36 protein-coding genes and 2 pseudogenes are annotated in these 41,117 nt (G+C 50.7%); 27 read left to right on the plus strand and 11 right to left on the minus strand.

What is annotated here, in order from left to right:
• The 3 genes and pseudogenes from QZF50_RS07860 to ubiA form a co-directional block, all read left to right on the plus strand.
• A pseudogene (locus QZF50_RS07860) lies at nucleotides 1–254 on the plus strand (hypothetical protein); the annotation flags it as partial.
• 222 nt (nucleotides 255–476) lie between these two features.
• The gene (gene ubiC, locus QZF50_RS07865; protein ID WP_001297295.1) at nucleotides 477–974 is read left to right on the plus strand and encodes a chorismate lyase; all 498 of its coding nucleotides are present in this window, start codon (nucleotides 477–479) and stop codon (nucleotides 972–974) included.
• 12 nt (nucleotides 975–986) lie between these two features.
• Nucleotides 987–1,859: a 4-hydroxybenzoate octaprenyltransferase gene (gene ubiA, locus QZF50_RS07870; RefSeq protein WP_000455228.1), complete on the plus strand. Its 873-nt coding sequence runs from the start codon at nucleotides 987–989 to the stop codon at nucleotides 1,857–1,859.
• A 154-nt stretch (nucleotides 1,860–2,013) separates the two neighbouring features.
• Here ubiA and plsB read toward each other — a convergent pair whose 3' ends face one another.
• A complete protein-coding gene (gene plsB / locus QZF50_RS07875) occupies nucleotides 2,014–4,437 on the minus strand; it encodes a glycerol-3-phosphate 1-O-acyltransferase PlsB (protein ID WP_000017354.1) in 2,424 nt (807 codons plus the stop codon).
• A gap of 170 nt (nucleotides 4,438–4,607) precedes the next feature.
• On the opposite strand from plsB, the gene dgkA reads away from it, so the two are divergent.
• From dgkA to QZF50_RS07895, 4 genes are all read left to right on the plus strand, one after another.
• Nucleotides 4,608–4,976: a diacylglycerol kinase gene (dgkA, locus tag QZF50_RS07880; RefSeq protein WP_000002907.1), complete on the plus strand. Its 369-nt coding sequence runs from the start codon at nucleotides 4,608–4,610 to the stop codon at nucleotides 4,974–4,976.
• A gap of 109 nt (nucleotides 4,977–5,085) precedes the next feature.
• Complete coding sequence (lexA, locus tag QZF50_RS07885) at nucleotides 5,086–5,694, plus strand: transcriptional repressor LexA (RefSeq protein WP_000646078.1); 609 nt, start codon at nucleotides 5,086–5,088, stop codon at nucleotides 5,692–5,694.
• Between the two features lie 72 nt (nucleotides 5,695–5,766).
• On the plus strand, nucleotides 5,767–7,092 hold the full coding sequence (dinF, locus tag QZF50_RS07890; RefSeq protein ID WP_001301116.1) for an MATE family efflux transporter DinF: 1,326 nt from the start codon (nucleotides 5,767–5,769) through the stop codon (nucleotides 7,090–7,092).
• A 115-nt stretch (nucleotides 7,093–7,207) separates the two neighbouring features.
• Entirely contained in the window at nucleotides 7,208–7,417 is a 210-nt protein-coding gene (locus QZF50_RS07895) for a CsbD family protein (RefSeq protein WP_001030593.1), read from the plus strand.
• A gap of 41 nt (nucleotides 7,418–7,458) precedes the next feature.
• Here QZF50_RS07895 and zur read toward each other — a convergent pair whose 3' ends face one another.
• A complete protein-coding gene (zur, locus tag QZF50_RS07900; RefSeq protein ID WP_001295691.1) occupies nucleotides 7,459–7,974 on the minus strand; it encodes a zinc uptake transcriptional repressor Zur in 516 nt (171 codons plus the stop codon).
• 317 nt (nucleotides 7,975–8,291) lie between these two features.
• On the opposite strand from zur, the pseudogene QZF50_RS07905 reads away from it, so the two are divergent.
• The 4 genes and pseudogenes from QZF50_RS07905 to pspG all read left to right on the plus strand — a co-directional run.
• Nucleotides 8,292–8,573: pseudogene (locus QZF50_RS07905) on the plus strand (DUF2713 domain-containing protein); the annotation flags it as partial.
• Nucleotides 8,574–8,600: 27 nt separating this feature from the next.
• On the plus strand, nucleotides 8,601–9,308 hold the full coding sequence (locus QZF50_RS07910; RefSeq protein ID WP_015364382.1) for a DUF2713 family protein: 708 nt from the start codon (nucleotides 8,601–8,603) through the stop codon (nucleotides 9,306–9,308).
• Between the two features lie 362 nt (nucleotides 9,309–9,670).
• Nucleotides 9,671–10,708: a tRNA dihydrouridine(20/20a) synthase DusA gene (dusA, locus tag QZF50_RS07915; RefSeq protein ID WP_001298868.1), complete on the plus strand. Its 1,038-nt coding sequence runs from the start codon at nucleotides 9,671–9,673 to the stop codon at nucleotides 10,706–10,708.
• Between the two features lie 133 nt (nucleotides 10,709–10,841).
• Nucleotides 10,842–11,084 (plus strand): envelope stress response protein PspG, encoded by a 243-nt coding sequence (gene pspG / locus QZF50_RS07920; RefSeq protein ID WP_000891389.1) that lies wholly within the window; start codon nucleotides 10,842–10,844, stop codon nucleotides 11,082–11,084.
• Between the two features lie 165 nt (nucleotides 11,085–11,249).
• Here pspG and QZF50_RS07925 read toward each other — a convergent pair whose 3' ends face one another.
• Entirely contained in the window at nucleotides 11,250–12,233 is a 984-nt protein-coding gene (locus QZF50_RS07925; protein WP_000235522.1) for a quinone oxidoreductase, read from the minus strand.
• Between the two features lie 82 nt (nucleotides 12,234–12,315).
• Here QZF50_RS07925 and dnaB point away from each other — a divergent pair, with 82 nt between their 5' ends.
• The 3 genes from dnaB (at nucleotide 12,316) to tyrB (ending at nucleotide 16,309) form a co-directional block, all read left to right on the plus strand.
• Complete coding sequence (gene dnaB, locus QZF50_RS07930; RefSeq protein WP_000918363.1) at nucleotides 12,316–13,731, plus strand: replicative DNA helicase; 1,416 nt, start codon at nucleotides 12,316–12,318, stop codon at nucleotides 13,729–13,731.
• 52 nt (nucleotides 13,732–13,783) lie between these two features.
• Nucleotides 13,784–14,863 (plus strand): alanine racemase, encoded by a 1,080-nt coding sequence (alr, locus tag QZF50_RS07935; RefSeq protein ID WP_001147328.1) that lies wholly within the window; start codon nucleotides 13,784–13,786, stop codon nucleotides 14,861–14,863.
• Between the two features lie 252 nt (nucleotides 14,864–15,115).
• Nucleotides 15,116–16,309, plus strand: a complete 1,194-nt coding sequence (tyrB, locus tag QZF50_RS07940) for an aromatic amino acid transaminase (RefSeq protein ID WP_000486966.1) — start codon at nucleotides 15,116–15,118, stop codon at nucleotides 16,307–16,309.
• 324 nt (nucleotides 16,310–16,633) lie between these two features.
• Here tyrB and QZF50_RS07945 read toward each other — a convergent pair whose 3' ends face one another.
• Entirely contained in the window at nucleotides 16,634–17,014 is a 381-nt protein-coding gene (locus tag QZF50_RS07945) for a hypothetical protein (protein WP_001472715.1), read from the minus strand.
• 402 nt (nucleotides 17,015–17,416) lie between these two features.
• Between QZF50_RS07945 and aphA the strand changes: the two genes are divergently transcribed.
• From aphA to QZF50_RS07960, 3 genes are all read left to right on the plus strand, one after another.
• Nucleotides 17,417–18,130 carry an acid phosphatase AphA gene (aphA, locus tag QZF50_RS07950; RefSeq protein WP_001317548.1) on the plus strand — a complete coding sequence of 238 codons (714 nt, stop codon included), beginning with the start codon at nucleotides 17,417–17,419 and terminating at the stop codon, nucleotides 18,128–18,130.
• A 110-nt stretch (nucleotides 18,131–18,240) separates the two neighbouring features.
• Nucleotides 18,241–18,657, plus strand: coding sequence for a secondary thiamine-phosphate synthase enzyme YjbQ (locus QZF50_RS07955; RefSeq protein ID WP_000270383.1), 417 nt, complete (start codon nucleotides 18,241–18,243; stop codon nucleotides 18,655–18,657).
• Between the two features lie 3 nt (nucleotides 18,658–18,660).
• A complete protein-coding gene (locus QZF50_RS07960; protein WP_000155657.1) occupies nucleotides 18,661–19,017 on the plus strand; it encodes an MmcQ/YjbR family DNA-binding protein in 357 nt (118 codons plus the stop codon).
• 34 nt (nucleotides 19,018–19,051) lie between these two features.
• Here the strand turns inward: QZF50_RS07960 and uvrA are convergent, their stop codons facing one another.
• A complete protein-coding gene (gene uvrA, locus QZF50_RS07965) occupies nucleotides 19,052–21,874 on the minus strand; it encodes an excinuclease ABC subunit UvrA (RefSeq protein WP_290388848.1) in 2,823 nt (940 codons plus the stop codon).
• Nucleotides 21,875–22,127: 253 nt separating this feature from the next.
• Here uvrA and ssb1 point away from each other — a divergent pair, with 253 nt between their 5' ends.
• Complete coding sequence (ssb1, locus tag QZF50_RS07970) at nucleotides 22,128–22,664, plus strand: single-stranded DNA-binding protein SSB1 (protein WP_000168305.1); 537 nt, start codon at nucleotides 22,128–22,130, stop codon at nucleotides 22,662–22,664.
• A 98-nt stretch (nucleotides 22,665–22,762) separates the two neighbouring features.
• On the opposite strand, the gene QZF50_RS07975 is transcribed toward ssb1, so the two are convergent.
• A complete protein-coding gene (locus tag QZF50_RS07975; RefSeq protein ID WP_001295689.1) occupies nucleotides 22,763–23,044 on the minus strand; it encodes a YjcB family protein in 282 nt (93 codons plus the stop codon).
• Between the two features lie 429 nt (nucleotides 23,045–23,473).
• Here QZF50_RS07975 and pdeC point away from each other — a divergent pair, with 429 nt between their 5' ends.
• On the plus strand, nucleotides 23,474–25,060 hold the full coding sequence (gene pdeC / locus QZF50_RS07980) for a c-di-GMP phosphodiesterase PdeC (protein ID WP_000019535.1): 1,587 nt from the start codon (nucleotides 23,474–23,476) through the stop codon (nucleotides 25,058–25,060).
• Nucleotides 25,061–25,062: 2 nt separating this feature from the next.
• Here pdeC and soxS read toward each other — a convergent pair whose 3' ends face one another.
• Nucleotides 25,063–25,386, minus strand: coding sequence for a superoxide response transcriptional regulator SoxS (gene soxS / locus QZF50_RS07985; protein WP_000019358.1), 324 nt, complete (start codon nucleotides 25,384–25,386; stop codon nucleotides 25,063–25,065).
• Between the two features lie 85 nt (nucleotides 25,387–25,471).
• On the opposite strand from soxS, the gene soxR reads away from it, so the two are divergent.
• From soxR to QZF50_RS08000, 3 genes are all read left to right on the plus strand, one after another.
• Nucleotides 25,472–25,936, plus strand: a complete 465-nt coding sequence (soxR, locus tag QZF50_RS07990) for a redox-sensitive transcriptional activator SoxR (RefSeq protein ID WP_000412428.1) — start codon at nucleotides 25,472–25,474, stop codon at nucleotides 25,934–25,936.
• Between the two features lie 545 nt (nucleotides 25,937–26,481).
• The gene (gene ghxP, locus QZF50_RS07995) at nucleotides 26,482–27,831 is read left to right on the plus strand and encodes a guanine/hypoxanthine transporter GhxP (RefSeq protein WP_000106882.1); all 1,350 of its coding nucleotides are present in this window, start codon (nucleotides 26,482–26,484) and stop codon (nucleotides 27,829–27,831) included.
• Nucleotides 27,832–27,981: 150 nt separating this feature from the next.
• Nucleotides 27,982–29,631 carry a Na+/H+ antiporter gene (locus tag QZF50_RS08000; protein WP_000402207.1) on the plus strand — a complete coding sequence of 550 codons (1,650 nt, stop codon included), beginning with the start codon at nucleotides 27,982–27,984 and terminating at the stop codon, nucleotides 29,629–29,631.
• Between the two features lie 153 nt (nucleotides 29,632–29,784).
• Here the strand turns inward: QZF50_RS08000 and QZF50_RS08005 are convergent, their stop codons facing one another.
• The 4 genes from QZF50_RS08005 to acs all read right to left on the minus strand — a co-directional run bounded on the left by QZF50_RS08005 (nucleotide 29,785) and on the right by acs (nucleotide 35,373).
• On the minus strand, nucleotides 29,785–31,077 hold the full coding sequence (locus tag QZF50_RS08005) for a pentapeptide repeat-containing protein (RefSeq protein ID WP_001270143.1): 1,293 nt from the start codon (nucleotides 31,075–31,077) through the stop codon (nucleotides 29,785–29,787).
• Between the two features lie 177 nt (nucleotides 31,078–31,254).
• Complete coding sequence (gene actP / locus QZF50_RS08010; protein ID WP_000832573.1) at nucleotides 31,255–32,904, minus strand: cation/acetate symporter ActP; 1,650 nt, start codon at nucleotides 32,902–32,904, stop codon at nucleotides 31,255–31,257.
• Nucleotides 32,901–33,215 (minus strand): DUF485 domain-containing protein, encoded by a 315-nt coding sequence (locus QZF50_RS08015; protein WP_061892623.1) that lies wholly within the window; start codon nucleotides 33,213–33,215, stop codon nucleotides 32,901–32,903. Before QZF50_RS08015 ends, actP begins: the two co-directional genes overlap by 4 nt.
• 199 nt (nucleotides 33,216–33,414) lie before the next feature.
• Entirely contained in the window at nucleotides 33,415–35,373 is a 1,959-nt protein-coding gene (gene acs, locus QZF50_RS08020; protein WP_000078239.1) for an acetate--CoA ligase, read from the minus strand.
• 391 nt (nucleotides 35,374–35,764) lie between these two features.
• Here acs and nrfA point away from each other — a divergent pair, with 391 nt between their 5' ends.
• The 5 genes from nrfA to QZF50_RS08045 form a co-directional block, all read left to right on the plus strand.
• Entirely contained in the window at nucleotides 35,765–37,201 is a 1,437-nt protein-coding gene (gene nrfA / locus QZF50_RS08025) for an ammonia-forming nitrite reductase cytochrome c552 subunit (RefSeq protein ID WP_000196875.1), read from the plus strand.
• Between the two features lie 44 nt (nucleotides 37,202–37,245).
• Nucleotides 37,246–37,812 carry a cytochrome c nitrite reductase pentaheme subunit gene (nrfB, locus tag QZF50_RS08030; RefSeq protein WP_001295391.1) on the plus strand — a complete coding sequence of 189 codons (567 nt, stop codon included), beginning with the start codon at nucleotides 37,246–37,248 and terminating at the stop codon, nucleotides 37,810–37,812.
• Nucleotides 37,809–38,480 (plus strand): cytochrome c nitrite reductase Fe-S protein, encoded by a 672-nt coding sequence (gene nrfC / locus QZF50_RS08035; RefSeq protein ID WP_000220281.1) that lies wholly within the window; start codon nucleotides 37,809–37,811, stop codon nucleotides 38,478–38,480. The genes nrfB and nrfC overlap by 4 nt, the downstream gene beginning before the upstream one ends.
• Nucleotides 38,477–39,433: a cytochrome c nitrite reductase subunit NrfD gene (gene nrfD / locus QZF50_RS08040; RefSeq protein WP_000195171.1), complete on the plus strand. Its 957-nt coding sequence runs from the start codon at nucleotides 38,477–38,479 to the stop codon at nucleotides 39,431–39,433. The genes nrfC and nrfD overlap by 4 nt, the downstream gene beginning before the upstream one ends.
• A 19-nt stretch (nucleotides 39,434–39,452) precedes the next feature.
• Nucleotides 39,453–41,117 (plus strand): heme lyase CcmF/NrfE family subunit (locus QZF50_RS08045; RefSeq protein ID WP_290388849.1); only part of this gene is annotated, 1,665 nt, incomplete at its 3' end.

Raw genomic sequence — 41,117 nt, forward strand, 5'->3', positions numbered from 1 at the left:
TATTTATCCTGTTCTCCTCTGTCGATGATGGGCCTGTTATGGTGGTAAGCTCCCAGCGCTTACATGATATGTTGAATCCTACAAAAGATACCAATTGGAATTCCACGTATATCTACAAATCCAGACATGAGATGTTGCCTGTTAATCTTACTCAGGAAACACTTTTCAGCTCCAAATCTCATGGTAAATATGCGCTTTTCCCCATTTTTACTGCGAGTTGGCGAGCTCATCGTATAATGAATAAGGGTGTTTAAGTAAAGGAAAACATCACCGTTCCTGGCATCCTGGGCGGTGATGCCCCTATGGTTGCCCTCTCCAGCGCGGGCATCGGCAAAGCGTAAGGTTCAACAGCGTTTTACCACTTCATGCGATTGTTGCGTTTTTGTTGCGTATTAGATCACTTAATTTGCTTTACATCTCCCGTAAACACTTTTCTGCGATACAATGCCTTTACGTTATGTAACGGAGAGTTCGGCATGTCACACCCCGCGTTAACGCAACTGCGTGCGCTGCGCTATTTTAAAGAGATCCCTGCCCTGGAACCGCAACTGCTCGACTGGCTGTTGCTGGAGGATTCCATGACAAAACGTTTTGAACAGCAGGGAAAAACGGTAAGCGTGACGATGATCCGCGAAGGGTTTGTCGAGCAGAATGAAATCCCCGAAGAACTGCCGCTGCTGCCGAAAGAGTCTCGTTACTGGTTACGTGAAATTTTGTTATGTGCCGATGGTGAACCGTGGCTTGCCGGTCGTACCGTCGTTCCTGTGTCAACGTTAAGCGGGCCGGAGCTGGCGTTACAAAAATTGGGTAAAACGCCGTTAGGACGCTATCTGTTCACATCATCGACATTAACCCGGGACTTTATTGAGATAGGCCGTGATGCCGGACTGTGGGGGCGACGTTCCCGCCTGCGATTAAGCGGTAAACCGCTGTTGCTAACAGAACTGTTTTTACCGGCGTCACCGTTGTACTAAGAGGAAAAAAATATGGAGTGGAGTCTGACGCAGAATAAGCTGCTGGCGTTTCATCGCTTAATGCGTACGGATAAGCCAATTGGCGCGTTACTGCTGCTCTGGCCAACATTATGGGCGTTGTGGGTGGCGACACCGGGCGTTCCTCAGCTCTGGATCCTGGCGGTATTTGTCGCGGGTGTCTGGCTGATGCGCGCTGCTGGATGTGTGGTGAATGATTATGCTGACCGAAAGTTTGATGGTCATGTTAAGCGCACGGCGAACCGACCACTTCCCAGCGGCGCGGTAACAGAGAAAGAGGCGCGCGCGCTGTTTGTAGTGCTGGTACTGATTTCGTTTTTACTGGTACTGACGCTGAATACGATGACCATTCTGTTGTCGATTGCCGCTCTGGCGTTGGCGTGGGTGTACCCGTTTATGAAGCGGTATACCCATCTCCCGCAAGTGGTGCTGGGCGCGGCGTTTGGCTGGTCGATTCCAATGGCTTTTGCCGCTGTGAGTGAGTCGGTGCCATTGAGTTGCTGGTTAATGTTCCTCGCCAATATTCTCTGGGCGGTGGCTTACGACACGCAGTATGCGATGGTTGACCGCGATGATGATGTGAAGATTGGCATTAAATCCACGGCAATCCTGTTCGGCCAATACGATAAATTGATTATTGGTATTTTGCAGATTGGCGTACTGGCACTGATGGCGATCATCGGTGAGTTAAATGGCTTAGGCTGGGGATATTACTGGTCAATTGTGGTGGCTGGCGCGCTGTTTGTTTATCAACAAAAACTGATTGCCAACCGCGAGCGTGAAGCCTGCTTTAAAGCATTTATGAATAATAACTATGTTGGTCTGGTACTGTTTTTAGGACTGGCAATGAGTTACTGGCATTTCTGATGATGTAAAAAAGCCGGATGATCATCCGGCTTTCTTCTGGGTTGCCTTATGCGCGGCGCTTCTCAGGCCTACACAACACATCGCAATTTATTGAATTTGCAGATTATGGAAGGCCGGATAAGGCGTTTTCGCCGCATCCGGCAATTCTCTCTGATTACCCTTCGCCCTGCGTCGCACTCTCAATCGTCAAACGCACGTCTGATGTAATCAACTCCGCCAGCAACTGATAAACCTTCATCGTTTCTGCCGGTTCGGCGTCGCCGCTATCGCTGATATACCCTTCATCACGCAGCGTCAGCACCAGAGAACTGAACACCGCCTTGTCGAAGAACTCCGGCGCGTTGATGCCGTGCAGCACGGAGAGACGTTGCGCGACGGTGCGGCTCTCTTTCTCCAGCGTACCGCGGTTGATCGACGGGTTGGCACTCAACAACCAGAAGGTGATGGCATAACGTTGCAGCGTTTCGCGCGCGCCTGCGGCCAGCAGCTGTAGGGTGCGAGAATGCGCCGGGTTGATATGCAACTCATCATCTTGCAGGGTAATCAGCCCCTGACGTTGCATCTCATTTGCCAGCGCATCAATAACGTCCGGCAACTCGTCGCGATCCCAGCGCAGGAACAGCTCCGCTTTCAGCATTGGGTAAAGCACATTGACGTGCTCCATCAATACGTCGCGGGAGATGTGGCGATGCTGGGTGACAATTGCCGCCATCAGCGAAGGCAGCACCAACATATGCGCAATGTTGTTGCGATAGTAGGTCATCAGCACCGCTTGCTCGCGTGGCAGAATGATGATGTCGCCGATAGTGTCTTTCTCGACTTCAAACTTGTTCATTTGCAGCGCGTGATCGATAAGCTCGCTGGCGCTGGCTGAAGGAACGGTAGAGTCCGTGGAGTAAGGTACGTTGCGCATCAGATCCAGGTAGCAGTTGAGTTGCTCGGTTAACTGCTCGCGGGTGAGTGAGCGCTGACGTGATGCCAGAAGCGCAGTACAACACAGGTTCATGGCGTTTGCCGCGCCTGCGTTGTTAATGCGTACCATCAGATCGGCAGCAATATTATTGACCGTCGGCGTTAACCAGGCCGGACGCACCGCTTCGATGGGATCGATAGATTCACGCCAGTCTGGTACGTGCTGGTTAAGGTAGGTCATCAACGGCATTGGTTCACCGAAGTTGACGTAACCCTGACCGAGATTACGCAGCTTGCTTAAACCGCGCAGCATCTGCGGCAGGCTCTCTTTCTCTTTCGTCGCGCCGCGCAGTTCTTTGGCGTAAGTACCCACTTCCATGACGTGCTCATAACCGATATAGATCGGAATCAGCGTAATCGGACGCGTGCCGCCACGCAGCATCGCCTGAATGGTCATCGACAGCGTACCGGTTTTCGGATCCAGCAAACGCCCCGTGCGGGAACGACCGCCTTCCACGAAGTACTCGACGGAATAACCACGGCTGAACAGTTCGCCGAGATACTCACGGAAAACGGTGGAATAAAGTTTATTGCCTTTAAAAGTACGGCGAATAAAGAACGCCCCCAGACGGCGGAAAATCGGCCCGGCCGGCCAGAAGTTCAGGTTGATCCCGGCGGCGATATGCGGCGGCACCAGCCCCTGGTGGTACAGCACGTAAGAAAGTAGCAGGTAGTCCATGTGACTGCGGTGGCAAGGCACATACACCAGCTCATGACCGTCGTGGGCCAGCTGGCGAACGCGCTCGGCGTTATGGACGTTGATGCCCTGATAAAGTCGGTTCCAGGTGAAGCCCAGAATGCGGTCAGTCAGGCGGATCATCTCGTAAGAGAAATTCGCCGCAATCTCTTCCATCAGCGCAATCGCGTTCTGCTGCGCTTTTTCATGGGAGATTTTTTTGCTGCGCGCTTCATCTTCTACCGCTTTGGCAATGGCGCGGGAGGCGAGCAGCTTATTAAACAGATCCTGACGAGCAGGCAGACGTGGGCCCACAGCAGCCAGACGTTGACGGGCAAAGTGCATACGCGCCACGCGCGCCAGTTTCTGTGCGATAGTTTTATCCGTGCCGTGTTCATCCGCCATACGGCGCAGCGAAACTGACGGCGAGAAACGCACAAAACTGTCGCGACCGAGCCACAGTACGGCGAAAAATTTCTGTACGCCGTTAAGCATACGCAGCGGCGGGTTTACTTCGCCTTTTTCACGCCCCGGCGCGCGACCAAACATCACCGATACTGGCACCATCTGCACATCCAGATTTGGGTTGCTACGGTGCAAATCGAGATAGTCGTGGAACAGCTTAATAGACTCTTCTTTCGGCGTGTAATAGGTGAATACACGCGGCCCGCCGTGAATGAACACATAGCGCGGCAGTAGCGTGCCGTCGATTTCCAGCGGCTCTAACGGGTCAGGCAAGTCATGAGCCAGACACTGGGCGCGTAACGTCAGCAAATCTGCTTTCGAGTTGTACGGTAAAACGTACATAATTGGACGAGAAGTATCCAGCCCCAGTTCCGGGGCAGGATCTGCCGGAATAGACTTGCTTTTTACCAGGATGCTTAATGGTAAATTCAGTAATTTGTAGTAAATTCGTGGCCAGCCGGACATAAACGATGTAAAGCCTCTGGTTAATAATGCAAATGCGCGGCAAGGATAGCAGAAAGTCATGGGAAATTCTGTGGTATCCGCTCATGTTTCGCGCGGCGTTACGCAAACCCGAATCATCGGATTTAACGGTACACTGATATTGACGCTCATAATGTAAAAAGGTTCTTTCAATGGCCAATAATACCACTGGATTCACCCGAATTATTAAAGCTGCTGGCTATTCCTGGAAAGGTTTACGCGCTGCATGGATCAACGAAGCGGCATTCCGTCAGGAAGGCGTAGCGGTATTGTTGGCGGTGGTCATCGCCTGCTGGCTGGATGTGGACGCAATTACCCGCGTGCTGCTTATCAGCTCCGTGATGCTGGTGATGATTGTGGAAATCCTCAATAGCGCCATCGAAGCAGTGGTTGACCGAATTGGCTCTGAATACCATGAGCTTTCCGGACGCGCAAAAGATATGGGATCCGCCGCGGTGCTGATTGCCATTATCGTCGCCGTGATTACCTGGTGCATTCTGTTATGGTCGCATTTTGGATAACCCTTCCAGATTTCGATAAATCTCTGGTTTATTGTGCAGTTTATGGTTCCAAAATCGCCTTTTGCTGTATATACTCACAGCATAACTGTATATACACCCAGGGGGCGGAATGAAAGCGTTAACGGCCAGGCAACAAGAGGTGTTTGATCTCATCCGTGATCACATCAGCCAGACAGGTATGCCGCCGACGCGTGCGGAAATCGCGCAGCGTTTGGGGTTCCGTTCCCCAAACGCGGCTGAAGAACATCTGAAGGCGCTGGCACGCAAAGGCGTTATTGAAATTGTTTCCGGCGCATCACGCGGGATTCGTCTGTTGCAGGAAGAGGAAGAAGGGTTGCCGCTGGTAGGTCGTGTGGCTGCCGGTGAACCGCTTCTGGCGCAACAGCATATTGAAGGTCATTATCAGGTCGATCCTTCCTTGTTCAAGCCGAATGCTGATTTCCTGCTGCGCGTCAGCGGGATGTCGATGAAAGATATCGGCATTATGGATGGCGACTTGCTGGCAGTGCATAAAACTCAGGATGTACGTAACGGTCAGGTCGTTGTCGCACGTATTGATGACGAAGTTACCGTTAAGCGCCTGAAAAAACAGGGCAATAAAGTCGAACTGTTGCCAGAAAATAGCGAGTTTAAACCAATTGTCGTTGACCTTCGTCAGCAGAGCTTCACCATTGAAGGGCTGGCGGTTGGGGTTATTCGCAACGGCGACTGGCTGTAACATATCTCTGAGACCGCGATGCCGCCAGGCGTCGCGGTTTGTTTTTCATCTCTCTTCATCAGGCTTGTCTGCATGGCATTCCTCACTTCATCTGATAAAGCACTCTGGCATCTCGCCTTACCCATGATTTTCTCCAATATCACCGTTCCGTTGCTGGGACTGGTCGATACGGCGGTAATTGGTCATCTTGATAGCCCGGTTTATTTGGGCGGCGTGGCGGTTGGTGCAACGGCGACCAGCTTTCTCTTTATGCTGTTGCTGTTTTTACGCATGAGCACCACCGGGCTGACTGCGCAGGCTTATGGTGCCAAAAATCCTCAGGCATTAGCCCGTGCGCTGGTGCAACCGTTGCTGTTGGCGTTGGGGGCTGGGGCGTTAATTGCGCTGCTGCGTACACCGATTATCGATCTGGCGCTGCATATTGTTGGCGGTAGTGAAGCGGTCCTGGAACAGGCGCGGCGCTTTCTTGAAATCCGCTGGTTAAGCGCTCCGGCGTCGCTGGCGAATCTGGTATTACTCGGTTGGTTACTCGGCGTGCAATATGCCCGTGCGCCAGTAATTTTGTTAGTGGTCGGCAATATCCTCAACATTGTGCTGGATGTCTGGCTGGTGATGGGGCTGCATATGAACGTGCAGGGCGCGGCGCTGGCGACGGTTATTGCGGAATATGCAACATTGCTGATTGGTCTGCTAATGGTGCGTAAAATCCTCAAACTACGCGGAATTTCCGGCGAAATGCTGAAAACTGCCTGGCGAGGAAACTTCCGTCGCTTGCTGGCGCTTAACCGCGATATCATGCTGCGTTCGCTGTTGTTGCAACTCTGTTTCGGCGCGATCACCGTACTTGGTGCGCGACTGGGGAGTGACATTATCGCTGTTAACGCGGTTCTGATGACGCTACTCACCTTTACCGCCTATGCGCTTGATGGTTTTGCCTACGCGGTTGAAGCGCACTCCGGTCAGGCATACGGTGCGCGCGACGGTAGCCAGTTGCTGGATGTATGGCGGGCAGCGTGCCGCCAGTCGGGGATTGTAGCGTTACTGTTTTCGGTGGTTTATTTGCTGGCAGGGGAACACATCATTGCGTTGCTGACGTCGTTAACCCAGATTCAGCAGCTGGCTGACCGCTATCTTATCTGGCAGGTGATTTTGCCGTTGGTTGGCGTCTGGTGTTATCTGCTGGACGGCATGTTTATAGGCGCAACGCGTGCCGCCGAAATGCGTAACAGTATGGCGGTGGCCGCCGCAGGTTTTGCGCTGACGCTCCTTACGCTGCCGTGGCTGGGTAATCATGGTTTGTGGCTGGCATTAACCGTCTTTCTGGCGTTGCGCGGGCTTTCTCTGGCGGCTATCTGGCGGCGTCACTGGCGCAACGGTACCTGGTTTGCCGCAACGTGACGGTTAAAAATTCTGAATAAATTATCCTAAGCCAAATTGCTGACTACACTTAATCTCACGTTCAGAAGAAAAGTGAACGTACTCTCATTCACAACCTAACGATGAGGTCTTGATTATGAATAAAGATGAAGCCGGCGGTAACTGGAAACAGTTTAAAGGTAAAGTGAAAGAGCAATGGGGCAAACTGACCGATGATGATATGACGATCATTGAAGGTAAACGTGATCAACTGGTCGGTAAAATCCAGGAACGTTATGGTTATCAGAAAGATCAGGCAGAAAAAGAGGTCGTGGATTGGGAAACCCGCAATGAATATCGCTGGTAATTAATCCCTCCTGCCCGACGTGTACAAGGATGTACGCCCTCTTAACGCGGTTTCTTTTTCACCTGCACAGAGTGATCATGCTGGCACTGTTCAGGATGACGACACGCTTCCACTTCCACGCATGCCGCACAGAGCCCATGTGCTTCAATCACATTATGCCGCAGGGCAAACCCCATTTTTGCCGCCAGCGTATGCATAATGTCTTCCACGCCTTCTGCACACTCTTCTTTCACCGCGCCGCAGCGATCGCAAATAAACATGGCTGACGTATGCGTGGGCTGGTCGAACAGATGACAGAGCACATAACTGTTGGTGGATTCCACCTTATGCACAAAACCTTGCTCAAGCAGAAAATCCAGCGCGCGATAAACCGTTGGCGGCTTGGCTTGCGGTTCAGCTTCGCGCAGCAAATCAAGCAGATCATAAGCGCTGATAGCGCCATCCTGCAGACTCATCAGGCGCAACACTTCCAGGCGCTGTGGGGTCAGGCGCACATTACGCTGCGCGCAGATTTTTTCAGCCTGCGCTAATAACTCCTGCGTTGTGGTCTTTTCCATCGGGCACCTCAAAGTGGGGGTTAAGAATGTCCTTACTTTACCATGTTCCAGGAAAAACACCGAGAACCCTTATTGTTGCCGTAATGTTGATTTTCTGTTTTGTAGGTAAGGTGTTGTGTTGCTTGGTCGTACCATTATCAACACGATAATAATTAATAATTCATTTTTAAATAAATTGCTTCAAGTTAACTCGCTATTTATTTAACTGGGTTTGATCGCATACCTGTAGTTCAGAAATTATGAGCGATTTTTGATAGTGACCAGATGGCAAAACACTTATAAGGAGGACACGGTACGACAAAAAAGGTAGATGAATCATGTTGAAGATAATACCCGGTGCAACTGGATACTTTAATAAAACACTCAATTCAAATCAATTCGATAATAAAGATGCAAACAAAGATAAATTAGATAATATAGATGCAACCAAAGATAAATTAGATAATAGAGGTACAATCAAAGGTAAATTAAATAATATATATGGTAAGTCTATTGATTATTCAGCGCTGCGTCATCGGGATATAATTATTGCAAAAATAGATTTGTTTATTCAAAGAATCACTCATAATTTATGGCATGCACGTAAAAAAAATGTGTTTTTAATTGAGCAAATAACTAATCTCAAAGTGTGGGTCAATAAGTATATTGACGATTGCACTGATGAGGATTTAAACGATCGTGACTTTATTGCATCAGTTGTTGACCGGGCTATTTTTCATTTCGCGATTAATAGTATATGTAATCCTGGGGATAATAAAGATGCGACTCCCATTGAACGATGTACTTTTGATGTAGAAACTAAGAATGGCCTTCCCTCCACTGTTCAGCTATTTTATGAGGAATCTAAGGATAATGAACCTTTAGCGAATATACATTTTCAAGCAATAGGTTCTGGTTTTTTAACGTTTGTTAATGCCTGCCAGGAACATGATGACAACAGCTTAAAATTATTTGCTTCGCTGTTAATTTCACTTTCATATTCTAGTGCCTACACAGATTTATCAGAAACAGTGTATATTAATGAAAATAATGAGAGCTACCTGAAAGCTCAGTTTGAAAAATTATCTCAACGTGATATGAAGAAGTACCTGGGAGAGATGAAGCGTCTGGCTGATGGGGGAGAAATGAATTTTGATGGCTATCTGGATAAGATGTCACATCTGGTGAATGAAGGAACGCTCGATCCTGATATTTTAAGCAAAATGCGAGATGCTGCACCACAATTAATTAGCTTCGCGAAGTCGTTTGACCCAACCTCAAAGGAAGAGATTAAAATACTTACAGACACTTCTAAATTAATTTATGATTTGTTCGGGGTTAAATCGGAGAAATAATATGTGAAGTTCTTCGATAGTATGGAAGGCATTATATAAAAGGACCCAATATTTATTGGGTTCTTTTTTCTCTATCAATGCTATTAGCAGGGAGATATATCACCAGAGTTTAATGTGTGATTTTTTATTTATCGTCGAACCTGGATTGTTTATCATTGGCCTTAACAAAGTTAACGGCTAATAAGATTATTTCCATCACTTCGTGAGAGCTTCATGCCTTGAGAGGATCTCAATTTTCTTTTGCAATGAGACAGGCGCTTCCTGTTGTTATGGTATAGTACCCCGCTATTGAGCCTCCTGAATAGTGATGCTGAATAACATAACCCCATGATATATCGATAAAATAATCTCTACATTTGAAAATGCACGGTAATTCTGAAATGCAAAAAATCAACCAAACCAGCGCAATGCCTGAAAAAACTGACGTTCACTGGAGTGGTCGGTTTAGCGTTGCACCAATGCTCGACTGGACGGACAGACATTGCCGCTATTTCTTGCGTCTGCTTTCCCGCAATACGTTGCTGTATACCGAAATGGTGACCACAGGGGCGATTATTCACGGTAAAGGTGATTACCTGGCGTACAGTGAAGAAGAACATCCGGTAGCGTTGCAACTCGGCGGTAGCGATCCGGCGGCGCTGGCACAGTGTGCGAAGCTGGCAGAAGCGCGTGGATATGATGAGATCAACCTGAATGTCGGCTGCCCGTCTGACCGGGTGCAGAACGGCATGTTTGGTGCGTGTCTGATGGGTAATGCGCAGCTGGTTGCCGACTGCGTGAAAGCGATGCGCGATGTGGTGTCGATTCCAGTGACGGTGAAAACGCGTATTGGCATCGATGACCAGGACAGCTATGAATTTCTCTGCGATTTCATCAACACCGTTTCCGGCAAAGGCGAGTGTGAGATGTTTATCATCCACGCACGTAAAGCCTGGCTTTCGGGGTTAAGCCCGAAAGAAAACCGTGAAATCCCGCCGCTCGATTATCCGCGTGTGTATCAACTGAAGCGTGACTTTCCGCATCTGACAATGTCGATTAACGGTGGTATCAAGTCGCTGGAAGAGGCCAAAGCACACCTGCAACATATGGATGGCGTGATGGTCGGGCGCGAGGCGTATCAGAATCCGGGTATTCTGGCGGCGGTAGACCGGGAGATCTTTGGTTCCTCGGATACCGATGCCGATCCAGTGGCGGTAGTGCGCGCCATGTATCCGTACATTGAGCGTGAACTCAGCCAGGGGACGTATCTCGGCCATATTACCCGGCATATGTTGGGCTTGTTCCAGGGTATTCCTGGCGCGCGGCAGTGGCGGCGTTATTTAAGTGAAAATGCCCATAAAGCGGGTGCAGACATTAATGTGCTGGAACACGCGCTCAAACTGGTGGCGGATAAGCGTTAACTTTTCACCAAAAAGTAGTCAAATTCACCACGCCCTGCGCACCGTCGCGGGGCATTTTGCTGTTAAATCAATAGATTATTTTTGGCATGATTCTTGTAATGCCAGCAAGAGATTTCATATTTGGGAGAGCATCATGCTGGAACTACTTTTTGTGTTTGGCTTTTTTGTCATGCTGATGGTCACCGGCGTTTCGTTGCTGGGCATTATCGCCGCGCTGGTTGTGGCGACGGCCATTATGTTCCTCGGCGGTATGCTGGCATTGATGATTAAGTTGCTGCCGTGGTTACTACTGGCGATTGCGGTGGTGTGGGTTATTAAGGCGATTAAAGCACCAAAAGTGCCGAAATATCAGCGTTATGACCGCTGGCGTTACTAAGGGATTGTGCGGATGATCACAACCTAAGGTTTTATCCTTAGAACAAAATAGGAATTGATAATCAAATCTGTCACTATTGCGCCTCTAACAGATTCATCGTGCTGTACCCTACATACAGCCGAACTATAAAAAGAAAGGGCTTCCCAGGTGGAAGCCCTATTTCTTTTATGGAATCAGCAGGCTGGAACCTTGCGTCGCCCGGCTTTCCAGAATCTCATGCGCACGCTGCGCATCCTTCAGCGGATATTTCTGCTGCTCGGCGACATCGACCTTAATCACACCGCTGGCAATCAAAGAGAACAGTTCATTACTGGCCTCGGTTAATTCCTCCCGCGTGGTGATATAGCCTTGCAGGGAAGGGCGTGTCACATACAACGAGCCTTTTTGATTGAGAATGCCTAAGTTCACACCGGTAACCGCACCTGATGAGTTGCCAAAACTGACCATTAAGCCGCGGCGTTGCAGGCAATCCAGCGACCGTTCCCAGGTGTCTCTGCCCACGGAATCGTACACTACGCGCACTTTCTTACCGCCGGTGATCTCTTTCAATCGCTCGACCAGATTCTCTTCACGATAGTTAATAACCTGCCACGCGCCGGCTTTTAGCGCGCTCTGCGCTTTTTGCGCGGTTCCTACGGTGCCGATAAGTTTCGCGCCCAGGGCTTTTGCCCACTGGCAGGCAATTAAGCCAACGCCGCCAGCCGCTGCGTGGAACAGGAACTGTTCATCGGGTTTAATTTCATAGGTTTTGCGCAGCAGATAATAAACCGTTAAGCCTTTCAGGAAAGATGCTGCAGCTTGCTCAAAAGAAATTGCCGCAGGCAGAATCGCCGCTTTATCCGCATTAATGTTATGCACAGAGCTGTAAGCGCCTAACGCCGACTGCGCATAGACAACACGATCGCCTGCCTTAATATGCTTTACACCACTGCCGACTTTACTCACGATGCCTGCCGCTTCGGTACCTAATCCGCTGGGTAGTGATGGCGGCGGGTAAAGGCCGCTGCGGATATACGTGTCGATAAAATTGATGCCGATGGCTTTATTTTCGACCTGGATTTCATTCTCTGCCGGATCGGCAGGAGTGAACTCTACGGCTTGAAGTACTTCCGGGCCACCGTGCTTGTGAAATTCAATTCGTGTTGCCATGTGTCCTCCAGAACGTATCGTCAGGGTCTGCTTCATATGGTAAAGTTTCGACCCATTCTTTATCTCGGTAACTCCATTCACTATGGCAGGAAATAAACCCTTCAACAAACAGCAGGCTGAACCCCGCGAACGCGATCCACAAGTTGCCGGGCTGAAAGTGCCTCCGCACTCGATCGAAGCGGAGCAGTCGGTGTTGGGCGGTTTAATGCTGGATAACGAACGCTGGGACGATGTAGCCGAGCGTGTGGTGGCAGACGATTTTTACACCCGCCCACACCGCCATATCTTTACTGAAATGGCGCGTTTGCAGGAAAGCGGTAGTCCTATCGATCTGATTACCCTTGCGGAATCGCTGGAACGCCAGGGGCAACTCGATAGCGTCGGTGGTTTTGCTTATCTGGCAGAGCTGTCAAAAAATACGCCAAGTGCGGCGAACATCAGTGCCTATGCGGACATCGTGCGTGAACGTGCCGTTGTCCGTGAGATGATTTCGGTTGCGAATGAGATTGCTGAAGCCGGTTTTGATCCGCAGGGGCGCACCAGCGAAGATCTGCTGGACCTTGCTGAATCCCGCGTCTTTAAAATTGCTGAAAGTCGTGCAAACAAAGACGAAGGGCCGAAGAACATCGCCGATGTGCTCGACGCAACCGTGGCGCGTATTGAGCAGTTGTTTCAGCAGCCACACGATGGCGTTACCGGAGTAAACACCGGTTATGACGATCTCAACAAAAAAACCGCTGGCTTGCAGCCGTCGGATTTGATCATCGTCGCCGCGCGTCCGTCGATGGGTAAAACAACATTTGCGATGAACCTCGTCGAAAACGCGGCGATGTTGCAGGATAAACCAGTACTTATCTTCTCGCTGGAGATGCCTTCAGAACAGATTATGATGCGTTCTCTGGCGTCGCTGTCGCGCGTTGACCAGACTAAAATCCGTACCGGGCAGCTCGATGATGAAGACTGGGCGCGCATTTCCGGCACCATGGGTATTTTGCTCGAAAAACGCAATATCTATATCGATGACTCCTCCGGCCTGACGCCAACGGAAGTGCGTTCCCGCGCACGCCGTATTGCCCGTGAACACGGCGGCATCGGGCTTATCATGATCGACTACCTGCAACTGATGCGCGTACCGGCGCTTTCCGATAACCGTACGCTGGAAATTGCAGAAATCTCTCGCTCGCTGAAAGCACTGGCGAAAGAACTGAACGTGCCGGTGGTGGCGCTGTCCCAGTTGAACCGTTCTCTGGAACAACGTGCCGACAAACGCCCGGTCAACTCCGACCTGCGTGAATCTGGCTCTATCGAGCAGGATGCGGACTTGATCATGTTTATCTATCGTGATGAGGTGTATCACGAAAACAGTGATTTAAAAGGCATCGCGGAAATTATTATCGGTAAACAACGTAACGGCCCAATCGGGACGGTACGCCTGACCTTTAACGGTCAATGGTCGCGCTTCGACAACTATGCGGGGCCGCAGTACGACGACGAATAATAATTATTTTATGAATTAGGTAATTAAAGCAAACACTTATCAAGGAACACAAATGCAAGCGGCAACTGTTGTGATTAACCGCCGCGCTCTGCGACACAACCTGCAACGTCTTCGTGAACTGGCCCCTGCCAGTAAAATGGTTGCGGTGGTGAAAGCGAACGCTTATGGTCACGGTCTTCTTGAGACCGCGCGAACGCTCCCCGATGCTGACGCCTTTGGCGTAGCCCGTCTCGAAGAAGCTCTGCGACTGCGTGCGGGGGGAATCACCAAACCTGTACTGTTACTCGAAGGCTTTTTTGATGCCAGAGATCTGCCGACGATTTCTGCGCAACATTTTCATACCGCCGTGCATAACGAAGAACAGCTGGCTGCGCTGGAAGAGGCTAGCCTGGACGAGCCGGTTACCGTCTGGATGAAACTCGATACCGGTATGCACCGTCTGGGCGTAAGGCCGGAACAGGCTGAGGCGTTTTATCATCGCCTGACCCAGTGCAAAAACGTTCGTCAGCCGGTGAATATCGTCAGCCATTTTGCGCGCGCGGATGAACCAAAATGTGGCGCAACCGAGAAACAACTCGCTATCTTTAATACCTTTTGCGAAGGCAAACCTGGTCAACGTTCCATTGCCGCATCGGGTGGCATTCTGCTGTGGCCACAGTCGCATTTTGACTGGGTGCGCCCGGGCATCATTCTTTATGGCGTCTCGCCGCTGGAAGATCGCTCCACCGGTGCCGATTTTGGCTGTCAGCCAGTGATGTCACTAACCTCCAGCCTGATTGCCGTGCGTGAGCATAAAGCCGGAGAACCTGTTGGTTATGGTGGAACCTGGGTAAGCGAACGTGATACCCGTCTTGGCGTAGTCGCGATGGGCTATGGCGATGGTTATCCGCGCGCCGCGCCGTCCGGTACGCCAGTGCTGGTGAACGGTCGCGAAGTACCGATTGTCGGGCGCGTGGCGATGGATATGATCTGCGTAGACTTAGGTCCACAAGCGCAGGACAAAGCCGGGGATCCGGTCATTTTATGGGGCGAAGGTTTGCCCGTAGAACGTATCGCTGAAATGACAAAAGTGAGCGCTTACGAACTTATCACTCGCCTGACTTCAAGGGTCGCGATGAAATACGTGGATTAATCGTTCTGTAATATTTGATTGTCTGTGCCGGATGCGGCGTGAATGCCTTATCCGGCCAATAAAATCCTAAAAATTCAATAAGTTGATGTTCTTTCATGCTCTTATAAAGGTCGTGCCTCTGGCGGATGTACGTTTGTCATGAGTCTCACTCTGTTGCTAATTGCCGTTCGCTCCTGAACATCCACTCGATCTTCGCCTTCTTCCGGTTTATTGTGTTTTAACCACCTGCCCGTAAACCTGGAGAACCATCGCGTGTTTCAAAAAGTTGACGCCTACGCTGGCGACCCGATTCTTACGCTTATGGAGCGTTTTAAAGAAGACCCTCGCAGCGACAAAGTGAATTTAAGTATCGGTCTGTACTACAACGAAGACGGAATTATTCCACAACTGAAAGCCGTGGCGGAGGCGGAAGCGCGCCTGAATGCGCAGCCTCATGGCGCTTCGCTTTATTTACCGATGGAAGGGCTTAACAGCTATCGCCATGCCATTGCGCCGCTGCTGTTTGGTGCGGACCATCCGGTACTGAAACAACAGCGCGTAGCAACCATTCAAACCCTTGGCGGCTCCGGGGCATTGAAAGTGGGCGCGGATTTCCTGAAACGCTACTTCCCGGAATCAGGCGTCTGGGTCAGCGATCCTACCTGGGAAAACCACGTAGCAATATTCGCCGGGGCTGGATTCGAAGTGAGTACTTACCCCTGGTATGACGAAGCGACTAACGGCGTGCGCTTTAATGACCTGTTGGCGACGCTGAAAACATTACCTGCCCGCAGTATTGTGTTGCTGCATCCATGTTGCCACAACCCAACGGGTGCCGATCTCACTAATGACCAGTGGGATGCGGTGATTGAAATTCTCAAAGCCCGCGAGCTTATTCCATTCCTCGATATTGCCTATCAAGGATTTGGTGCCGGTATGGAAGAGGATGCCTACGCTATTCGCGCCATTGCCAGCGCTGGATTACCCGCTCTGGTGAGCAATTCGTTCTCGAAAATTTTCTCCCTTTACGGCGAGCGCGTCGGCGGACTTTCTGTTATGTGTGAAGATGCCGAAGCCGCTGGCCGCGTACTGGGGCAATTGAAAGCAACAGTTCGCCGCAACTACTCCAGCCCGCCGAATTTTGGTGCGCAGGTGGTGGCTGCAGTGCTGAATGACGAGGCATTGAAAGCCAGCTGGCTGGCGGAAGTAGAAGAGATGCGTACTCGCATTCTGGCAATGCGTCAGGAACTGGTGAAGGTATTAAGCACAGAGATGCCAGAACGCAATTTCGATTATCTGCTTAATCAGCGCGGCATGTTCAGTTATACCGGTTTAAGTGCCGCTCAGGTTGACCGACTACGTGAAGAATTTGGTGTCTATCTCATCGCCAGCGGTCGCATGTGTGTCGCCGGGTTAAATACGGCAAATGTACAACGTGTGGCAAAGGCGTTTGCTGCGGTGATGTAATGCAGGAAAGCAGGCTGGAGCTACCCAGCCTGCAGTGAAATTAAACTGTCGTCGCTTTCACTCTTTCTTTATAGATGATTTTTTTGATGCCATCGTTCTACGTGAGAGATAATAAACGTTGTTAGTTCTTTTATTGTTAAGCTTATCCCAATTATCTGGAATTCCTTATCCTGTTTTTTTGGGTGGAGTAATAATTTCTGCACATCTAACCATTATTAAATTTAATAATAAGTATCGGGTTTGTTACGATAGAATATTTCTATATCCTCAAGAATATGCTTTGCCTTATTGCCTGTGACTTTCTGAGATTCAATTATAGTATCGTTAAATTCTAATGTTAAAGAGACTCTTTTTTCCGCTTTGTGTAAGTTTAACCTTATATTGATTACCAATATCAAATAAAAAGGTCCTGTAATGAGAATAATCACCTTTAACCTCCTCGGCAAAACAGCAAAGCGTGCAAATATACATAAAGTCTTTCTTACCCCTGATTTTGTTAACTAAATCAATAAATGCGTGAAAAACTTTACTTGCAATAGAACTTGATACTTCTTCTCCAGGTCTACAAAAATCTTTTGCAATTTTTAACTGTGTTTCTATGTATAAAAAGAAATCTTTGGCATAAGAGATATCTTTATTATTTAGTGCATCTAGCTCAACAGGTAAAGATGTCGTTTTGTTGCTATTCACATATGATATATTCATATCATCATCTCCATCGCGAGTAATAAAATTAGTCACCATTGTAGGGTAGGGGGGCTGGTCAATCAGAAATCATCTTTATAAACTTCGATTGTTTTTGTAATGCTGTATCATTAAGTTCATTAAATCGTACAGCAGATAAATGTTCTATCAAATTTCGCTCATTTGCCGAGGATTCATCATAATAAACGTAAAATTAATGTATCCTTACATCGAGTAATAAACATTTTTTATACAAAAAAAGACAGGAACGTATTTACTGGGTTAAATATAATCATCCTGCTTTTCATCACAAAAACCGCAGATAATCCTTCCTTTCCCCGGCAGCTGGCGTTATGGTCAGATGGTTTTTGCAACAAATCTCACAATAAAAAGTTTCAACATACTGACTATTTAGGGAAAAATATGCGCAAGATCACACAGGCAATCAGTGCCGTTTGCTTATTGTTCGCTCTAAACAGTTCCGCTGTTGCCCTGGCCTCATCTCCTTCACCGCTTAACCCAGGTACTAACGTTGCCAGGCTTGCTGAACAGGCACCCATTCATTGGGTTTCGGTCGCACAAATTGAAAATAGCCTCGCAGGGCGTCCGCCAATGGCGGTGGGGTTTGATATCGATGACACGGTACTTTTTTCCAGTCCGGGCTTCTGGCGCGGCAAAAAAAACTTCTCGCCAGAAAGCGAAGATTATCTGAAAAATCCTGTGTTCTGGGAAAAAATGAACAATGGCTGGGATGAATTCAGCATTCCAAAAGAGGTCGCCCGCCAGCTGATTGATATGCATGTACGCCGCGGTGACGCGATCTTCTTTGTGACTGGTCGTAGTCCGACGAAAACAGAAACGGTTTCAAAAACGCTGGCGGATAATTTTCATATTCCTGCCACCAACATGAATCCGGTGATCTTTGCGGGCGATAAACCAGGGCAAAATACAAAATCGCAATGGCTGCAGGATAAAAATATCCGAATTTTTTATGGCGATTCTGATAATGATATTACCGCCGCACGCGATGTCGGCGCTCGTGGTATCCGCATTCTGCGCGCCTCCAACTCTACCTACAAACCCTTGCCACAAGCGGGTGCGTTTGGTGAAGAGGTGATCGTCAATTCAGAATACTGACAGAGCGGGAGAGCGTGACACTCTCCCGAATGCTGTTTTTTTAATCACACCTTTATCCTTTCGCTGTCTTGCTGCAAACTGATTAAGAGAGTTTTATCAAGGAGCAGCACATGTGGTATCAAAAGACGCTCACGCTTAGCGCCAAATCTCGTGGGTTTCATCTGGTAACGGATGAAATTCTGAATCAGCTGGCTAATATGCCGCGCGTTAACATCGGCTTACTGCATCTGTTGCTGCAACATACCTCCGCCTCTCTGACACTTAATGAGAACTGCGATCCCACCGTACGCCACGACATGGAGCGTTTTTTCCTCCGCACCGTTCCCGACAACGGAAATTATGAGCATGACTATGAGGGAGCAGACGATATGCCTTCTCATATCAAATCCTCAATGCTGGGAACATCGCTTGTATTGCCGTTACATAAAGGGCGTATTCAGACCGGCACCTGGCAAGGCATCTGGCTGGGGGAACATCGCATCCACGGCGGATCGCGTCGCATCATCGCGACACTACAAGGGGAGTAAAAAATGACCATTTCGGAGTTGCTACAATATTGCATGGCAAAACCAGGCGCAGAACAGAGCGTGCATAACGACTGGAAAGCGACGCAGATCAAAGTGGAAGATGTACTGTTTGCGATGGTGAAAGAAGTAGAAAATCGCCCAGCTGTTTCGCTGAAAACCAGCCCGGAGCTGGCGGAGCTGCTACGTCAGCAGCACAGCGATGTGCGTCCTAGCCGCCATCTGAATAAAGCGCACTGGAGCACCGTGTATCTCGACGGTTCGCTGCCGGATTCGCAAATCTATTATCTGGTGGATGCGTCTTATCAGCAGGCAGTGAATTTACTACCGGAAGAAAAGCGTAAATTGCTGGTACAACTCTGAAAGGAAAAGGCCGCTCAGAAAGCGGCCTTAACGATTACAGCATCGGCTTGAGGAAGCGTGCCGTATGCGAAGCTTCGCACTCCGCGACGGTTTCTGGCGTACCGGAGACGAGGATTTCGCCGCCGCCACTGCCGCCTTCTGGTCCCAGGTCGACAATCCAGTCAGCGGTTTTGATCACGTCGAGATTGTGCTCAATCACCACAATGGTATTGCCCTGATCGCGCAGTTTATGCAGCACGTCGAGGAGTTGCTGAATATCGGCGAAGTGCAGACCGGTGGTCGGCTCGTCGAGAATATACAGCGTCTGCCCGGTGCCGCGTTTTGACAGCTCACGCGCCAGCTTCACGCGCTGGGCTTCACCACCAGAAAGTGTGGTTGCGGACTGCCCCAGGCGAATGTACGTCAGACCAACGTCCATCAACGTTTGCAGCTTACGCGCCAGAGCTGGCACCGCATCAAAGAACTCACGCGCCTCTTCGATGGTCATATCCAGCACTTCGTGGATGGTTTTGCCTTTGTACTTAATTTCCAGCGTTTCACGGTTATAGCGTTTACCTTTGCACTGATCGCACGGCACGTAGATATCCGGCAGGAAGTGCATCTCCACTTTGATCACACCGTCGCCCTGACAGGCTTCGCAGCGCCCGCCACGGACGTTAAAGCTGAAACGTCCTGGCGTATAACCACGCGCACGGGATTCCGGTACGCCCGCAAACAGTTCGCGCACAGGTGTAAACACGCCGGTATAGGTCGCCGGGTTAGAACGTGGAGTACGACCAATTGGGCTTTGGTCGATATCGATCACTTTATCGAAATGCTCCAGCCCCTGAATATCGCGATACGGTGCCGGTTCGGCGATGGTCGCACCATTCAACTGGCGTTGGGCAATCGGGAACAGTGTGTCGTTAATCAGCGTCGATTTACCGGAACCTGAAACCCCTGTGATGCAGGTAAACAGACCGACTGGCAGCGTGAGCGTCACGTCCTTCAGGTTGTTGCCGCGTGCACCTGTCAGCTTCAGCACTTTTTCTGGATTCGCCGGAACGCGTTTCTTCGGCACTTCAATCTTGCGTTTACCGCTCATGTACTGCCCGGTCAACGATTCAGGCACTGCCATAATCGCTTCCAGCGGACCTTCTGCGACCACTTCACCGCCGTGAACACCCGCACCAGGACCGATATCGATCACATGGTCAGCGGCGCGAATTGCGTCTTCGTCATGCTCCACCACAATCACGGTATTACCGAGATCGCGCAGATGGATAAGCGTACCCAACAGGCGCTCGTTATCGCGCTGGTGCAGGCCGATAGACGGCTCGTCCAGTACATACATAACGCCAACCAGGCCCGCACCAATCTGGCTCGCCAGACGGATACGCTGGGCTTCACCGCCGGAAAGTGTTTCTGCCGAGCGGGAAAGTGTCAGGTAATTCAGGCCGACGTTAACGAGGAATTTCAGACGATCGCCGATCTCTTTAAGGATTTTTTCTGCAATCTTCGCCCGTTGACCAGCGTGTTTGAGATTGTTGAAGAATTCCATCGCATGACCGATGCTCATGTCGGAGATAGCAGGCAGCGGCGTATTCTCGACATAAACGTGGCGCGCTTCCCGACGCAGACGCGTCCCTTCGCAGCTGGCGCATGGGCGATTGCTGATAAACTTGGCTAATTCTTCACGTACCGCACTGGATTCTGTCTCTTTATAACGGCGCTCCATATTGTGCAGCACGCCTTCGAACGGATGACGACGGATGGAGGTATCGCCACGATCGTTCATGTATTTGAATTCAATGTTTTCTTTGCCAGAACCGTACAACACCACTTTATGCACGTTCGCGCTCAGGCTGCCCCACGGCGCTTCGACGTCGAACTTATAGTGATCTGCCAGCGATTTCAGCATCTGGAAATAATAGAAGTTGCGGCGATCCCAGCCACGGATCGCACCGCCAGCCAGTGACAGCTCGGGGTTTTGGATCACGCGGTCAGGATCGAAATATTGCTGTACGCCAAGGCCGTCACAGGTCGGGCAGGCACCTGCCGGGTTGTTAAACGAAAACAGTCGCGGCTCCAGTTCACGCATACTGTAGCCGCAAATTGGGCAGGCGAAGTTGGCGGAGAACAGCAGCTCTTCCGCTTTCGGGTCGTCCATATCCGCCACTACCGCTGTACCACCGGAAAGCTCCAGCGCGGTTTCAAACGACTCCGCAAGACGTTGGGTAAGATCGTCACGCACCTTGAAGCGATCAACCACCACTTCAATAGTGTGTTTCTTTTGCAGTTCCAGTTTCGGCGGATCGGAAAGATCGCAGACTTCGCCATCAATACGAGCACGGATGTAACCCTGGCTTGCCAGGTTCTCCAGCGTTTTGGTGTGTTCGCCTTTGCGCTCTTTAATGATTGGCGCGAGCAGCATCAGACGCTTGCCTTCCGGCTGCGACAGCACGTTATCCACCATCTGGCTGACGGTTTGCGCCGCCAGCGGGACGTCGTGGTCCGGACAGCGCGGTTCGCCGACGCGGGCGAACAACAAACGCAAATAGTCGTGGATTTCGGTGATTGTCCCCACCGTAGAACGCGGGTTATGAGACGTCGATTTCTGCTCAATTGAGATGGCAGGAGAAAGCCCCTCAATATGATCGACGTCCGGCTTTTCCATCAGTGACAGAAACTGCCGCGCGTAGGCGGAAAGGGATTCAACGTAACGGCGCTGCCCTTCGGCATATAAGGTGTCGAAAGCGAGCGAGGATTTGCCAGAACCCGAAAGCCCGGTCACGACAATGAGCTTGTCGCGGGGGATAACGAGGTTGATGTTTTTGAGATTATGGGTGCGGGCGCCCCGAACTTCGATCTTATCCATTCACCTTTCCCGGATTAAACGCTTTTTTGCCCGGTGGCATGGTGCTACCGGCGATCACAAACGGTTAATTATGACACAAATTGACCTGAATGAATATACAGTATTGGAATGCATTACCCGGAGTGTTGTGTAACAATGTCTGGCCAGGTTTGTTTCCCGGAACCGAGGTCACAACATAGTAAAAGCGCTATTGGTAATGGTACAATCGCGCGTTTACACTTATTCAGAACGATTTTTTTCAGGAGACACGAACATGGCCAGCAGAGGCGTAAACAAGGTTATTCTCGTTGGTAATCTGGGTCAGGACCCGGAAGTACGCTACATGCCAAATGGTGGCGCAGTTGCCAACATTACGCTGGCTACTTCCGAATCCTGGCGTGATAAAGCGACCGGCGAGATGAAAGAACAGACTGAATGGCACCGCGTTGTGCTGTTCGGCAAACTGGCAGAAGTGGCGAGCGAATATCTGCGTAAAGGTTCTCAGGTTTATATCGAAGGTCAGCTGCGTACCCGTAAATGGACCGATCAATCCGGTCAGGATCGCTACACCACAGAAGTCGTGGTGAACGTTGGCGGCACCATGCAGATGCTGGGTGGTCGTCAGGGTGGTGGCGCTCCGGCAGGTGGCAATATCGGTGGTGGTCAGCCGCAGGGCGGTTGGGGTCAGCCACAGCAGCCGCAGGGTGGCAATCAGTTCAGCGGCGGCGCGCAGTCTCGCCCGCAGCAGTCCGCTCCGGCAGCGCCGTCTAACGAGCCGCCGATGGACTTTGATGATGACATTCCGTTCTGATTTGTCATTAAAACAATAGGTTATATTGTTTTAAGGTGGATGATTAAAGCATCTGCCAGCCATAAAAAAGAAGCCTCCGTTATGGAGGCTTCTACGTATCAGGTCAAAATCATTGGCCATTGTGGCGGTGTCTGATTCATCTCTTCTATCATCACCGACTCGATGTTGTGCCAGATAGCGGTGATGTCCGCCATTGTGATGCCAAGCAACCCCATTGCGAACCAACAGGCGGAAACAACGCCCAGACCGCTGCTGATCACCGCAAGCCCGACATAATCAGACCGACGAAAACGGATGTTGAGTGTGCTGGCCAGAAACATCATTACGGCACTAAGAAGTTGCCAGCGAAGAAGAACCACGCCAGTGGTGAGGGTAGCCATCAAACAATTCCTCTGAAAAGAGCCGATGCCCTGGACAGCGCGGCGTTGTTCACGGGAGGCGTGGTACACTCTGGCTATCGCGGGGCTTGCAGAACACAAAAATGAAACACTCTGTTTGTTTCATTAATTTTGTGAACTATATCACAATTGATTGTTTGTTAGCCATATTAGGCCGTGACTTTTATTGCTGTACAGATTATGTGGTTTTTCAGTGGCATTAAGGGCATATCTTCCCGCCGCCTCTGCATTCCTGTAGGAAATTAATTTTGAATATCAATGAATTATTTTCATCCAGGTGACGATTAGAAAGGTATCAATTTCAAATCAGGCAAAAGTGCTATTTATACCGTAAGATTTATCTAAAGACGTCGGTACCCAGGGTTTTCACCTTGCAATGGCCGGGTATAAACAGGCAGGAAATTGATAGCAATGAGTCATCGTGCACGACACCAATTACTGGCGTTGCCGGGCATTATCTTTTTAGTTCTCTTTCCCATCATTCTTTCGCTATGGATTGCCTTCCTTTGGGCAAAATCAGAAGTGAATAATCAGCTCCGAACCTTTGCTCAACTGGCACTGGATAAATCCGAGCTGGTCATTCGCCAGGCAGATTTAGTGAGCGATGCAGCTGAACGCTATCAGGGGCAAGTTTGCACTCCAGCCCATCAAAAGCGAATGTTGAATATTATTCGTGGCTATCTTTATATTAATGAATTGATCTATGCCCGTGATAACCATTTTTTATGCTCATCGCTGATAGCGCCTGTAAACGGCTATACGATTGCACCGGCCGATTATAAGCGTGAACCTAACGTTTCTATCTATTATTACCGCGATACGCCTTTTTTCTCTGGCTATAAAATGACCTATATGCAGCGGGGAAATTATGTGGCGGTTATCAACCCTCTCTTCTGGAGTGAAGTGATGTCTGATGATCCGACATTGCAATGGGGTGTGTATGATACGGTGACGAAAACCTTTTTCTCGTTAAGCAAAGAGGCCTCGGCAGCAACGTTTTCTCCGCTGATTCATTTGAAGGATTTAACCGTACAAAGAAATGGCTATTTATATGCGACAGTTTATTCGACAAAACGCCCAATTGCAGCCATTGTTGCGACTTCATATCAACGTCTTATAACCCATTTTTATAATCATCTTATTTTTGCGTTGCCCGCCGGTATTTTGGGGAGTCTTGTTCTGCTATTACTCTGGCTACGTATTCGACAAAACTATTTATCTCCCAAACGTAAATTGCAACGCGCCCTCGAAAAACATCAACTTTGTCTTTATTACCAGCCAATAATCGATATCAAAACAGAAAAATGTATCGGCGCTGAAGCGTTGTTACGTTGGCTTGGTGAGCAGGGGCAAATAATGAATCCGGCAGAGTTTATTCCGCTGGCAGAAAAGGAGGGGATGATAGAACAGATAACTGATTATGTTATTGATAATGTCTTCCGCGATCTGGGCGATTACCTGGCAACACATGCAGATCGCTATGTTTCTATTAACCTGTCGGCCTCCGATTTTCATACGTCACGGTTGATAGCGCGAATCAATCAGAAAACAGAGCAATACGCGGTGCGTCCGCAGCAAATTAAATTTGAAGTGACTGAACATGCATTTCTTGATGTTGACAAAATGACGCCGATTATTCTGGCTTTCCGCCAGGCAGGTTACGAAGTGGCAATTGATGATTTTGGTATTGGCTACTCTAACTTGCATAACCTTAAATCATTGAATGTCGATATTTTGAAAATCGACAAATCGTTTGTTGAAACGCTGACCACCCACAAAACCAGTCATTTGATTGCGGAACACATCATCGAGCTGGCGCACAGCCTGGGGTTAAAAACGATCGCTGAAGGCGTCGAAACTGAGGAGCAGGTTAACTGGCTGCGCAAACGCGGCGTGCGCTATTGCCAGGGATGGTTCTTTGCGAAGGCGATGCCGCCGCAGGTGTTTATGCAATGGATGGAGCAATTACCCGCGCGGGAGTTAACGCGCGGGCAATAAAATTACAGGCGGTGGCGATAATCGCTGGGAGTGCGATCAAACTGCCGACGGAAAACGCGGGAGAAGGTCTGCTGCGAGACATAACCCAGGTCCATTGCGATATCAAAAATCGGACGCTCGGTGGTGCGCAACTCAACGGCGGCCAGTAACAGGCGACGTTGGCGAATGTAATCGCCAAGCGTCTGATGCGTCACCGTGCGGAACATTCGTTGCAAGTACCACTTTGAATAGCCTGATTTTTTTGCGACTACATCAATGTTAAGCGGCTGGTCAATATGCTCGTCAATCCATGCGATAAGATCCTGAATAATTTTCTGATGGGACATAAATCTGCCTCTTTTCAGTGTTCAGTTCGTTAATTCATCTGTTGGGGAGTATAATTCCTCAAGTTAACTTGAGGTAAAGCGATTTATGGAAAAGAAATTACCCCGCATTAAAGCGCTGCTAACCCCCGGCGAAGTGGCGAAACGCAGCGGTGTGGCGGTATCGGCGCTGCATTTCTATGAAAGTAAAGGGTTGATTACCAGTATCCGTAACAGCGGCAATCAGCGGCGATATAAACGTGATGTGTTGCGATATGTTGCAATTATCAAAATTGCTCAGCGTATTGGCATTCCGCTGGCGACCATTGGTGAAGCGTTTGGCGTGTTGCCCGAAGGGCATACGTTAAGTGCGAAAGAGTGGAAACAGCTTTCGTCCCAATGGCGAGAAGAGTTGGATCGGCGCATTCATACCTTAGTAGCGCTGCGTGACGAACTGGACGGATGTATTGGTTGTGGCTGCCTTTCGCGCAGTGATTGCCCGTTGCGTAACCCGGGCGACCGCTTAGGAGAAGAAGGTACCGGCGCACGCTTGCTGGAAGATGAACAAAACTAAAGCGCCACAAGGGCGCTTTAGTTTGTTTTCCGGTCTTTGTCTTTCTCTCTATCCCGCTGGTACACAGGAGGGTTTCCCCCGACGTCAACACACCTCATTCGAGCACGTGGTGGAGGTTCCGGTTGGTGTTGATGCTTTAATTGTATGTCACCGACGTTTCTTCGCCAGTGTAAAAGTATACTTTTTAACCGCAATATTTTTGTCATCTCAGACGATTTTTTATCGCAATCCTGAACGGTATACGGCTCGATAACGCTGCAATCTTGCGCACCGACGATAACGTTTGCGCATCAATTGCCTGGTTTTTCATCGTCAAGACAATAAAAGAGAAAAAAGCAGCAAACTTCGGTTGAAAAAGCCGCTATGATCGCCGGATAATCGTTTGCTTTTTTTACCACCCGTTTTGTATGCGCGGAGCTAAACGTTTGCTTTTTTGCGACGCAGCAAATTGTCGCAAACCTGGAGCAGGAAGATAACGTTTCGCTGGCAGGGGATTGTCCGCCACGCATCTTGACGAAAATTAAACTCTCAGGGGATGTTTTCTTATGTCTACGCCATCAGCGCGTACCGGCGGTTCACTCGACGCCTGGTTTAAAATTTCACAACGTGGAAGCACTGTCCGTCAGGAAGTGGTTGCCGGGTTAACAACGTTTCTGGCGATGGTCTACTCGGTCATCGTCGTTCCAGGTATGTTGGGTAAAGCAGGCTTCCCGCCTGCGGCAGTTTTCGTTGCAACCTGTCTGGTTGCCGGACTCGGTTCTATCGTGATGGGTCTGTGGGCTAATCTGCCGTTGGCGATTGGTTGCGCCATCTCCCTGACGGCATTTACCGCATTCAGCCTGGTGCTGGGGCAACATATTAGCGTACCTGTCGCGCTGGGTGCCGTGTTCCTGATGGGTGTGCTGTTTACGGTAATTTCTGCCACGGGTATCCGTAGCTGGATTTTGCGCAACTTGCCTCACGGTGTGGCGCACGGCACGGGGATCGGTATCGGTCTGTTCCTGCTGCTCATTGCCGCTAATGGTGTCGGTCTGGTGATTAAAAACCCGCTTGATGGTCTGCCCGTTGCGCTGGGTGATTTCGCGACCTTCCCGGTGATTATGTCACTGGTAGGTCTGGCGGTGATCATCGGCCTGGAAAAACTGAAAGTCCCTGGTGGCATTCTGCTGACCATTATCGGTATCTCAATTGTCGGTTTGATCTTCGATCCTAACGTCCATTTCTCCGGCGTTTTCGCCATGCCTTCATTGAGCGATGAAAACGGCAATTCACTGATTGGCAGCCTGGACATTATGGGCGCGCTGAATCCTGTAGTCCTGCCAAGCGTTCTGGCGCTGGTGATGACGGCAGTATTTGATGCCACCGGAACTATCCGTGCCGTCGCCGGCCAGGCGAACCTGCTGGATAAAGATGGGCAGATCATCGACGGTGGGAAAGCACTGACCACTGACTCCATGAGCAGCGTTTTCTCTGGCCTGGTGGGTGCAGCTCCGGCAGCGGTATACATCGAGTCTGCGGCGGGTACGGCGGCGGGCGGTAAAACCGGTTTGACGGCTATCACCGTTGGCGTGCTGTTCCTGCTGATTCTGTTCCTCTCTCCGCTCTCTTACCTCGTTCCGGGGTATGCAACGGCTCCGGCGCTGATGTACGTTGGCCTGCTGATGCTGAGCAACGTGGCGAAAATCGACTTTGCTGATTTTGTTGATGCGATGGCGGGTCTGGTTACGGCGGTATTCATCGTGCTGACCTGTAACATCGTAACAGGCATCATGATCGGCTTCGCGACTCTGGTGATTGGTCGTCTGGTTTCCGGCGAATGGCGCAAGTTGAACATCGGTACGGTCGTTATCGCCGTGGCGCTGGTGACCTTCTATGCGGGTGGCTGGGCTATCTAATCTTTCATCGGATTCTGAAAACGGGTGGCAATGGCTGCCCGTTTTTATTTTCTCCGCACATTGTGTGAGCTTTTGCGATATTCTGAAAAAATGAGAATTCAGGCATAACGTCTTTCTCAGATCATAAAAAACATCGCAAACAGGGAACGCATGGAAATCTTCTTCACCATACTGATAATGACCCTCGTGGTCTCGCTGTCCGGGGTGGTCACTCGTGTCATGCCCTTTCAGATCCCGCTTCCGCTTATGCAAATCGCCATCGGTGCGCTACTGGCGTGGCCGACGTTTGGTTTGCATGTGGAGTTTGATCCTGAACTCTTTTTAGTCTTGTTTATCCCGCCGTTGCTGTTCGCTGATGGCTGGAAAACGCCGACCCGTGAATTTCTCGAACATGGTCGAGAGATTTTCGGCCTCGCGCTGGCGCTGGTGGTGGTCACCGTGGTCGGCATTGGCTTCCTTATTTACTGGGTGGTGCCGGGCATTCCGCTGATCCCCGCCTTTGCGCTGGCGGCGGTACTTTCTCCGACCGATGCTGTGGCGCTCTCCGGGATTGTTGGCGAAGGGCGCATCCCGAAAAAAATCATGGGCATTTTGCAGGGCGAAGCGTTGATGAATGACGCTTCCGGCCTGGTGTCGTTGAAGTTTGCCGTGGCAGTGGCGATGGGGACGATGATCTTCACCGTCGGCGGTGCGACGGTCGAATTTATGAAAGTAGCCATTGGCGGTATTCTTGCCGGTTTTGTGGTGAGCTGGCTGTATGGTCGCTCGCTGCGATTCCTCAGCCGCTGGGGCGGTGATGAACCCGCGACGCAGATTGTTCTGCTGTTCTTGCTGCCATTCGCTTCTTATCTGATTGCCGAACATATTGGCGTTTCCGGCATCCTCGCTGCGGTTGCCGCCGGGATGACCATCACCCGCTCCGGTGTGATGCGCCGTGCGCCGCTGGCAATGCGCCTGCGTGCAAACAGCACCTGGGCGATGCTGGAATTTGTCTTTAACGGCATGGTGTTCCTGCTGTTAGGTCTGCAGCTGCCGGGTATTCTGGAGACGTCGCTGATGGCAGCAGAAATCGACCCTAACGTCGAAATCTGGATGCTGTTTACCGATATTATTCTGATATATGCGGCGCTGATGCTGGTCCGTTTCGGCTGGCTGTGGACGATGAAAAAGTTCAGCAACCGCTTCCTGAAGAAGAAGCCGATGGAGTTTGGTTCGTGGACCACACGAGAAATCCTGATCGCGTCTTTCGCCGGGGTGCGTGGGGCGATCACTCTGGCCGGTGTGCTCTCTATCCCGCTGCTCTTGCCGGATGGTAACGTCTTCCCGGCGCGCTATGAGCTGGTGTTCCTGGCGGCTGGCGTCATTCTCTTCTCGCTGTTTGTCGGCGTGGTGATGTTGCCTATTCTGCTACAACACATTGAAGTCGCGGACCATTCGCAACAATTGAAAGAGGAACGTATTGCGCGAGCGGCAACGGCAGAAGTGGCGATTGTGGCGATCCAGAAAATGGAGGAGCGTCTGGCGGCGGATACCGAAGAGAATATCGATAACCAGCTGCTTACGGAGGTCAGTTCTCGCGTCATTGGTAACCTGCGTCGTCGCGCCGATGGACGTAACGACGTTGAAAGTTCCGTGCAGGAAGAGAACCTTGAGCGTCGCTTCCGTCTGGCGGCATTGCGTTCTGAACGTGCTGAACTTTACCACCTGCGCGCCACGCGGGAGATCAGCAACGAAACGCTGCAAAAATTACTGCACGATCTCGATTTGCTTGAAGCGTTGCTAATTGAGGAAAATCAGTAAGCCGAAAGCGACGTAACCATGCCCGAGGTAATCTGAAAAAGGTGCAATCTTTTGCACCTTTAACAGGTTAGCTCGGGCTAACATTCATGATTCTAAAACAAATAAGTTATCTCTCTTGTAAAGTCAATTCATTGGCTGTTCTTCGACTTAACCTCAATCTGCGTGTTGCATAATATCTGCAGTAATCTTCATAGCGACTGCATTAATATTATCCTCAGTTTGTGACATGCCAGTATGAGAGGTACAATCTTCTTCAAAGAATTTCTGTAGTGTTACCAGGGTATCACTATCAATGGGGATATTTTCCTCCCCACGGAGAATGGAAATGCCCATTCCCTGGACGCTAGCCTCATCAAAATTAACCCGATAGAGACGGGTATTAAACATACAGGCTTTTGTTAAAATAGAACAGTTGAAATGGCAGTTGCTTAAATTGGCATTATTAAAATTAACATTAGCCATATTAGAGCCGGTACATATAACCATTTCGAGGAATGTATTTGTCAGCCACGTACAAAAGAGTTTGCTATCAATTAAGTTTATATTCTGGAGGATTGCTTTGTTCAGATTGACGCGAGACAGATCAGCATGTTCAAAGTTAATTAAATCGAGTTTAGAGAAACTAAGGTCGGCTTTAAATAAATTAACATATGGCGCTATTACTTTATAAAGATTTACCTCAGCCATGTACGCCATATAAAAATTTGAATAGTCAAGGAAGGTGTTTTTAATATTGGCTCTATTCATTGCTGCATTGTAGAATTGAACATGCATAGCGGAGCATGCATTTAGAGTTCCGTCGGCCATTTTTATCTGAGCGAAATTTGAGTCATCGAGAATACAATTATCAAAAAGTATTTTTTCCATTATGGCGTAATAAAAATTCGTTTTATACATATTACAGTCCTGGAAAATAGCGTTTTGTAGTCTGCAACCTGCAAAATTCGAATTGGATAAATCTTCATCTTTAATCACGATACCTTTCAGGCTAAGGTGTGAAAAATCGTAACCACCATTTACTGTCTGTGGAATTTCGATAGTATTATTATGGGCGGCGACATTATTTATAAAATATACCACCTTAATGGATACTTCCTTTTCTTTACTAAGGTAAACTCTTCTCGTAATTCTATCGTCACATTTATTATTTGCATATAAAGCTATATCTATAAAATGTTTATGTATTTTCCTGTCCGTTTCCTTCGTGATTTTTCCTGATGGTAAACTATCATAAATTCTTTTCATTTTCTGAATCAAACCTATCACTTTTTCATGATCATCCATTTTGAAAAGAGAGAGGGCTTTATTGTCAATTAACGTGTTTTTATGATGTTTGCTGTAATTATATGATTTTGTTTTCTTTGTATGTGATGAACTTGTGAGAGAGTGGTTATCGTTAATCTGGCAAAGAGAGAAAAACATATTATTTAAACCATTATAGCGCATAAAATATCCTTATAATTAACAAGAAAGAAAAGGCATATTCTCTGCATTATCATTTTCTACGACTGTCAAAAATCACTCATTTTTTAATGAGTTTATTTGTTTAATATTTTGGGAAAAGGTGATGCATGCTGGAGAGGAAGAGTATTCCCCGGTCAGGCGACCGGGGAAGGGGAGAGATTAATGTGCGCGGCCTTGCTCAACGCCAAAGCCGGTCTGGGAGCGGATAAACTGCGCGCGGAACAGTTCACGCTCGCGCGCCCCTTCCGCTGAGTTATCGGTTGCCGAGAAGAACCAGATGCCGAGGAATGCCACGGTGATAGAGAACAGCGCCGGGTATTCATACGGGAAGATGGCTTTTTCGTGACCAAGGATCTGTACCCAAATCGTCGGGCCGAGGATCATCAGTACTACTGCGGTAATCAGCCCCAGCCAGCCACCCATCATCGCGCCACGCGTGGTCAGTTTCGACCAGTACATAGAAAGCAGAATGATCGGGAAGTTACAGCTCGCCGCGATGGCAAACGCCAGCCCCACCATAAAGGCGATGTTCTGATTCTCAAACAGCACGCCGAGGATAATGGCAATCACACCCAAAATCAGCACGGTGATTTTCGATACCCGCAGTTCTTCACGTTCGGTCGCGCCTTTTTTGAAGACGTTAGCGTACAGGTCATGCGAAACCGCTGATGCGCCCGCCAACGTCAGACCCGCAACCACCGCAAGAATGGTGGCAAAAGCAACTGCTGAAATAAAACCGAGGAACAGGTTGCCGCCCACTGCATTCGCCAGGTGAACGGCCGCCATGTTGTTACCACCAATCAGATGGCCCGCCGCGTCTTTATATTCCGGATTCGCACCAACAAGCATGATCGCGCCGAAGCCGATAATAAAGGTCAGAATATAGAAGTAGCCCATAAATCCGGTGGCGTAGAACACGCTCTTACGTGCTTCGCGGGCATCGCTGACTGTAAAGAAGCGCATCAGAATGTGCGGCAAGCCCGCCGTACCAAACATCAGTCCCAGCCCCAGAGAGAGCGCGGAGATCGGATCTTTCACCAGTCCGCCCGGTTTCATGATGTCGACACCTTTCGGGTGTACCGCCATCGCTTCGCTGAACAGATTGTTGAAGCTAAAGCCGACGTGTTTCATCACCATAAAGGCCATAAAGCTGGCACCGAACAGCAACAGAACGGCTTTAATAATCTGTACCCAAGTGGTCGCCAGCATGCCGCCGAACAGGACGTACATCATCATCAGCACGCCGACCAGCACCACCGCAATGTGATAGTTAAGGCCAAACAGCAGCTCGATCAGTTTACCTGCGCCCACCATCTGGGCGATAAGGTAAAGCGCCACCACCACCAGAGAACCACAGGCCGAAAGAATACGAATCGGCCCTTGTTTCAGACGGTAAGAGGCCACATCGGCAAAGGTGTAGCGCCCCAGGTTACGCAGACGTTCGGCAATCAGGAACAAAATGATCGGCCAGCCCACCAGGAAGCCCAGCGAGTAAATTAAGCCGTCATAGCCGGAGGTAAACACCAGCGCGGAGATCCCCAAGAATGAGGCGGCGGACATATAGTCCCCGGCAATCGCCAGCCCGTTCTGGAAGCCAGTGATATTGCCGCCTGCGGTGTAGTAGTCGCTACGAGAACGTACGCGTTTTGATGCCCAGTAGGTAATGCCGAGCGTAAACACGACGAAAATCAGGAACATAATAATCGCCTGCCAGTTCGTTGGCTGGCGCTCTACGGCCCCGCTAATAGCATCCGCGGCGTTAGCTGCGAAAGGGAGTGTGGCGGCAAGCGCCGTCAGAACTCTTTTCATGATGCTTGTACCTCATGCAGGACTTCATTATTAAGACGGTCGAATTCGCCGTTCGCCCGCCAGATGTAGATACCGGTGAGAACAAAGGAGATCACAATCACTCCAACACCAATTGGAATACCGCGTGTGACGCTGGTGTTCGGATTCAGCGGCGTGCCCAGCCAGCCGGGCGCGAAGGCGATCAGTAAAATAAAGCCGATATAAACTGCCAGCATAATAATCGACAGCATGGTGGCAAACCGTTGCCGTTTTTCGACTAACTCCCTGAAATGCGCATTGTCTTCTATCCGCTGATAAATAGTGCCATTCATCACAGATTCTCCAGAGGTAATGTAGGGATTGTTTTAATTCCCGCTCCCTTATGGGAGAAGGTTAACGCTCGGGTAACCCTTGCCGAATGTAGGCCGGATAAGGCGTTTACGCCGCATCCGGCAATCAATGCCTGATGCGACGCTGTCGCGTCTTATCAGGCCTACAAACCGTTACCGACTCGCATCCGGCAATTGTGGGTTACGATGGCATCGCGATAGCCTGCTTCTCTTCAAGCAGCTTCTCGACTACGCCAGGATCGGCAAGCGTCGAGGTATCGCCCAGGTTGCTGGTATCGCCCGCCGCAATTTTGCGCAGAATACGGCGCATAATTTTGCCGGAGCGGGTTTTAGGCAGGGAGTCGGTCCAGTGCAGCACGTCTGGCGTCGCCAGCGGGCCAATCTCTTTACGCACCCAGTTGCGGACTTCTGCGTACAGTTCTGGTGACGGTTCCTCCCCGTGATTAAGCGTGACGTAGGCGTAGATCGCCTGACCTTTAATATTGTGCGGAATACCTACTACGGCGGCTTCGGCAATCTTCGGATGCGCCACCAGCGCCGACTCAATCTCTGCCGTCCCCAGACGGTGACCGGAGACGTTCAGCACGTCGTCCACACGCCCGGTGATCCAGTAATAGCCATCTTCATCGCGACGCGCGCCGTCGCCGCTGAAATACATATTTTTGAAGGTGGAGAAGTAGGTCTGTTCAAAACGTTCGTGATCGCCAAACAGCGTACGCGCCTGACCCGGCCAGGAGTCGGTGATCACCAGGCTGCCTTCGGTAGCGCCTTCCAGCGGGTTACCTTCGTTATCGACCAGCGCCGGTTGCACGCCGAAGAACGGACGTGTTGCCGAACCGGCTTTCAGCTCGGTAGCGCCAGGCAGCGGCGTGATCATGAAACCGCCAGTTTCGGTCTGCCACCAGGTATCGACCACCGGACATTTCTCGTTGCCGATTTTTTTCCAGTACCACTCCCACGCTTCCGGGTTAATTGGCTCGCCCACGGAACCGAGAATGCGCAGCGACGAACGGTCGGTACCCTCGATCGCTTTATCGCCTTCCGCCATCAGCGCGCGGATCGCCGTGGGTGCGGTATAGAGAATATTGACCTGATGCTTGTCCACCACCTGCGCCATACGGGCAGGCGTCGGCCAGTTGGGTACGCCTTCAAACATCAGCGTGGTCGCACCGCAGGCCAGCGGGCCGTACAGCAAGTAACTGTGTCCGGTCACCCAGCCCACATCGGCGGTGCACCAGTAGATATCACCCGGATGATAATCAAAGACATATTTAAAGGTCAGCGCCGCGTACACCAGATAACCGCCGGTAGTATGCAGCACACCTTTTGGCTTACCGGTAGAACCGGAGGTGTAGAGAATAAACAGCGGATCTTCGGCGTTCATCTCTTCCGCCTGGTGCTGATCGCTCGCTTGCTCAACCAGGTCGTGCCACCACAGGTCGCGCCCTTCCTGCCAGTCAATTTTCCCGCCAGTACGCTTCAGTACCACCACATGCTCTACGCTGGTGACGTTCGGGTTTTTCAGCGCGTCATCAACGTTTTTCTTCAGCGGAATACTGCGCCCGGCACGCACACCTTCGTCGGAAGTGATCACCAGTCGTGAGTTGGAATCAATAATGCGCCCGGCAACGGCTTCCGGCGAGAAGCCGCCGAAAATCACCGAATGCACCGCGCCAATGCGGGCGCAGGCCAGCATCGCAACCGCGGCTTCCGGCACCATCGGCATATAAATCGCCACCACATCACCTTTTTTAATGCCCAGCTCGAGCAGGGTATTGGCGAAGCGGCAGACGTCGCGGTGCAGCTCTTTATAGCTGATATGTTTGCTCTGGCTGGCGTCGTCGCCTTCCCAGATGATGGCGGTGCGATCGCCGTTTTCTTGCAGATGGCGGTCAAGGCAGTTTGCCGCCAGATTCAGCGTGCCGTCCTCGTACCATTTAATGGACACATTACCGGGGGCAAAGGAGGTATTTTTCACCTTCTGGTAAGGTTTGATCCAGTCGAGAATTTTTCCCTGTTCGCCCCAGAAGGTATCAGGTACGTTAATAGATTGTTGATACATCGCCTCGTACTGCTGAGGGTTTATCAGGCAACGGTCTGCGATGTTGGCAGGAATGGTGTGTTTGTGAATTTGGCTCATGCTTTTGTTCTCCTTGTAGGATGTTAATAATATGTGGCATAAGCGTTAAATGTAGGGGTATTGGCAGTTTTGTTTAGTATTTGGGCGACAGATCACGCAAAAGTAGAATTGTGCAAATAAACGGCAGGGTAATTTTTGAAGGTCAGCAACAAAAGTTGATTAATTCTTTGAGGAACATGCAGTTATGCATGCTGTTGAAAAAGAGGAAGATACTGACTAACTCTAAAGTGGTATTTTACATGCACTTACAATTGATTAAAGACAACATTCACAGTGTGGTTATTTGTTACACATAGGGGCGAGCAATGTCATGACAGTGTAGGTGCGGTTACTGTCGTGAAAACAATAAAAACCGCCATTGCAACAATGGCGCAATTCGGATGAAGCCCCTATGACAAGGATAAAAATAAACGCACGCCGTATCTTCAGCTTATTGATTCCTTTTTTCTTTTTCACTTCTGTTCACGCTGAACAAACGGCAGCTCCCGCAAAACCTGTAACTGTGGAAGCGAAGAATGAAACCTTTGCCCCGCAGCATCCCGATCAATATCTCTCCTGGAAAGCCACCTCGGAACAGTCAGAGCGTGTTGACGCCCTGGCGGAAGATCCACGGCTGGTGATCCTGTGGGCGGGGTATCCCTTCTCGCGCGATTACAACAAGCCGCGTGGACATGCCTTTGCTGTGACCGATGTGCGTGAAACCCTGCGTACCGGTGCGCCGAAAAACGCTGAAGATGGTCCGCTACCGATGGCGTGCTGGAGTTGTAAAAGCCCGGATGTGGCGCGTCTGATCCAGAAAGACGGCGAAGATGGCTACTTCCACGGTAAGTGGGCGCGCGGCGGCCCGGAAATCGTCAACAACTTAGGTTGTGCCGACTGCCATAACACCGCCTCACCAGAGTTCGCCAAAGGCAAACCGGAGTTAACCCTTTCCCGTCCGTATGCGGCTCGCGCGATGGAAGCCATTGGTAAACCTTTTGAGAAAGCCGGACGTTTCGACCAGCAATCGATGGTTTGCGGTCAGTGCCATGTGGAGTATTACTTCGACGGCAAAAACAAAGCGGTTAAATTCCCGTGGGATGACGGCATGAAAGTCGAAAATATGGAGCAGTATTACGACAAAATTGCCTTCTCTGACTGGACTAACTCCCTGTCGAAAACGCCAATGCTGAAAGCGCAGCACCCGGAATATGAAACCTGGACAGCGGGCATTCACGGTAAAAACAACGTGACCTGTATCGACTGCCATATGCCAAAAGTGCAGAACGCCGAAGGCAAACTCTACACCGACCATAAAATTGGTAATCCGTTTGATAACTTCGCCCAGACTTGTGCGAACTGCCATACCCAGGACAAAGCTGCCTTGCAAAAAGTGGTCGCGGAACGTAAGCAGTCGATTAACGACCTGAAAATCAAGGTTGAAGATCAACTGGTTCACGCTCACTTCGAAGCGAAAGCAGCGCTGGATGCAGGCGCGACGGAAGCCGAAATGAAGCCAATTCAGGACGATATCCGTCATGCCCAGTGGCGCTGGGATCTGGCGATCGCTTCCCACGGCATTCATATGCACGCACCGGAAGAAGGTTTACGGATGCTCGGTACGGCGATGGATAAAGCGGCGGATGCACGCACCAAACTGGCGCGCCTGCTGGCGACCAAAGGCATCACCCATGAAATCCAGATCCCGGATATCTCAACCAAAGAGAAAGCCCAGCAGGCTATTGGCCTGAACATGGAACAAATCAAGGCCGAGAAGCAGGACTTCATCAAAACGGTGATCCCGCAGTGGGAAGAACAGGCACGTAAAAACGGTCTGTTAAGCCAATAACCCCGTTCCGCCTCGCAAGGGGCGGAAAACACAATGGAGTGAATATGAGCGTATTACGTTCGTTATTAACTGCCGGGGTGCTGGCGTCGGGCCTGTTGTGGAGCCTGAACGGAATTACCGCTACCCCTGCGGCGCAGGCATCTGATGATCGCTACGAAGTTACCCAGCAGCGTAACCCGGATGCCGCCTGTCTGGACTGTCATAAGCCAGATACCGAAGGTATGCATGGAAAACATGCTTCCGTTATCAACCCGAATAACAAACTGCCGGTCACCTGCACCAACTGTCACGGCCAGCCATCACCGCAACACCGCGAAGGGGTGAAAGATGTGATGCGCTTTAACGAGCCGATGTACAAGGTTGGAGAGCAGAACAGCGTCTGTATGTCCTGTCATCTGCCGGAACAGTTGCAAAAAGCGTTCTGGCCGCACGATGTCCACGTAACCAAAGTGGCGTGCGCCAGCTGCCATTCCCTGCATCCACAGCAAGATACGATGCAGACGTTAAGTGACAAAGGACGGATTAAGATTTGCGTCGATTGCCACAGCGATCAGCGCACCAATCCGAACTTTAACCCGGCGTCTGTTCCGTTGCTTAAGGAGCAGCCATGACCTGGTCTCGTCGCCAGTTTCTCACCGGCGTCGGCGTGCTGGCAGCCGTCAGCGGCACCGCAGGGCGCGTGGTGGCGAAAACGTTGAATATCAATGGGGTGCGTTACGGCATGGTGCATGACGAGTCGTTATGCATCGGCTGTACCGCCTGTATGGATGCTTGTCGGGAAGTGAACAAGGTGCCGGAAGGCGTCTCGCGCCTGACGATTATTCGTAGCGAGCCGCAGGGCGAATTTCCTGATGTGAAATATCGCTTCTTCCGTAAGTCTTGCCAGCACTGCGATCATGCGCCGTGCGTTGACGTCTGCCCGACCGGTGCGTCTTTTCGTGATGCCGCTAGCGGGATTGTCGATGTTAATCCTGATCTCTGCGTCGGTTGTCAGTACTGCATCGCCGCCTGTCCGTACCGCGTGCGCTTTATCCATCCGGTCACGAAGACGGCGGACAAATGCGATTTCTGCCGTAAAACCAATTTGCAGGCCGGTAAGCTGCCCGCGTGCGTTGAGGCTTGCCCGACGAAGGCGCTGACGTTTGGCAATCTGGACGATCCTAACAGTGAGATTTCGCAACTGCTGCGCCAGAAGCCTACTTACCGCTACAAGCTGGCGCTGGGAACCAAACCGAAGCTGTACCGCGTACCGTTTAAATACGGGGAGGTGAGCCAATGACGCAGACTTCCGCATTTCATTTTGAATCGCTGGTGTGGGACTGGCCGATTGCCATCTACCTGTTTTTGATTGGTATTTCTGCCGGTCTGGTGACGCTGGCCGTGCTGTTACGTCGCTTCTACCCGCAGGCGGGCGGTGCAGACAGTACGTTGCTGCGCACCACGCTGATTGTCGGGCCGGGCGCGGTGATCCTCGGTCTGTTGATCCTCGTCTTCCACCTGACAAGACCGTGGACCTTCTGGAAGCTGATGTTCCACTACAGTTTTACCTCGGTGATGTCGATGGGGGTGATGCTGTTTCAGCTCTACATGGTGGTGCTGGTGCTGTGGCTGGCGAAAATCTTTGAACATGATTTGCTTGCCCTGCAACAACGCTGGTTGCCGAAGCTGGGGATCGTGCAAAAGGTTCTGAGCCTGCTGACGCCCGTTCATCGCGGACTGGAAACATTGATGCTGGTGTTGGCGGTGTTGTTGGGGGCTTATACCGGCTTTCTGCTGTCGGCGCTGAAATCGTATCCGTTCCTCAATAACCCGATCCTGCCGGTGCTGTTCCTCTTCTCCGGCATCTCGTCCGGTGCGGCGGTGGCGCTGATCGCCATGGCGATACGCCAACGCAGTAACCCGCATTCCACGGAAGCGCAGTTTGTACACCGTATGGAAATCCCCGTGGTATGGGGTGAAATCTTCCTGCTGGTGGCGTTTTTTGTCGGTCTGGCGCTGGGCGATGACGGTAAAGTGCGTGCGCTGGTGGCGGCATTAGGTGGCGGTTTCTGGACGTGGTGGTTCTGGCTTGGTGTCGCCGGGCTGGGGCTGATTGTGCCAATGTTGCTCAAACCGTGGGTCAATCGCAGTTCCGGCATTCCTGCCGTGCTGGCGGCGTGTGGGGCCAGTCTGGTCGGCGTGTTGATGCTGCGCTTTTTCATTCTCTACGCCGGGCAGTTAACGGTGGCGTAAGCCAGAAAAGAGGTGGTTTCTGGACGTATTCCTTCCTGAAGTCGGTTTTCTGGCGTTGTTGTTAAGTCTCGGGGTCAACGTGTTGACCCCGTTGACGGCCTTTGCGGGAGTGCGGTTGCGCTGGCCTGCCATGATGCGACTCACTTGCATCGGCATTCTGGCGCAGTTCGCGCTCCTGTTGCTCGCCTTTGGCGTACTGACGTATTGTTTTCTCATCAGCGATTTCTCGGTCATTTATGTCGCCCAACATAGCTACAGCCTGCTGTCGTGGGAACTCAAGCTGGCAGCGGTGTGGGGCGGCCATGAAGGTTCGCTGCTGCTTTGGGTGCTGCTGCTTTCCGCCTGGAGCGCGCTGTTTGCCTGGCATTATCGGCAGCAAACCGATCCGCTATTTCCGCTGACGCTAGCCGTTTTATCTCTCATGCTCGCCGCACTGCTACTGTTTGTAGTGCTGTGGTCCGATCCCTTCGTGCGGATATTTCCACCAGCAATCGAAGGCCGCGATCTCAATCCGATGCTGCAACATCCCGGTCTTATCTTTCATCCACCGCTGCTTTACCTTGGCTATGGCGGTTTGATGGTGGCGGCGAGCGTGGCGCTGGCGAGTTTACTGCGCGGCGAGTTTGATGGTGCCTGCGCCAGAATTTGTTGGCGCTGGGCACTACCTGGCTGGAGCGCATTAACGGCGGGGATCATCCTCGGTTCCTGGTGGGCCTATTGCGAACTGGGCTGGGGCGGCTGGTGGTTCTGGGATCCGGTGGAAAACGCCTCTTTATTACCCTGGCTTTCTGCCACTGCGCTGCTGCACAGTTTGTCCCTGACACGCCAGCGGGAGATTTTCCGCCACTGGTCGCTGTTGCTGGCGATAGTAACTCTGATGCTGTCGCTACTGGGTACCTTAATTGTCCGTTCTGGCATTCTGGTTTCGGTTCATGCGTTCGCACTGGATAACGTCCGCGCCGTGCCGTTGTTCAGCCTGTTTGCACTGATTAGCCTTGCGTCTCTGGCTCTGTATGGCTGGCGAGCGCGGGACGGTGGCCCGGTGGTGCGTTTTTCGGGGTTATCGCGGGAAATGTTAATCCTCGCTACGCTGTTGCTGTTTTGCGCAGTGCTACTGATCGTGCTGGTGGGAACGCTTTATCCGATGATTTACGGTCTGCTGGGCTGGGGACGCCTCTCCGTTGGCGCGCCGTATTTTAACCGCGCGACGTTACCGTTTGGCCTGTTGATGCTGGTGGTGATTGTGCTGGCGACGTTTGTCTCTGGCAAACGCGTGCAGCTTCCGGCGCTGGTAGCTCATGCGGGCGTGCTGTTATTTGCCGCTGGGATCGTGGTTTCCAGCGTCAGCCGTCAGGAGATCAGCCTGAATTTACAGCCGGGTCAGCAGGTGACGCTGGCAGGATACACCTTCCGTTTTGAGCGCCTCGATCTGCAAGCCAAAGGCAATTACACCAGCGAAAAAGCGATAGTGGCACTGTTTGACCATCAGCAACGCATTGGTGAACTGATGCCGGAGCGGCGTTTTTACGAAGCACGTCGTCAGCAAATGATGGAACCGTCAATTCGCTGGAACGGCATCCATGACTGGTATGCGGTCATGGGTGAAAAAACCGGAGCGGATCGTTACGCTTTTCGCTTGTATGTACAAAGCGGTGTGCGCTGGATCTGGGGGGGAGGATTGTTG

Source organism: uncultured Escherichia sp., assembly GCF_948475835.1.
In the GTDB taxonomy this organism is placed as follows: Bacteria; Pseudomonadota; Gammaproteobacteria; order Enterobacterales; family Enterobacteriaceae; genus ECMA0423.

Coding starts and splice junctions, on each gene's coding strand:
- QZF50_RS08015 (WP_061892623.1), bottom strand. CDS start 33,215: ATGAATGGCACTATTTATCAGCGGATAGAAGACAATGCGCATTTCAGG.
- QZF50_RS07945 (WP_001472715.1), bottom strand. CDS start 17,014: ATGAATATATCATATGTGAATAGCAACAAAACGACATCTTTACCTGTT.
- nrfB (WP_001295391.1), top strand. CDS start 37,246: ATGAGCGTATTACGTTCGTTATTAACTGCCGGGGTGCTGGCGTCGGGC.
- ssb1 (WP_000168305.1), top strand. CDS start 22,128: ATGGCCAGCAGAGGCGTAAACAAGGTTATTCTCGTTGGTAATCTGGGT.
- dnaB (WP_000918363.1), top strand. CDS start 12,316: ATGGCAGGAAATAAACCCTTCAACAAACAGCAGGCTGAACCCCGCGAA.
- soxS (WP_000019358.1), bottom strand. CDS start 25,386: ATGTCCCATCAGAAAATTATTCAGGATCTTATCGCATGGATTGACGAG.
- acs (WP_000078239.1), bottom strand. CDS start 35,373: ATGAGCCAAATTCACAAACACACCATTCCTGCCAACATCGCAGACCGT.
- dinF (WP_001301116.1), top strand. CDS start 5,767: ATGGCATTCCTCACTTCATCTGATAAAGCACTCTGGCATCTCGCCTTA.
- nrfC (WP_000220281.1), top strand. CDS start 37,809: ATGACCTGGTCTCGTCGCCAGTTTCTCACCGGCGTCGGCGTGCTGGCA.
- lexA (WP_000646078.1), top strand. CDS start 5,086: ATGAAAGCGTTAACGGCCAGGCAACAAGAGGTGTTTGATCTCATCCGT.
- dusA (WP_001298868.1), top strand. CDS start 9,671: ATGCACGGTAATTCTGAAATGCAAAAAATCAACCAAACCAGCGCAATG.
- nrfD (WP_000195171.1), top strand. CDS start 38,477: ATGACGCAGACTTCCGCATTTCATTTTGAATCGCTGGTGTGGGACTGG.
- ubiA (WP_000455228.1), top strand. CDS start 987: ATGGAGTGGAGTCTGACGCAGAATAAGCTGCTGGCGTTTCATCGCTTA.
- plsB (WP_000017354.1), bottom strand. CDS start 4,437: ATGTCCGGCTGGCCACGAATTTACTACAAATTACTGAATTTACCATTA.
- uvrA (WP_290388848.1), bottom strand. CDS start 21,874: ATGGATAAGATCGAAGTTCGGGGCGCCCGCACCCATAATCTCAAAAAC.
- QZF50_RS07925 (WP_000235522.1), bottom strand. CDS start 12,233: ATGGCAACACGAATTGAATTTCACAAGCACGGTGGCCCGGAAGTACTT.
- pdeC (WP_000019535.1), top strand. CDS start 23,474: ATGAGTCATCGTGCACGACACCAATTACTGGCGTTGCCGGGCATTATC.
- soxR (WP_000412428.1), top strand. CDS start 25,472: ATGGAAAAGAAATTACCCCGCATTAAAGCGCTGCTAACCCCCGGCGAA.
- nrfA (WP_000196875.1), top strand. CDS start 35,765: ATGACAAGGATAAAAATAAACGCACGCCGTATCTTCAGCTTATTGATT.
- actP (WP_000832573.1), bottom strand. CDS start 32,904: ATGAAAAGAGTTCTGACGGCGCTTGCCGCCACACTCCCTTTCGCAGCT.
- zur (WP_001295691.1), bottom strand. CDS start 7,974: ATGGAAAAGACCACAACGCAGGAGTTATTAGCGCAGGCTGAAAAAATC.
- ubiC (WP_001297295.1), top strand. CDS start 477: ATGTCACACCCCGCGTTAACGCAACTGCGTGCGCTGCGCTATTTTAAA.
- QZF50_RS08000 (WP_000402207.1), top strand. CDS start 27,982: ATGGAAATCTTCTTCACCATACTGATAATGACCCTCGTGGTCTCGCTG.
- QZF50_RS07975 (WP_001295689.1), bottom strand. CDS start 23,044: ATGGCTACCCTCACCACTGGCGTGGTTCTTCTTCGCTGGCAACTTCTT.
- QZF50_RS08005 (WP_001270143.1), bottom strand. CDS start 31,077: ATGCGCTATAATGGTTTAAATAATATGTTTTTCTCTCTTTGCCAGATT.
- aphA (WP_001317548.1), top strand. CDS start 17,417: ATGCGCAAGATCACACAGGCAATCAGTGCCGTTTGCTTATTGTTCGCT.
- QZF50_RS07960 (WP_000155657.1), top strand. CDS start 18,661: ATGACCATTTCGGAGTTGCTACAATATTGCATGGCAAAACCAGGCGCA.
- QZF50_RS07895 (WP_001030593.1), top strand. CDS start 7,208: ATGAATAAAGATGAAGCCGGCGGTAACTGGAAACAGTTTAAAGGTAAA.
- dgkA (WP_000002907.1), top strand. CDS start 4,608: ATGGCCAATAATACCACTGGATTCACCCGAATTATTAAAGCTGCTGGC.
- ghxP (WP_000106882.1), top strand. CDS start 26,482: ATGTCTACGCCATCAGCGCGTACCGGCGGTTCACTCGACGCCTGGTTT.
- QZF50_RS07955 (WP_000270383.1), top strand. CDS start 18,241: ATGTGGTATCAAAAGACGCTCACGCTTAGCGCCAAATCTCGTGGGTTT.
- pspG (WP_000891389.1), top strand. CDS start 10,842: ATGCTGGAACTACTTTTTGTGTTTGGCTTTTTTGTCATGCTGATGGTC.
- alr (WP_001147328.1), top strand. CDS start 13,784: ATGCAAGCGGCAACTGTTGTGATTAACCGCCGCGCTCTGCGACACAAC.